The following is a 57,671-nucleotide window of genomic DNA, read 5'->3' as shown; positions in this document are numbered from 1 at the left end:
ATTTCGTGCCCCTCGATCCCCGGGGCGCGGCCTCGATCACCGACGGGCAGCCCGTGGACATCGCGGGCTTCGGTGTGGTGGCCGAGAATCGGCGGAACTCGGCGCGGATCCTGCGGCTCGCCCACCTCGTGTCGATCGGCTCGCTCCAGGTCGCCAACCGGGTGACCGTCGTGACCGATCGGCGGCGCATGGCGGAGACCTCGGGCGCCGGCGCCTGCCTGGGCGATTCCGGCGGCCCGATCCTGACCGGCGGCCCCGGCGGCTACCGGATCGTCGGCGTGGTGAGCTGGTCGAGCGGCGCCCTGCAGCAGGGCGCGCGCCGGACCGCCTGCGGGGGCTTCACCGCCGTGACGCCGGTCGCCGAGCATGCCGGCTGGATCGCCGCGCGCTCGGCGGAGCTGTCGCGCATCCAGGTCGGCGAGACCGCGCCCCGCGGCAACCGGTCCGACTGGATGGCCCGCCCGGGCCGCCGGCGCTAGAACGGCCCGGCCCCGCCGCGGCAAAGCCGCCGCCCTCCCGCGGATCCTTCGCGCCTGCGGGAACCTGGGGGCCGATCGGCACTTTTCGCATCCGAACCTTACCGGCTCACGGAGCGAGAGCATGGCCGACACCGGCACCAGCAACACCCCGCGGACGCACAAGACCCGCAACAACACCGACTCGAACGCCAAGAAGGTCTCGATCGAGGCGCTCAACGCGCGGCTCGCGGACGGCATCGATCTGGCCCTGGCGATCAAGCAGGCCCACTGGAACCTCAAGGGCCCCCAATTCATCGGCGTCCACGAGATGCTCGACGGGTTCCGCACCCAGCTCGACGAGCTGAACGACAGCGTCGCGGAGCGCGCGGTCCAGCTCGGCGCCACGGCCTTCGGCTCGACCCAGGCGGTCGCCGAGCGCACCAAGCTGCCGGCCTACCCGACCGGCATCTACGCCATCGCCGACCACATCGCCGCGCTGATCGACAGCTACGCCGCCTACGCCAACGCGGTGCGGCAGAACATCGACGAGACCGACGAGGCCGGCGATCCCGACACCGCCGACCTGTTCACCGAGATCTCGCGGGCGGTCGACAAGCACCTCTGGTTCCTCGAGGCGCACGTGCAGGAGCCGACCGGCACCCTGCGCGACGGCAACGCGGGCCGCTGACCGCCGACGCGGGCCGCGGCCACGCCGCGGCCCGCCTTGCCGTGGGCGCTCAGGAGAACTTCAGGAGCTTGAGCGCGTCGAAGTCCTGCACCCCGCCGCCGACGCGCCTGGTGGTGTAGAACAGCACGTAGGGCTTGGCCGAGTACGGGTCGCGCAGCACCCGCATCCCGGTCCGGTCGACCACGAGGTAGCCCCGGCGGAAATCGCCGAAGGCCACCGACAGGCTGTCCTTGGCGAGATCCGGCATCGCCTCGGCCTCGGTGACCGGGAAGCCGACCAGCGTCGCGGCCCGGCCGGCGGCGAGCGGCGGCTGCCAGAGATAGTTGCCCTCCGAGTCCTTGAACTTGCGGATCGCGCTCTGGGTGCGCCGGTTCATGACGAAGCCGGCATTCTGCCGGTAGGCCGCGCGCAGCCCGTAGATCAGGTCGAACAGCACGTCCCCCGGGCTGGCCGACGGGAACGCCCCGGCCGCCCCGGTGGCGACCGTGCCGATCTTGCCCGGCACCCAGGCGGCGTTGGCGACCGTGTCGTAGCTCAGGAAGCCCCGCGGGCGGCTCGCGCCGTTGCCGGACACGAAGGCGACGCCCTCCTGCTCGGCGAAGGCGGTCTCCACCTCGGCCGAGAGCCACGCGTCGAGATCCACCACGGCATCGTCGAGGAGCGTCTGGGTGGCGGCCGGCATCGCGTAGAGCTCCATGGCGGGGAACGCGATCTCCGACAGGGCCGGCGCGGCGGTCTCGGGCCGCGGCGCGGTCTCGGCGGCCCAGCCGGTGACCGGCGCGCCGACCGAGACGGCGCGCTTGTACTGGGCGCCCGAGATCGCCTGAACGCTGGCGATCGACCGGATCGGCGAGACCTGGCCGAGGCGCGTCAGCACGGTCCGCTCGATCGTGTCGGGGACGAGGTAGCCGCCGTCCGGCCCGGAGCCGGCCGACAGCGCCTTGGCCTCGAGGCGCTTGAGCCCGGCGCTCTCGCCCGCCCGGACGTAGAGGTCGAAGGCGGCCTTGTGCTCGTGCGCGGTCCCCGGCCCCCGCGCATCCGGCTGCTCGAGGGGCGGCCGGGCCCGCTCCAGGGCGATGCGGTCGAGGCGGGTGCGGGCGGCGTCGAGGGCCGCGTCGATCCGGGCGAGCTTCTCCTCGGTGAGCACGTCGACGCCGAGGCGGCCCTCGATCCGGTCGATCCGCGCGTCGTTCGTCTCCTTGAAGGCCGCGAAGGCGGCGGCGAGCTCGTCGAGGGCGGAGCGGACCGGGCCGCCCTCGGGGTGGGCGGCCTTGTTCTCCAGCGGCGGCAGGCCGCGCGGCGGCGCGAGGGCGGGTTCGGCGATCGGGGTCTGGGCGTCCATGGCGGGCCTCGTCGGGGGTGGAAGTCAGGATCGCGCGGCCGGCAGCGGCCGAGTGGCAGGTCTCGCGGCAGGTCTCGCGGCGGGTCTCGCGGCGGGTCTCGCGGCGCGCGGCGGCGCGATCAGGCCGGCGAGGTCGCGGATCGCGTCGGCCTCCGGGCCCGGGCCCGGAACCGGGGTTGGGCGCGCCCTGGCCCCCGGCTGCAGCGGGAAGGTCACGAGCGAGATCTCCCAGAGGTCGACCTGCTGGAGCCGGCGCTCGCCGCCGGCGCCCTTCCGGGCGCGCAGCGTGCGGAAACCGATCGAGAGCCCGTCGAGGCCGCCGGCGCGCATCAGGGCGTCGACCTCCCGGGCGCGCCGCACGGCGAGGTTGAGCTGGCCCTCCGCGAACAGGCCGCGGCCGTCCTCGCGCAGGGCGAGCCAGCGGCCGATCGGCTCGGCCGGGTCGTGCTGGAACAGGAGCCGCACATCCGCGGCCCCGCGGCGGGCGAGGCTCGCCGCGAAGGCGCCCGGCACCAGCACGTCGCGGCCGAGATCGGGCACGCCGAACAGGCTGGCATAGCCGGAGAAGTGGCCGTCCATAGGGGATCCTCGGGTGGGCCGGTGAGGGGACGTCCGCAGCCGACGCGGAGACCCGCGCCTCAGGGAGTGCCCGGCGCCGGCGGCATCGCGGGCGGGTAGCCGACGGCCTCCCGCTTCTCCGCCACCGACAGGAAGTCCGCGGCCTGGACCCGGCGCCACAGGGATTCCCGCTCGCCGGCGAGCGCCTCGATCCGGTCGAGGTCCGGCTCCAGGTCGATCGCGCCGAAGGCGGGCTCCAGCCAGCCGGCCAGCGCCTGGGCGGTGCGGGCCGCGAGGGGGACCAGGGTCTGGCGGTAGAGGGCGCGGTTGGCCTCAGCGTAGTTGGCGTGGGTGTTGTCGCCGGGGAGGCCGAGCAGCAGCGGCGGCACGCCGAAGGCCAGGGCGATCTCCCGGGCGGCCGCGTCCTTGGCCGCCACGAAGTCCATGTCCCGCGGCGAGAGCGCGAGCGGCTTCCAGTCGAGGCCGCCCTCCAGCAGGAGCGGCCGGCCGGCATTGGCGGCGCCCTGGTAGTTCGCCTCCAGCTCCGCCTTCAGCCGGTCGAATTGCGGCTCGGACAGCGTCGCCCCGGCGAAGACGAGGGCGCCGGACGGACGGGCGGCGTTGTCGAGCAGCGCCTTGTTCCAGGCGCTCGCGGCGTTGTGGATGTCGAGGGCCGCGGCCGCCGCCGCGATCGGGGCGAGGCCGCCGGTCTCGTCCTCCGGGTGGAACAGCGCCAGCGCCAGGATCGGCGCCACGGCGGTGCCCGGCTCGGGGAGGTCGAACCGGCGGCTGCGCCCGCCCGCCGTGTACAGGTAGGCCGCCGGCCAGCCGTCCGGGCCCGGCAGCGCCCGCATCCGCCCGGGCCGCAGGGCCTGGAGCGCGGCGACCCGCCCGTCGAGGCTCACCGCCTCCAGATAGGCCGTGCCGGTGAGCAGGAGGTCGGCGTAGAGCGTCTCCAGGAGGTGCGGGCCGCTCTCCCGGGGGTTCGGCCGCGCCAGCAGGGCCAGCAGGTCGCCCGCGCGCGCGGCGCCGGGGCCGGTGGCGATCAGCGGCAGGCTCGCGGCGCTCTCGGCGACGAGCCGCACCGCCCGGTGGACCACCGGGTTGGCCTGGTAGCCGGCCCGGGCGAGCGCCGCCGGATCACGGGGCGTCCAGCTGGCCCGGCCCTCGGCGTAGAGGGCGAAGGCCGGGGCCGCGGCGGCCTTGGTGGCGAGGGCCGGGCCGCCGACGGCGCGGCGCGCCACCCGCGCCAGGCGTTCGAGGAGGGTCGACATGCCGGTCCGTTCCTGAGCTATGGTCACGCGATGCAGCCCCGGATCCCCACACGGCCCCAGGCGCGGTTCCGGGCGCGCGCCCGCGCCGCCCGTCTCGGCGGCCTCGTCGCGGCGCTCCTCGCCGCGCCGGCCCGGGCGGCGGATGCGCCCGCCCCCGTGCCCCTGTGGCCGGAGCCCGACGGGACGCTGATCCTGGCGCACCCCTTCGGCCGGTCCGAGATCAGCCTGCGCCTGTCCCGGCGGGTCGCCGGGGCGGTGGACACGCTGACCTGGGACGGCGTCACCTTCCTCGCCGACACCGAGCCCGGCGACGCCCTGCAGGCGCGGGCGGAGGTCGGGTCAGGCGCGGGCTGCCGCCGTGCGAGCGAGGCCGGCACCCCGCAGGACGGGACCGGCGCGCCGGCGGCCCGCCGGCTCCGCGCCCTGCGCACCGGCCGGAGCTGGGCCGAGACCGAGACCCGCATGGCCTGGGACGGCGCCGCCGACCCGGCCGACGAGCTCCCCTCGGACTGCCCGACCGCGCCCGCGAGCCCCGCGATCCCGGCCCCGATCCTGCGCAAGCGGGTCGCCCTCGGCCTGCCGGGCCTCGGCAACGCCGTGGAGGTGCAGACGAGCTTCGTGCTGGCCGAGCCCGCGGCGGCGCTCCGCCTCGAACCCCTCGCCGCCGCCGTGCCGGCGGACTTCTCCGCGGCCTGGCGCTTCGACCCGGCCACCGGCGGGATCGCGCCCCTCGACCCCGGAGCGGGGGAGCGGCCGGACCCCGTGATCCTGGCGACGCCGGAGGGCTCGCACGCCCTCGCGGTCTGGGCGCCGGGCCCGCCGGAGCAGGAGCCCGACGCGCCGCGGCCCGCATTCGCGATCGCCCCCGAGGCCGGGGCGAACCGCCTCAGCTGCCGCTTCCGGCTGGCGAAGGCCGCCGCCGGCGCGCACGACTTCGCCTGCTACGCCCTGGTCGGCGCCCTCGCCGACGTCCGGGCGGCCCTGCGGAGCCTGACGGCGCCCCCGTGACGGCCCCGGCACCCGCCCGTGCTGGAACGTCCGGACCGACGAACCGACGGCGGCTCCGATGGACGGGAGGCAGGCCCTCGAACTCGCGGTCTTCGTCGTCGCGCCCGTCCCCTTCCCCCGCTGCGGGATGCGAGCCGCGCGGCGCTCGCGGCGCGCCCAGGGCTCCCGCCCCTCCGGAGCCGGCAGCTTTGCTTCGGGCGCCGGCGGCGCCTGCGGCGGTGGCGGCGGCGATGGCGGCGGCGGGGGCGACCGGGCGCTCGATCGGGCTCCCGGCGGCCAGGCACGCCGATGTGCCGGCGTCGGGCACCGATGACCGGTCAGGATTGAGGGTCCGCCCGCGGCGCCCCGGAAGGACGGCGCGGATCATCCCGACAAATCCGCCGCTCAATCTGCCCGTCGCCGCCGCGCAATAAGGAGAATTACGGTGGGGATTCCCAGCACAGGACCGCGTGCCGTGGCCTGATCGCTACAGATTTGGCGCACGACATTGTGTATACAGCATGCAGTTCGTTCCAGAGACCACGAACCGACTCCGGCGCGCTTCTCCCGAAGCGCGCCGAATTGTTTCGGGCCCTCCCCGTCAGAGCCGCCGGATCCGCGGCGCGGCCCGGGGCTCCAGCATCAGGTGCGTGAGCGCCCAGACCAGGGCGTCGAGGCGGTCGGGCGACGCCCCGCCGGACAGCCCGTCCGGCCCGAAATCGCACAGCTCGTCCTCCAGCGCCGGGAAGGCGCCGACATGGTGGACCAGCCCGCGGGCGTAGAGCAGCGAGACCGGCTCGGCGCGCAGGTACTTGCCCCGCGTGGCGTGGACGCGGGTGACCGGCACGGCCGGGTCGCACTGGCCCAGCACGGCGGCGGCCATCTCGCCGCCCTGGTTGACCTCGACCACGAGGGCGTCCGCCCGGAGCCGGTGGTAGAGCGCCAGCGCCGCGGCCGCCCAGGCCTGCGGGGTGGCGCGGGCGAGGCTCGCGTCGGCCAGCACGTAGGCGTGCCCGCCGGCGCGCCCGGCCGCCACGATCCCGCAGGCATCCGAGCGCGCGCCCGAGGCGGCGGGCGGGTCCACCGCCACGACGATCCGGCCGAGATCGGGGGCGGCGGCGATCCGGTCCGCCTCCAGGGCGGCGCGCGTCCACAGGGCGTCGTCCCGGTCGGCGATGAGTTCGCCGTCGAGTTCCTGCCGGCCGAGCCGCGTGCCGGCGTAGCGCCCGACCACCTGCTGGAGGAAATCGGGCGCGAGATGCGCGGCGTTGTCGTGGGTCCGGGCGCGGCTCACCACCGTGCGCGGGTCGGCGAGGAGGCGGCGGTGTAGGGAGTTGGAAAAAACTGCCCCCGGCGGCTGACAAATTCCCAATGCCAAAAAGGGGTTAGGCAAAACCCTGTTTAAATTACACACCCCCGTCCCGCGGAAAAAGCTACCCATCCCACGAATATGATCAGAATAAATTGCCCCGGCGCGTCAGACCCCGCGGCAAGGCGCACGAAGTTGTACCGCGGCGGCCATCCGGCTCCTTAGAGTCCGTCCGAGAAGTCAGGCTGATCGGGCGAGGCGCCTGACGAGGATCATGACGGCTGCGGCGTAGAGGAAGGCTCGTGCGGAGGCGAGTGTCGCTTCCGGATCCTTCCAGAGGCGTCGATTGCGGCTGATCCAGGCGAAGAACCTCTCAACGGTCCGCTGTACAACGTTGCCCTCTGCGAGCGTCGGCCTGATCCGGCCCGCTCGGGGGTGGTGGCACGCGGAAGACGATCTCGATGTGGCCATCATCGATCTCGATGCGCCGAACCATGAGACGAAGAACATCGCGCTTGGCCGTCCAGTCCAGAACGTTGAGGCTCTCGCGCACGCGAGCGGAGAAGAGCTCCAACTGGCCAACAATCAAGGTCAGTTCGCGCTCGGCTTCGCTCGCAGCCCGGATCTCCTCGCGCTGCTCCTCCAGTTGCGCCACCCGACCCCCTCAGATCGGCGATGCGCGGCTCGAACTCGCTCCGTTCGATCACGCCCTCAGCATAACCGTCGATGAGCCGACCGATCCCGCGCCGGAGTGTGGCGATCCGGCGCTCCGCCTCGCCCAAGTCCGCGGCACTGCCCACCCTGGCGCTCACCGCAGCTAAGCGTTGCTGGTATTCGTGGGCCACCCGCGCGGGATCGTTCAAGATGGCCTCGACCTCGGTCCAGACAGCGCGCTTAAGGCGATCGCTGCGGACGGGCCGGTTGGTGCAGACCGGCTTCCCATCGAACCGATGGCCGTCGCTGCCGATGCAGCGATAGGCACCGTAGCCGAACGTGGTCGAGCGCGGCGGCAGATCCTTGGGGATCATCCGCCAAGAGATCCCACCTCTCAGAACGTAGAAGATGGCGTTCAGGACCTCCCGTGTCGTCCAGAGCGGAGGCCGACCACAGGGCGCCGGCCTCGGCATCAGTGGCGCGATCACCGCCCACTCGGCGTCGGTCAGTTCGGTTTCATAGCGAAGGCCCACGCGGCTATGCTGCCGCCGGGTGGTCGGGGTCCACATGGCGCTTCCAAGTCAGGCTTCAGCACCCCCCTGGAAGCATCGCCATCCCGGCCACTCAACCCCGCTTCAGACCCTTACCGGACGGGCTCTTAGGGGCGCGGTGCTATGATCGTGTCCAGCGCATGCCCGGCCAGCGATTGATCTCACGTTCCTTCAAGGCAAGGTAGACCGGATGCATGATCCAAGATAGCCATAAGTGCTCCGTTCCGACAGCTTCAATCACTCTTCAAATCCAGACAGCGACGGAAGCGGCTGGCGCGCATGCGATCCCATGCATCTAACACCGGATCGAGAGGTTTCATGGCCGGGGACGATCAAGTTAAACCGGCTGATGCACAACTCAAGGTCAATATGGCGTCGGGATCGTGGTCGTTCCTCAAAGCGCAGGCTGGCCGGTCCGTTGGCTACATAAGCCAAGCATGGGAATCGGCGGTGCTCCCATCCGAACTTCCGTCGTGTCACGGGTGGTCGTGTAGCTCGCGGGGGTGGGGGGCATCGGCGAATGCCGGGTAAGGTTCGGCTGCGAGCACCTGCCTCAAACCTAGAGCCCCCGATGATTGACGAGATGATGAGCGTTCGCGGCGTGTTGGTGAAGTGCGCCGACGCCGAACTACTGTGCCGGGGCGCAGCCTGCTGACTGTGTTGGACGGTCACGATCGATTCGGAGCCATTCCGTCCTATACCGCGGCAGCGCGCTGGGCAGCTCGGCCTGCAGGAAGCCGACCATCTTCTCCCGGACTTCACATCGCAGATCCCAGGCCTGCGAAGCATTGCGAGCGCTCATCAGCATTCGAATTTCAATCACGTTCTCTCGCACGTCTGAGACCTGGAGATTCACGACCTTTCCGTCCCAGAGATTTGATTGCGCGGCGATCTCTGCAAGCTTTTTCCGCATGGCTGGGATTGGCGCGGTGTGGTCGACGTAGAGGAAAGCGCTTCCGATGAGCGACGAACCCTCGCGCGTCCAGTTCTGGAATGGCTTTTGAATAAAATATGTCAGTGGCACGACAAGCCGACGCCAATCCCAAAGCCTAACAACCACGTACGTCGAGTTGATTTCCTCGACCCAACCCCATTCGTTCTCAACGATGACCGCATCTTCGATCTTGATAGGCTGCGTTATCGCGATTTGGATTCCGGCAACGAGGTTCGAGAGTACCGGCTGCATCGCTAGACCGAGGATCAGGCCCGCGGCTCCCGCCGAGGCCAGAAGGCTTACGCCGTATTGCCGCACGGGCTCGAACGTCATCAGGCACACGGCGACCGTAATCAACGCCACGAGCGTCACGGCCGCGCGTTCGAGGAGGCGCACCTGGGTGAAGTGCTTGCGCGCGAGAAGGTTGTCTTCAGCGTCGAGTTTGAATCGCCGCAGGTAAATGACGGTAGCGATGTGGATCGCGATGCAGCAGCACCAACCGGCGAGCGCAACGAAACCAACGAGCAGAAGATGGTTCACCAAGACCCGGACCTCCCGGGACACCGGTGCGACGGCGGAAGCGGCACCAACAGCGACGATGATGAGGCAGAGACGGGTGGGACCTTGCGTCCGTCGAACGAGTGAGCGCCAGAACAGGCCTCGGTCTTGAGACGCTCGTGTCAGGAAGCGATACGCGAACTGATGAAGTGGCAGCACAACAACAAAACATCCGAGAACAAGAGCGACACTCTGCGCCCAGCCCGGCAACCAACGCAGCCATCGCATAGCGTCAGTAAGCACAATATCCGCATGCTGCATCGACTCTCCACATCTTGTAAAATGAAGCGTGACGCGCGAGCGACGGGGAAGACGCTTCCGCTCGAACTGTCACCCTCGTTGCCTACCGACCGCGAGTGCCGTCGGTGTCGTCGGCCCCAGGACGCTCGACACCAATACGATCAACCGGTGAATACACGTCTCGGCAAACAGGCGTGACATATTGGACCGCCTTATCGGAAGATATAATCCGGCAAGTGATCGTAGTCATCGCGGCGACGGAACATAATGCTGCAGGACGGCGCGGACTGGCCGATCCCACCTCGCCCACGAACTGGACCTGCCGCGAACGCCAGGTTCCGGAGGCGAGACAGACGGCGGTCGCCTCGAATGTAGCCGACCGTCTGTTCGTCCTAGTGAGGGCGCGGCCGGTGTTGCCGCCCTCCTGCGAACGGGACGGCCGGCAGGAACGTGTTGGAGCGAGGACCGCGATGGAGGCCAAATCTCGCAGACCCGTGACTACCCCCTCGGAATGCGCGATCGCCGCCGGGAGGCGAACCATGGTCGCCTGCCCGACCCCAGTCCGGACCACCGCCATGGCCGCCACGCTCGAATGCGAGGGCGGCGGTCGCACTCGATACTGTCGCGACGAACATGAATGCGGCCGTCAAGTACTCGACAGTTTGTTTCATCATCTAAAACTCCGTGTCGGCTGCGGATTGTCTGGAGACGTTCGAAAGTTCGGATAAACGGACGCGGTCTGGCTCTCGAAGACTACGATAGCTGGGTGGCCGAGCACGGCAGGGCTCGGTATTTCTGAGCCGTTTTGCCGAGGCGTCGATCCTCCTCGGCCGTCTCCAGGGGGTAATCCTTGGCATATTCGGCGTCGGTCGAAAGCGCGACGATCAAGATAGATCGCGGGTTTGTCTCCAGATCCTCGCGATCGTGACAAAGTGTGTCTGACCGAACAATTCCGCCGTTGGCCCGAATCTATCAGTTACCCTTAGGTTGTCGCATCCATCTACACTCACGCAATATGCCCCACGATGCTCCGATCCCTTCGGAGCATTTGCATAATCGCCAAGAATGACCCGAAGCACTCTCAGTTTTGCCGAGGCGTGCGCGCAAGAGCGCGTCGAGGTGCTCACCTCGGTGCAGCGCCGGCCGCAGGACCACGCGAGAGAAGTTGCGCCTGGTCGAGCCGACGTATCTCCCCGGCCAATCCGTCTGGCTCGGTGATCGCGCCCGACAATGACGCATCAGGCGTCCGCGGCGTCAGCAGCTAAACTCTGAAGCTGCATGGCGCTTGCGCCGCCCTGACGTTTGTCCCTTGCATGATCAACCGCGAACCTCGCTGCGACACACAGGAGGTTCCCATGCCCATCGCCACAGAAACATGCGTCGCGAATGTCGAGATACACGAAACTCCTTTCGGGACGCGCCACGTCGCGGCCGCGTTCGGCGACGAGGTGTGGGTGAGCGTCGTCCCCTTGGATTCGCTGCCCTACACATTGACGGATAGGCCTTACCTGCGGCCGCACTCCCAAACGGTCATGTTCACCGTACTTCGGTCCGAGGACGGCAGCCGCGATGTGGTGCTGCGCCACAATCCCAGGAGGCGGCCGCCGGCGATCGACGCCGCGTTCAACCATGCGCGGGGGCTCGCGACCGCCTACGCAAACGATCATGCCGGCTACATGGACGAGCTGCGCGTGACCCAGCGAGACGAACGGCTCGCCGAGCTTGCGAGGCTCGTCGCCAATACACCGACGAGGAACGAGAAGTGGCTCACCGATGAGCTCAAGAGGAAAGCCGAGGGCAAACTAACGATGCTGCCCGAGGCGTGGCAGGAACTGATTCGCGGGACGGTGCCAACGCATCAGGGGCTGCTGGCCGCCCCTGAGCCGCTCGGTCCGCTGCTGCGCCGAAATTCGCCTGAAAACGAAATCGAAAAGCTGGTCTTCCAGGTTTGCGGGCACTTGGTCGGGATTCAGCGCATCGAACACCAGGAGGAGCAGATCAGGGCTAAGTACCTCGCCGAGGCCGAATCGTTGCGCGATGAAGCGGACCGAGAGGCGGTTCCGTCGGGTCCATCCCTTCCTTGATCTCGGCGGCTGCGGCGACCTGCTCCGCGACAGCACGCCCGAAAGCGTCCGAAACGCCGCGAGCGCCGCGCATCGCGACATTCGCGGGGTGGCTGACGGCCCCACGGCTACCCTGGACCGACGCGGGCTCGGAGGCCCGGTCGGCCCGACGATCGTGAGTCGCACTATCTGGGGGGGGCGTCGAGCCTATGCCAGGGGTTCGAGCGGCGTGACCGCACGGCCGGTTGCGTGGTGATCGGACAGCCGCGATTGAGCCCCGGTCTCCCCTCCCGCCGACGACCTTGGCGCCGGGAGGCTTCCGGCACGGCCGATCGCCAAGGAGTCGCTGATCTCGCCGTTGTGAGCGGCGACCATGACAGCCAGGGCGTGGGACAGTGCCGCCTGACTTGTATCGTCGGGGTTCCAGTCGTCGTGGAAGTACTGGCGTTCGAGCCAAGTGGCGAGATCGTCGGCGAGCGCGTCGACCGCCCTCGCGCCGCATGCGTGGCCATCCCCCACCCCCGGCACGCTGCGCGAGGCTGCCCCGCCACCCGCCCGAAGGGCTGTCTCCCGCCCCAGACGAACTGTGCCGCCCGCCCATCCGCTTCCGACGTCGAGATGCGCCTTCACCGTACGCAGTGCAAAAGCACTCGTCACGTGGAACGTCGCCCCGTCGGGGCGGAATGCCAATCCCGCCAGGGCACGGTCTATCGCGGATCTCGACGCCGAGCGCTGACGTTCGACCTCGCGTCTCAGGAAGGCGCGCCTATCTCCGGCATCGCCGGAGCCCGCGGTCGGCGCCGCCTGCCTGCCCCCGCCCAGGATCACACTGGAGGAGGCGATGCGTGCGCTCCCACGCTCCGTGATCACCGCGAGGGCGACGTGCCCCCTCCAATCGGGATCCGACCACCACGCCATCGTTTCCGGCGAGTCGATGTCACCGAGCGTTCGCGCGAACAGGTCGAAATGCGGCAGGGTCCCAGGCCTGGGATCCATGACAACCCCGCCCCCGACCGACTCCATCTGCATGTTCGCCTCCCGGACATCCTTCCTTCGGCACGATGCGGCGGCCCGGCTTAACGGACGCCTGAGCGGGGTCGGGTAGTCGATCCATTGGTTGACGAAACGTCGATGTCTGGCGTGGCTCGCGGCGTGGCATCCGTGGCCGACCGGCCGATCCGGCTTGGACCCACGACGACGCCTGGACGGCGACGGATACCCCGGTCTCGACGGCGACAGCGGCGTGGGGCCCACACGCAGCGGCAGCGTTTCGCCGCCCCTCGGTCGTGCCGTCCGCCATGGTCCCGAACGACGGCGGGCCCGCGATCTCGTTCGGCCGGGCGTTCGAAGGCCGTCCGCACTTTCCGCCACGGCGTCGAGAACGGGGGATCGATCGTGCGCGAGCGCGCGCGCCGCCGAGTCCGTTACTCGATCTCTGGCGGGCTCGGCGAGCCGGTGCCCCCCCGGGAAGTTCCACGGCGGCGTTCGCGCAACGCCACAGCGCCTCGTTCGCCGCGGGATCGCGCTCGATTCTCCCGAGATGGTCCACCGCGCAGTACATCGGCTCATCGTCAGCGTCGGGATGGCAGAAGGGCGGACCGACCTCCATGTCGCCATGCGTGCGGACCAGATAGGCGCTCGTGGATTTCTGTCGCAGAAGCGTCGCCAACTCTCCGGAAAGCGCCTCGACGATCTCGAATGCGCCCCAATCGTTGATCTCGACGAGGTCGCAATAGCACGACCCCTCGCCATCCTCGTGACGTCCATTCGGCGACGGGGTGGAGATACGTAACGGCAGCGTCACGGCATCGCTCCTCGTGGATCGTCGGGCTCGAATTGGCGGCGACTTCGCTCGGCTGGAGGAGGGAGATCCCGCGGCCCGGCGAGCGCGAAGCGTCATGCCGCCCGCACCGGTCGCGCACCCCAAGTTCGCCTAGGGCGAAGCCGCGACCGTAATGGGGATCAGGGACACGGACCCCGTCGCCGCGGGCGGTGTGGCAGGATCACAACCGTGACGGGGCCACAGACAGCATCGGCGCTCGCGGCGTCGCGCGAGGGCGTAGCGACGAGAGGTCGGCTTCACCCGTTGATAAGGCGCCACGATGTCAGGACGATCCTCGGCAGAGGACGATGCGATCCGGATCATCCAGGCGGCCGCACGCCGCGTGAACGGACGCGTCATCAAAGCGCGGCGCGGCCAGGCGAGAGCCCGCTTTGGCCATGACCACTCCGGGCCCCCGCTCCCGGCTCCGGGGACAAGGTGGGTTGGAGTCGGACTTGGACCCGCGACCGGAGCGTCGAGCGCGTCGGCTTCCGCGCCGGGGCCGACGACGTGGGCCGGGCTCGTGCTCGGGACTTCGGTCCGCCCGGACCGAGACGACGGAACTCGCCGACACGCCCGGGACCGCCGGATGGCGCCGCCTACCCGAAGACGAGGTGCTTCCGGTACCCGCGCCTGAGGAACAGGGGGAGCCAGGGTTGCCCGGCATAGGCGCCGGGACACCACAGCGCGGTGATCGCGTGCGAGGGGGCGCTGGTGGGCGTGACCATGACGCTGCCGATGCCGCCGTAGCCGACCGCGTCGGCCGCGAGCGCCGCGTCCGCCGCGGCGTCGACCGGAGCGTCGCCGTGCCTGATGGCCCGCAACAGGCCACGACCCACCTCGGCGAGGAATTCCCGCAACGGTCCCGACAGGATCGGGCTCGCCGGGATCAGTCGGTCGAAGACGACGTCGAGGTCGGCGAAGCCCGCGGACCGCGCGGTCTCGACGACGCGGGTACGCCCGGACTCGGTGCCGTGCACGAACATCAGCCTGACCCTGCCGGACCGCAGCAGCTCCAGCGTCCGGTCGCCGGGGGCGCTCATGTCGATGTTGCGCTCGCCCTGGATCGCGGCGGGCCATCGCTCGCGCGGGACGCCGGCCCAGTGCAGGATCTGGGCGCTGGCCTGGCCGCCGCTGGCGAACTGGTCGTCGACGAAGGCGACGCAGTCGGCCGGACCACCCGCCAGGCGGACCTCAAGCTCGGCCAGATTTCGGACAAAGCCGTGGCCGGCGCCGAGATAGGTGTCCCGGCGCTCCTGCTCCAGCGCGATGCCGGTCACGTTGCCGCTGTTCGGCGAGAAGCGGGCGAAGACGATTCCACCCTCACCCCGGGCCCGCGACGCGGCGGTCATCCGATCGAAGGCTTGCCCGACCGCGCCGCGGGTGATGATCGTCCCTTCCGCCAGCAGGGACAGCATCTCCGGACGCAGGCCGACCGGGAACTGGCGGACGAAGGCAGCCACCGATCCCGGGCTGACCTGCCAGCCCCCCTCCCCCCGGAACGTGGCGTAGCGCGCCGCGACGGTGCCGCACCGCGGCAGCAACCCCCCGTCGAGCGGCACGATCCGCTCGGCGGCCCCGAAATAGCCGGCGCGGGCGGCCGTCGCCATGTCGTCGAGCAGCCTGCCGTGGTCGACGCCCGTGCGCGAGCAGACCTCTTCCAGGCGCAGAAGCAGGCGCGGTCGGACGGGGAAGCCCTCCCGGGCGGAGCCGTCGCCCGTTGCCGCCCCGTCGGGGATCGACGACGCCATGGTCCCCGCGTGCAGGTCGTAGAGCACCTTCGTGCACGCGACCGCGACGTAGGGGAGCCATTCGCGGTCCGCGTGGACGTGGTCGACGCCGCGCCCGAGATTGTCCGCGTTGGACAGCTCCTCGGACTTCGTCCACTGGCCGCTGTGGCCGATCGAGTTCTTCTCGCGGACGAGCACCTCGTTGATCGGCTTGAGCTCGAAGCGCGGCGACAGGCCGACGTAGGGCTCGGCCGCGTTGGGCGCCGGGGGTACGAAGCCCGGGTCGACGCTGCGTCGGACCGCGATGGCCTCGCGGCGGATCAGGTCCCGCAGCTCCGCCAGCCGCCGCGGCCTCTCGACCGGGTCGACCGGCACGAGCTGGTCGAACAGGCGCCAGCACGTGGCGCGTCGGTAGACCAGTTCGAGGTCGGCCAGCGCGCCCCGGGCGTCGTGCACGTCCCACTCGCCCGCGTCGAACACGTCGCGCAGGCTCACGAACGGCTCGCAGGCGTCCCGGTAGATCACGAACGCCCGCTTCGGCAGATCCCGGGTGACCAGCCGGGCGGCGATCTGGCGCGAGCCCCGCTCGCGCGACAGGCGCGCCAGCAACTCGTCGTCGCCGTACCCGAACCACGTGAAGATGTCCCTGGGGTCCGGACCGGCGGTCGCGGGCGCATCGCGGATCGCCCCGTGGACGGCCTCGGACAGGACCTGCTCGGCGTTGCGCGTGAGCTGGTGCAGGTAGACGCGCTGGTAAAGGACCGCCTTGGCGTTGGCGAGCTCGTCGTAGGTGTCGATCCCCGACGAGTTGACGATGAAGTGCACGCCGGCGGAGAACCGGCCGCCTCCGGTCTGGCCGATGCGCGACCGGCTCAGGGCGAGTGCCTGGTCCTGCGAGATCCGGACCAAGGCCGAGTTCAGGAACACGCGTGACACGTCGACGCCCACCGGGATGCCGCATTGGCGGGCGTCGCGGTTCAGGTAGTCGATCTTGTCGGCGTCGACGGCGGCCCCGGAGATGAGGTTGGCCAGGCCGGGGTACCGGGGGTCGTGCGGCACGCCGCCGATGAAGCAGCAGATCTCGCGCAGCCGGCCATCGACGTCGTCGGCGCCGAGCACGCGCCCGTAGAACGCCCGGAAGCGGGGCGACAGGCAGACGGCGATCGACAGGCACTCGGAGAGGCCCGACTCGAACCCCTCCTCCCTGAAGCAAGCGATGAAGTCCTCCAGCTCCATCCCGCCGACCAGGAGGCCCGCCCCGGCGGAGAAGGCCGTCTCCCCCGCGTGCGAGAACGCGAGGTGACCGACGTCATGGAGCAGTGCGGCGTGGGCGAGGCTCCGTGCGACAGCACCGTCCGCCGACGGGTCATAGAGCTGGTACTCATCGTTGCCGGCCCGCAGGATCGGCTCCCTGCGCGCGGCGTCGCTGATGGATGCGACCAGCCGCTTCAGGACGTGCGTGACGCCCAGCGTGTGCGAGAACCGGCTGTGCTCGGCCGAGGGATAGGTCAGGAACGTCAGGCCGAGCTGGGATATCCGCCGCAGCCGCTGGAGCAGCGGGGAGTCGATGATGGCGAGCTCGTGCGGCTCGAAGTCCATCATGCCCCAGACCGAATCCTTGACGTACTTGCGACGGCCGCCGTGCGGCGGCGCGGTCAGCCGCTCCACGTAACCTCCGTCGAAGCCGAGGGCGTCGAGGGCGCCGTGCAGGGCCGGCCAGAAACCGGTCGCCGCGTCTAGCCTCTCCTTGATCCGCCTGACGCCCATGCCCGTCACGTCATCCGGCAGCCAGGTATCGGTCGACGCTGTCCCGGGCGAGATCAGACGTGGCGTCGTCAAGGCCGGCGACGATCCGGTCGGCCATCTCGGCCGGCAACTTGATCACGATGTCCTGATAGTACGGGTTGGGATGGTCCGTCAGGTACACCTGCTTGGCGCGCAGCAGCGTCTCGAAACGATCGAACGAGCCGATCGGACTGGGCCTGAAGACGTTCCTGATGTTCACGATCGAGCGCCTCAGATCCTTGTCCGCGGCCCCGTCCACGCCGGCGAACCCATCGAGGAACAGGTAGACGCGGTATAGGCCGTCCCGGACGTCGGGATCGTTCAACCTGACCATGTTGCGCCCACGCTTTATCAGGTAGGCGGCGAACGCCTCGATGAAGCCGTCGAGCGTTATGCGTGCCATCTCAGCCGACCCCGAATCGATCCCGACATGCGTGCCTGCCACGGAACATATCAAGAACTCCTTAACCAGCCATCGTGCACCGCGCCGCGGTCCGCGTCGGGCTTGGCAGGGCCAAGCCACCGAACCGACGGGCCTTGGCGCCCGAACGTCCGTTCTCGACCGCTGGGCTAGGACTCCGGCCCCGCGACATAACCGCAACTCGCGTGACCGGCCAGCGAGGCGGGCGGCGGATCATCGCGGCGGAGCTGACCGAGGCCGATTCCGTCCGCCCAAGCATCGGCCCTCGCTGCGTCCTTGTCACGAGCGCTGCCCGGGCCCGGAAAACCTGTCGGGTCTCCTCGGGTCACAGCCGGTCGCGCTCGTCGACGAACCCTACCCGCCTTCCCAAAGCGGCCCGCACATCCGTGAACGGTTCGTAGACCCGATGCCACGCCTCGGCGGGGGGCGGCAGCCGGTCGACGCAGGCCACGCAGGGGCGACCTTTCGCTGTTAGGCCCGCGCGTCCGGCCCCTGTCGCCGCACCTGCCGATTGGGAGCGTCGAGCTGCCGGTCGGCTTGGAAGCGGCTCCCAACCAGAACCGAGTTGGCCCGTTGGTTCCTCTGCCAAGATCGGGAAGGCCGCAGGGTCCTGACCGGCGCCGACCGGGGCCTCACTTCGAATCGAGATTCCTTCGGTCTTCGAGGATGTTGGCTCTCCCGAGGGAGGGCGCCCTTCGGCTCCGACTCACATCTATCTAAGCTTTCAGGACGTCGATCGTCGCTTGCTCGATCCGCTCGAAGGCGGAGACCACGTCCAGGTTCTTTTGGTAGGCGCCGATGGCGTTGCGGAGATCCATGGTTTCCGCAACGCTGTTCACATTGGGCAACTTCACCAAGCCCGCGGCGTCCGCGGCAGGGTGGTCGGCCATCCGCCTGAGCGGAAAGGCCGACGTGTTGGCGGCGACGCGCAGCCTTGGGGACGGATCCTCGCCGACGGGTTCGAACAGGACATGCCTGCGTCGATAGGGGTCGCCTCCCGGCGTGGCCGCCGTCGATTCTGCGTTAGCGAGATTCTCCATAATGACTCGCAAGCGCGCTGCCTGCACCCGCATGCCCCCGATCGCCAGATCGCGCCCCGTGACCTCACCCATCGATGCATCAAACCCGCTTGTGCACTGAGGCCCCTCGCGGACAATTGATCGTCGGCATGGTTAACGATTGGTGAAAGCCACCCCTCCTCGATCCGGTGCAAGCGCGAGAGATAACGTTCCGACGCTGGCCCCGTTGCTTGTGCAAGCATCCGGCGGACTGCGCGCGACCGCATTGCCGCCCACAACGCAGGCAAACCAGGACGTCCGCAGCTGAGCCGCCACCGACGGTTGGCAACGATCGTCGACCTACCCGTGCGACGTCGTCGGACCTGTCTTCGAACTCGAACCGACGACCCGACAGATCAATCGACGCCGGGTCGTCGCGATCATCTCATAGATCCCCGGCCCCGGTTGGGATGGGCAGTCGAGATCCGCGTTGACCACGATCTCGCCACCGCGGTCTCGCGCCTGCAGGACTCAATCGGCGGAAAGATCGCGATCAGTGCAGGCATCAGCCCATTCGGGCGAGCGGCCGAGGCTCACGATCTCGACAAGACGCCTGCGACGCATGTCGTACTGTCGTCGTCCGCCGCGGCGACGGGGTGCGCACGATCACGATGCTGTCTCGGACACCTCTCGGGCTGGCCAGTCCCCCGTTCCCGATCACTTGGCGGCGGCTTCGTGTCTTTCAGAACAACGCAAACACCCGCGCTCGCTTCGCCCCTGAGACGTCCGGAACCAAGGGCGATCCCGAGGCGTAGCGGCGCATGCGAGGAACCGGTTCGATGGACGGCGGAGTCGATGCAGCCGGGGCGGACGTGGGGCTCCTCCGGGGCCGGGCCAGTCCTACCTGCTCGGTATGATCCTTCCGTCAGCCCCGACCTTGACCTCGTGCCCCTCGCCGTTAGTCACCACCGTGATTTTGTATTGCACGCCGTCATCCTCGCGTTCGATTTGAGCTTCCGCGACCTTGTCGCCAGTTTTCGCAGCGATGACGGCCGCTTGCCTTAAGCTCAAATCGACATCTCGCAGGTTAGACGGTTTCAATGAAGTGAAATAGCTTTCGATCGGATGATCGTCGCTTTTGGTCACCTGACCGGAATTAGCGTCGACACGATGATGGGTGAGCTTGCCATCGTCGCTGAGCAGCTTGACCTCGTAGCAAGGCTTGCCAATCCCGCCCTCGAACTCGGCCATGATAGCGCGGCCAGGCCCCTCGCCCTCGGCAATCTCCAGGGCTTCGACCAGAGAGACCTTGGCGGCCGGCAGCCCTTCGTAATCGCGCTCTCTGTGGCCGGTCGTGCCGTGGGCCAATTGCACGCCGCTCGAAGGGATAGCCGCCGGCGCCGCAATTCGGGCGATCGCGCCCGTCTGAGCCGTGGCGAGGCCAACCATGATTGGCAGCGCGATGGAAAGGGCAATTCGGGACATGGCGTCTTCCGTCGGTTCTCGAACAGTTACGAAGCAGTGCGGTCGCGGCGCAAGTGCAACAGGGCGGCCAGAGGCAGCAGCTCCGGCCGTTAGAGATTTCACGATGCCTGGTTCAGGCTTGCACCCGAGCCGATGATCGTCTTCCTCGCATCGATGTTTCCGCCCGACGGATGCCGCAGCGGATGGGATTGCTGCGCTTTTTACACTGCGTATCGATGCCGCCCCATACCCTGCCGCGCAATATCAAGACTCGCATGAGAGAGCGCGTCGAGACCTACCACATGGCGTTTGGCACGACCGTCGCGGACATCCTTCGCAAGACCCAGCTGTCGCTCGGTATCCTCAAGCGCGTGATCGGTTTGGACGACAGCCTTAGCGTCGGCCCGATCGACACACCCGCCCCGGGTATCCGACCCGCCTGGGGCCGGTCCATCCTGGGAGCGAAGTCCTTTCACCCAGGCGAACTCGATGGCGAACCGGATAGGCTGCCGTCGGGCACAGGTACACGGCGGCCACGGTACGGCGCGCGCGAGATCGGCCGCGTCCGGCGGCTCGATCCGGACGCGGCGCTCCATGCGGCCACACCTGGGGATCGCCAGGCACGCGCCCGCCGCGACCGATTCGGTCGAAGGAACTCATTTCGCTGGAACTCGAAGTCGTCGATCCGTGGCGAGCGACCATCGGTTCCGTCGGCTGGATCAAAAGAGAGAGCGTGGTGTTGCAGTCGGCATGCCGCCGACTGCAGCATCTAACCAGGCTATCGGCGCCGCCGGCGACCATCACAGTCCGATGGTGACAGCTTAGATCGACCGCGGCTGTCAACCAAGAAGGGGCGCCGCCGACTACGAGCGTATTCATCGGTCACCCATCCCCTTCGCCCACGGCCTCCGCAACGTTTCATAGAACACTATCTGCGCCGCCCATGAATTGGTCCCCATCGATTTGAAGCCTACGTGATCGAGGCTTCAGTTTGTATTCGCGCAGCTCGTGCATGATGGAAAGGTGAACGTGACTTCGTTCATGGGTCGTCAGCCGTATCCGCCGCGCTTGCCGCTCCGTTATTGGGACCGAGCCGCATGCCCCTCACGTTCTCGCCGCCATACGGCTTCCGGACCGTTTCGAGGTTAGAGGCTGCGTCGGCCTCTCCGATCCCTGAACCAGGCGCGCAAAGAACAAAATACCAGGCTCTCATATCAGGCCTTCGCGAGAAGCGGCACATAGGATATTGAATCTCAACAACTAATATATCTATCCTTTGATGGCGAATTTTTGTTTGCTATAGGCCTTCAGATTTTTTCATATCGTCACCGAAATTAGAAAAAATATACATTTTGGCGTGGTCTACCATGGAAAAGCATCGGACCAAATCTATCAGACTGCACAAGAAAGTGATAATTCAAAGTTTGGTTCATCAATCAACAAATCTTGTCTGAAGAATCAGCAGAGAAATAACATTTATAGGAGAGAATATGGCCTATTACTCCGATATGTTTGGAAATCATGACCGCACCCCCGTCACCATTCAAGGAATGCTGCGGGATCGGCTACACGGTGGCGCTTGGCGGCCAAGGCGTGCATCGCAGCCCGCCAGACCGGCTCGGGCCGCTCGGGGTCAAGAAGCTCACCGTCGCTCAACGGCTTCACGACCTCAACAGCTGATGCGTCGAGCGGGACCAGGGTACGCCCCGCCTCCCGGCGCAGGGCCTCGATCGTGGTGATGAGCGAGCCCGTGCGGGAATGCGATCTTGCGACCTCATCCGGCGGAACGCCGAGATGCTCGCCTAGAAGAGCGTTCCGCAAGCCGCGGATTCCCGCCGCGACCGCTCGATCGGTTCCTTGATCGGACGCGGCTTCGACGGCCAAATCACATTCCGTATCCAGACCCATCGAGCGGTTGTTCAGGTTGGATGAGCCGATCTTCAGCACCCGGTCGTCGACGATCATCACCTTTGCATGCACGTAGATCGGCTGCCCGTTCGCCGTCACGGGACGGTAGATGCGGAAGCGCCCATAGCGATCCGCGGAGCGGATGTGTGCCAGGACGCGGCTTCGGCCCCGCCCCATCGCCTTTTCCTCAAGCCAACCGACGGCGCGAGCTGGGTTGATGACAACGATCTCGGCTCCATCCGGCTCCTGTAGGCGGGCAGCAACGGCCTCGGCGACGCAGCGTGCGGCGAAGTATTGGCTCTCTATGTAGATCGTGTGCCGAGCGGCTGTGATGGCGGCGAGGTAGAGTTGCTCGATCTCATGCACGCCAGGGCGGCTATGATAGGCAGGCGCGGTCCGAGCGATTCCGACCGCCACGTCGCGCAGAAGCGGCGTCAACCCATCAGGCCAAGGATCTTGCACGGGCGGACCGGGCGGCGCGATCCGCTCGCCGGTGGCATGCCGCCAGCGCTCGCGAGCGAGGGTACCCAGGGCCGCGGCAGCCGCGCCGTCTACCGCGACCGTGGCATCGTGGAACGGCGCGTAGGGTCGCCCTGACGGGCGCACCCTCCGTCCATCATGATCATCGTGGGCGCGGGTATCCCAGCGGTCGTCTGTCATGTCGATGCCGCCGCAGAAGGCGAGCGCATCGTCGATCACCACGATCTTTTGGTGATGCGAGGCCCCCGGCGGGTGGGCGCTGTCGAGTCGGAACTGGAAGCCGCGAGCGCGCATCCAATTCAGGAGGTAGAGTGGCGTAGTTCCGCGCGCCAGGGTGCCAAGGAGCCCCAAATTCCACTGCAGCACCCGAATGCTGAGCTCTGGCCTGCGCCGACCGAGTTCCGCCAGGAACGGCCCAAGCTCCTCCGGCAAGCCCGGCAGCGGGTGATCGGGATCGAGCTTGATGCGAGTATCGAACTCCCAGCCGATGAACAGGATCGCATGGCGGGCGCCCAAGAGAGCGCTGCGCAGATGAGCGAAGTATGCGGCAGCATCGATGATCGGGGCAAAACGCGCTGTCCGCTCGATACGCCAGCAGGTCAAGCTTGGCTGCAGCAACTCTGTGCCGCCTGTGAGCGCGACCGGTGCCGTGTGGGGTGGATGATGCATCAGCGCGTCTCGTTCTCCCGATACCTGCTCGCTGCATCGTCGCGCTGGCACGATGCGGGCTTCGCTTTGGCGCCCCGGTATGAACCCGCGCCTACTCGGCGCGTTCCCGACGTGAACCGCGGCGGTGAAGGCCGCGGCTCGGTGCCGCTTGAGGGGAGATTGCGCTGGTCGACTGGATTGTGATTGCGATCGAGCAGACCGGCTCCTTCGGCGTCTTCCTGCTGATGCTGGTCGACAACATCTTCCCGCCGATCCCCTCCGAGCTTATCATGCCGTTGGCAGGCTTTGCCGCGGCACGCGGCGAACTCAGCCTCGTCGGCGTGTTCCTCGCCGGCTCGGCCGGATCGCTCTCCGGAGCGCTGATCTGGTACGGCGTGGGGCGCTGGCTGGGGCGCGAGCGCCTGAGACGCTTCGCCGCCCGGCATGGTCGTTGGCTGACCCTGAGCCCGGCGGAGGTCGACCGGGTCGGCGCCTGGTTCGCCCGACGCGGTGGCGTGACCGTTCTGATCGGTCGCGTCGTCCCGGGCGTGCGCAGCCTCATCTCGGTGCCGGCCGGGGTTGCCGCAATGCCGCTCACGCCCTTTCTGGTCTGCTCGACCCTGGGCACGATCGTCTGGACCGGGCTGCTGACGGCGGCCGGATACTGGCTTGGCGAGAACTACCTCCTGGTGGGCCGTTTCGTCGAGCCGATCGGCAATGGCGTGTTGATCCTGGCGCTCGTGCTCTATCTCTACCGTGTTGCCACCTTCGAGCCCGGGACGGGCGCTCGGGGCTGAGGCATGGACAGGCGGGCAGGCCGAAGCATGATGCGAAGGATCCCGCGTGAAGCGCTTTCTGATGCTGGTTGCCGTCGCTGTCGCGGCAACCCTTCCGGCCGTCATCCTCCGCTTCGGGGGCTGGCGGTTGAGCCCCTTTGTCGATGTCGCCGCATTCGGCATCGCCATCCTGGCCGCTGGCTTTTTGCTGTCCTGGGGCGCTGAGACGGCCGAGCAGTACGTCTCCCAAGGCCTCATCCTTGCAGCAGTGGCGCTGGTGACCGTGCTGCCGGAATACGCCGTCGACATCTACTATGCCTACATGGCTGGCGCTTCCGGCCCGGACTCGCGGTACGCGCAGTACGCGGCCGCCAACATGACGGGCGCGAATCGGTTGCTCGTCGGCCTGGCCTGGCCGCTGATGGTCGGGCTGCACTGGATGAAGGACCGCCACCGCTCGATCGGCCTCGCGCCCGGCAACGCCGTCGAGGTCGGGTTCCTATTGGTTGCCAGCCTCTACGCCTTCGTGATCGTCCTCAAGCGCGCCATCTCGCTCGTCGACTTCGTCGTGCTTCTCGCGATTTTCGGAACCTATGTCTGGCGCGTGCGCAGCATGCAGAAGAGCGACAATCCGGAGGAAGCCGAGGAGCCGGGACCAGCCGCGGCGCTCGACACACTGTCTCCGGGCCTGCAATGGGCGGCAATGGCCGGACTTGTGGCGACGGCGAGTGGCGTGATCCTGGTTTCAGCCGAGCCCTTCGCCGAGGCCATGGTCAACACGGGCCGGGCGATTGGGCTCAACGAGTTCCTGCTGATCCAGTGGCTGGCCCCCCTGGCCAGCGAGGCCCCGGCGATAACGGTGGCGGTTTTGTTCGTGCGTGCCAACCGTGCCGGTGACGGGCTGATCGCGATGATCAGCGACAAGATCAACCAGTGGACCCTGCTCGTCGGCATGCTGCCGCTCGCCCTGAGCATTGGTGCGGGCGCGACGAGCCCCCTGCCACTCGATACGCGCCAGAACGAGGAGTTCTTCCTGACGGCGGCCCAGTCGCTGCTCGGCATCGCGCTCCTGCTGCGCCTGCGCTTCGGGTTGGTGTCCGCGCTAACGTTGGCTGGTCTGTTCGCCGTTCAGGTCGGGCTGGCCTTCGTCTACCGCAACGACGAGGCGCGCACGATCACGACGCTGACTTGGCTGGCTTGGACTTACCTTGGGCTGGCCGGCCTCCTGTTCCTGATCAATCGGCGGCGGCTCGTTGCTCTGCTGCGCAGCGCAATCACGGGCGATGTCTCCGACGTCGAGCCGTCCGAAGACAGGGACGATCCGGCCCCGCGGCGGGGCGGGCGAGAAGCCAGTTCGCTCGTCGGCTGAGACGATCTAGCCCAGGCGGCGGAGGGGATTCCGCCTGGGCTAGATGTTTGGTCGCGGAGCTTGGTGGTGCGGGTTCTGGATAAGTAGGGGGGCGCGCCCTTCCAGGCTTTGCAGATCGCTCCGTAGGGCGTGAGGCCGCATGGCCCCGTTCGCGTTCGGGGCAGCTTATTCGCGGCCGTCGATGACTGGCGCGGTCGCTCTCGAAGAGCGCACAGGGCTCAAGGGTCGTTTATTCCGATCTCAAGGGGCGCTTATTTCGCGCCACGCTATGCATACCGGCGAGCCGAAACGCGTCGCCGGCAATCCGCAAGGTTGAGACCCCGCGCAGCCAACCCCGTCCGGCAGGAAAGGCGAGGGCAAATGAGGCCTGGCGAAGGGGCATGCGCCACACGGATCCCGCGCTGTCGACGCGGCCAGATCCGGGCATGCGCAGGTGCGATGCCGCCTCTCCGCTCCAAGAAATCGCTGCGTCGCCCAACTCGGTTGTCAGTAGTTGACGCTGATCTGCCAAACGGCGCCCGGGAGCGTGTCCTCGGCGCGATGCCCGCCGCTAGCGTCGATGCCCTCGTATCCGTTCGACGTCTCAAAAAGCAAACCGTGGGAACGGCCTTCGATCGAGAAGACTTCCCAGGCCGATCGAACGGTCGCCACTTTACGCCCGTACGAGAGTTGGGCCGGGTGAGACTGCCAGGTCTCGATCGGGTCGATGAGAACGACCGTCTCGGATCCCTCGACGTCCGCTAGCCGATAGTGCGACGGCGCGGTCGCCACCACCCTCGCCGGGCCGTCTCGCGGTGGCCCGAAATCATTGGATCGCTCGCGGACGGTGCGGAGCCGACACCGGTTCCAGGGCCTCACCGCCTTCACCCTGCCCATCGCGGGGAACAGCGCCATGTCGCCCCGGCTCAACCTCGCGGCGAGATCGAAGCCATGTTCCGTCAGGTTGGCCCCGGTCGGCGTACCATCGGCCGCGCGGCACACCACCGCCAGGTCATCGGTCTCGAAGGCCCGGAGAACGTACTCAAGGCGGCGCTGCAACGTCGGCATGTCACGCGGCGCGACGCGCAAGCGTTCATCCGCCTCAGCCATCCGCCGCGCCAGGTCGACCGCGCATGTTCGGTCCTCGAACTCAGGCCAGCGGTTGTCATTCGCGCTCATGTTCGGCCTTCGCGGCGATGTCATCACGCCTCGTCGGTCCGCACCAGGCCGAGGAGCGCGGCCTCGTCATCCGACGCGATCGCCGCGGCGCCCGCCGTCAGGAGCCTCGGCCTGGGGGCTTGCCGGACCCGACCGGTCAGGGTCGCCTGCCACCGCGCGAGCCGGGCCCGGTCGAAACCGGCCACGTGATGGTACTCGACGATGAAGGCGGCCGCCTCGGCGATGCGCCGCCCGACGAGTTCGCGTGGCAGGTACCCGTCGTCGTGCCAGGCCGGCGGCACGACGTGGTCGCGATCATGCCGGACCAGCGCGTCGACGAGCCGTCCGATGACCGGCGTGGCGACCTCCCGCGCCTTCCGGTCGAGCGTCTCCGCCCGTCGGGCCTGGGCTCGCTCGCCGCGAATCTTGCGGGCCTGCTCCTGTTGCGTCAGACCGCGGATCCGGACCGCGCGGCGGCCCTGGAGCGCGAACGACATCTCCCGGTCGATCAGCCGGTGGCGCGGCTCCCCGCCTGGGCCGGCCTCGACCGAGAGGAGCCGCAGGCGGTGGCACCGGCCGGCGAAGGCACCCGCCGCCTCGTATGCACGCGGATCGGGATCCGGCCGGGGGAACCGTTCGATGCGGCGCGACCGGCTCGCCATGAGCCGTGCGTGGCGGTCGACGAATTCGCGGATGCCGAGCACCCCGTCGGGGCCGAACGTCTCTAGCAGTGACGCGTTCAGGTCGACGGGATGGACCGCGGCGGGATCCGCGTCTTCACGACTGAACGCCAGATCGAACGCCTGCCGGCACTGCTCCGGATCGCCTTGCGGTCGCGCGCGGTCATCGCCAGTGTGCGGGAACGCTCCCTGTCGGTCGAGGGCGAACATCCTCGACAGGTCGCTTCCCGTGCCGGGCATGTGACCATCGCATTCTTCACTTCGGTCGGGCATCGCGATCGTCTCCGGGCCGGCGACAGGTCCAGGCGGCTCCGACGCCATGCTCACTGCCGTTCGCTCGCGAGAAAAGCCCGAGGCGGTAGCAACTTCACCGAGCGCATGGCCCATGCTGCCCGAGGCGGCCGAGGCACAGTCGAAGGGCCTTGCGAGGCTTCTTGAGGGCCGCCCGAACGCAACTCCGGGGCGGGAGATGAATCCCGGGTCGCCGAACACAAACCGATGAGCGGGCGGCTGAGGGGCCTTCCCGGCTGCGCTCAAACCTGTGGACAAACCCCGCGACCGGCCGCGGCGCCGCCCACGATGCGCCCGCCGATGAGCCGCGAGCGCTTCGCATGGCCCTCGGGCAGGCCTTCTTCACCGCGATCATGCGGCTTCCTCCCCCGCATGACGCCCGCACCCACGTCCAGCCTGTGGCGGCTGACCACGAGGCCGCCCAGGGAGGTCGGGACCCGACGGACCGACCGCCCGCGCCGGGATCGCCGAAAGTCCAGGGGCCCGGGGACGCGCTCGACCGTCCTCACAGGTCCTCGGTGTTGCGGCACGCGTCCGGGTACCCGGAACAACCCCAGAACTTGACCCCGACGCCGCTGATCCTGACGCGCATCGTACGGCCGCATGCCGGGCAGACCTTCCTCGCGAACGTGCGCTGGTCCTTGGCCAGGGCCATGATGCGGACCTCCGAGGCGCCGTCGCCGAGCAACGCCTCCGCGCACGCGGCGGTCGTGCCGCCCGTCGTATAGACGTCGTCGACGAGCAGGATCTTGGCTCGCCCCCAGGTGAACTCGGACTCGAATGCGCCCTTGACCGCCTCGCGCCGTTCGAGGGGACCGAGCGCCTTGTAACCCTCCACCTCCCGCGTGCAGCGCAGCCCGTCGCGCTCGACCTCCACCTCGTCCGGCATGTGCTGCGCGGCGACGCCGAGCAGCGCGGCGAACCTGTTGCGCGCCTGGGAGGGCTTGGGGGGAACTGGAACGACGATGTCGGGGGTCCAGTCCAGGCGGTCGACCGCCTTGCCGAGGGCGCGGCCGAGCGCCTCGGCGGGCCCATCGTCCTCCTTCAGCCTCAGCACGGCCTCGGACAGCCGGCTCCCGGCGTGCCTCGGGTCGGAAGTCGTGAAGTACCGACCCAGCGCATAGACCCCCGGGCCGTCGTCGCATCGTAGGATGGACCCCCAATGGCCGTAGTACGGCCGGCCCGCCGCGAGGCTCTCGCCGACGTAGGGCAGGCTCCCGAGCCGGTCGGTCCTCAGGAGGGTCGACGGCCTGCCGACGAAGATGTCGGGGGCGGCCGACGAGAACTCGAAGGGCGACGTCGGGCTCCACCCCACCCCGACGGACACGATCCCCGCATGGTACGATGCCTCCACATCGCCCACGTCGTCGCCGACGTAGTGGACGTCCGCCCCCGCCGCGACCCCGAGCCGACTGAGCGCCTCCAGGAGGGGGGCGGGGTCGGGCTTATGGTCCGCGGTGTCCTCGTAGCAGACCAGCACGTCGTAGGGGATGCGGAACAGCCTCGTGATCTCCTCGGCGTAGGGGCGCGGGGAGGACGTGACGATCCCGACGCGGTGCCCCGCCATCGACAGGGCCGCGGGCATCTCGTGGGGCGCGACGCCCCCGGGAAGCGCGCGGAACGCCCTGACCAGGTGCATGTTGGCGGCCACGAGGTGCCACTGCTGGGTCTTGCGCAGCGTCGCGAGGGCGGACGTGTCGACGAGGGTCATGTCGAGGTCGAACAGGAAGGTCTTGGTCATGGCGTCCGCCGGCCCCCCCGCCATCCGCGCCAGGGACACGCCCCGGGGCGGCGGCCACGCGTCGCGTGCCGTCGGGCAGCCTGGCGCCACCCGCAAGACACGCGCCGGACGACGTTTGGCCCGACTCGGCGTGCAAGCGCCCGCCAGGCTATCGGCGTACCGTGACGTCGGCAACGTCGGCGGTCCGGCCTCGACCCTCGGCCGCCGGCCCGGGTTCCCGCCGGGACGCCGCTCAGATCATCGATATCTGAGCCGTCGCCCTCCCCTCCCCTCCGGGGCGCGCCGGGGACAGCCGCCCCTCGATGGCGTCGAGCATCGCCGGGTAGTCGTCGCCGCTCTCCAGCGGGATGGCGACGGCATTCTCGCCGAACCTCCGGAGGAGCAGTTCCGCATACTCGCCCGTGGCCCCGACCATGGCCGACAGCCTGCGCCCGGGCACTTGCGTCAGCGCGAGGATGCCCCGGCTCTTGGGTTCCTCGGCGTGCCGGGCCCGCGGCACCGGCGCGAACAGGAGGCGCCCCTGCATGAGGGTGAAGCGCACGGTGTGCATCGACCCGCCCTTGACGTCGGTCTGCATGACGAACGTCGCCACGGACAGGCCGCTTTGCAGCCGATCCCTCTGCACGAGGTTGCGGGGGGCCGGCGGGATCCCGAACGCCTGCTCGCTCAGCAGCGCGCCGCCCCCGTCCACGATCTCGTCGGCGAGCCTCGCGTTCTGCCGGGGATACACGCCGTCCAGGCCGCCGCCCATCACGGCTACGGTCCGCCCCCCCGACCGAAGCGCGGTCGCGTGGGAGAGCTCGTCGACGCCGATCGCGAGGCCGCTTACGATCGTCCAGCCGGCCTCCACGAGCCGCCGCACGATGGCGGCCGTGACCTTCCGGCCGAATTCGCTCGGTTCCCTGGTGCCGATGCAGGCGACGCTCCGCTCGATCGCCCGGAGGTCACCCTTCGCGTAGAGGATCGGCGGTCGGTCCTGCAGGTCCCGGAGCGCCGCGGGATAATCCCCGTCGTGGACCGAGAGCACGCGTACCCCGAGCCGGTCGGCCTGATCCAGGGTCCGGGCCGCCCTGGCGAGCGCATCCGCGACGGCGTCCGCGTCCCGGAGCGACGCCGCCGCCGCCGCCGTGACGATGCCACGCAGTCCCCGCGGCTCGGCGTCGAAGACCTCGCCCAACGTGCCGAAGCGCTCGGCGAGCCGCTCCGCGCCCGTCGGTCCCAGGCCGCGCAGGGACATCAGCGCGACGATGCCGGCGGGGCTCTTCGTGTCGATGTCCCTCATGAGCGGCACTTACCCCTGTCCGTCGCCGACGCGCGGGCGTCGGCGCCCGCCGAATCCGGCGCGCATCGTACCACGGCGTCGTGAACGACTCCTCCGCCGCGGCTCGGCGTCGCGCTCGTCCGTCGCGTCCGTCGCTCAGGCCGAACCCGGCGCGCGCCGCGAGCGGTGTCCGGGCGGGTCTCGACCCTTTCGCCCGGACCGCCGGGATTGAGGTCACGGGCCGGTGGCATCGACCTGGATGGCCGCCAGGGCCGCCAAGCCCCTCGCGTCGGCGGCCAGCGCGTCCCAGTCCTTCGAAAGGCGAGCCATCCTCGATCGTGAACTGCAAGGCCCCGTCGATGACATGGCCCCGGCGGATCGCCGCGACGCAAGGCGCGGGGCCAGCCCACGAAACGATCGGGCGATCAGAGCGATCTCGGATACATCGCAGGCTGCCTAGCCCGGCTCGATTCGGCTTCGCGCATGTGGGGACGCGATCCGCCGACGCCCGCCCGACTTCGAACCGGGCAGACTTCGAGCCTGGCAAAGCGGACTGCACACCGTCCACCTCGATAAGGGAATGGATCGACCGGTCAAACCGGGCCGGTCAAGGCAGGCGCGGATGGTCCGGCCCCATGACCCCGTCGCGTATATCGAGGCGCCAAACCCAGATGGGCCGGCCCGCGACGATCTAGCCGACCCAAGCATGATCGCGACGCGGCTTGCAATCGCAAGTGGAGCTGGGTATGCTGATGCAGCTCTCTGGTTCGGCGGGATAGGCGGAGCTAGACGATGCCGGAAAAGCGCGAGACGATCCACTCCCGCCTGCAAATGATCGCCAGCCTGCTGGGCGTCCCCGTACAGGATTTGATTTCCGGGACGGTGCCCCGGCGGTTGTGGGCCGACAACGAGTGCATGCGCCTATGGCGCGGCCTCAGGACCGAGGCTGGCCGCGATGCGGCCCTCGATGCCCTACGCAGCATCTTGGAAGCGGAACGGCGTTGAGTGGTGTGCGGCTCCCTTGCCGGCGCGATCCACTTCGTTCCGGCTAAACGGGTGGCTGCTTCCTTCAGCGTGCCGGCTTAGCTTGCGGCCACGTCAGGGGCGCGCGTTTGTTTCTCCGGGTGAAGGCATCCGTACCGGGCTTACCGGGCGAGACAGGATCGTCAGCCTTGGCGACGACCAGTTAACTCACGCCGCAGCGTCGCCCGCGAAGCCCGAGCCGGCGGCCGGTCAGGATGCCCTGTCGGCGCCGTCGAGGGAACCACCGCCGATCCGGACCAGTCCCAGCAAGACACCCACCGCCCGCGTCTCAAGCGATGGTCTCCGAGCCGGCCTGGGCCGGGACGACCATCGCACGACCAGCGGAACAGAGCCGCCAAGCGTCCACGAACCGCCCCAGGTGGGGGCTCGCCGCCCGCGCGCGGTCGAGGTGGTCCATGAGGTCGAGGACCGATCGATCGTGCCCGGCCGCGTCCGTCCGTCCGGACAGGTGAGCCCAGCGCAGGTAGAGCGCGTAGAGGTTCAGGCAGTCCGTCTCGCAATACGCCCTGACCCTCTCGGTCTCGCCCGCGGCGACCATCGCCGACACGCGGGACCCGTGCTCGCCCATCTTGCCCGGCAGGCCGATCGAGGCCGCGGCCTCGTCGAGGGTCAGCCGCTGCGCCGCTCCGTGCTCGGACGTCGCGTCCATCAGGTCGTTGTGCCAGTCCAGGGCGAACCGATGCCGGTAACCCTCCCACCGCGTCCCGCGGCGGAACCAGGCGGGCGCCTCGACGCCGTGCATCATCGACCGCGCCAGGATCGTCGGCATGTCGAACGCCCGGCCGTTCCATGTCACCACGCGGTAGCGGCGCGCCTCGAAGAACCTCCAGAACGCCCGGAGCAGGCGCGCCTCGTCCCAATCCCCCTCCCCGCCGCTGCGGCACGCCGTCACCGCGTACGATTCCCGCCCGCCGGGCTCGCGCAGGATGTCCGCGGTGACGAACGAGATCGCCACGATCCGGTGCCAAGCGTTCTTCGGGAAACGGTCGGGAGGCCAGTCCGGGGGCACCAAGGCGGCGTCGGGGACGGTCTCGATGTCGAGGGCCAGCAGGGCGTCGTGTGGAGCGGCCCCATCGACCGGTCGGGGCCGGACCGGGCGGGCGGCGTCGGCGACGCGCGTGGACGCGGGACGCGGGGTCGGCGCGGGTTCGGGATCGGGCGCGGACGCCGGGCAGGTCTGCATGTCGTCTCCCTCGTCGTTACGGGCCGGCCCACCGCGGCGCCTCAGTCGGCGTTCGGGTCAAGGTCGTCCCAGCCTCGCCTCGAAGAACCGCGCCCGCCGGGCGACGGCAAGCCGTCGAGGCCGTGTGCGAGGTCGTCGCGCGCGTCGAAGCCGGGATCCAGCTCGATCTCGTAGGGCACGCGGAAAAGATCGTCCGGCCGGCGGCCAGACGCCGCCCGCCGAGGCACAGCGAGGAACCCGCGGCCGCGCACGGGGACCGCACGCCTGGCGCTCGTCCCGCTCGGTCCCCGCGCACGGCGGCAGCCCGCTCCCTCCCCGGCGCCGGTCTCGGGCCGGGACGGCTTTCGCGGGGGGCATGACAAGGATGTCCGTGCGCTCATTCTACGCTCCTCGGTGCAAGGGCCGGCCCGCGCCCAGCGGCATGCCGCAGCGGGGTCCGGAACGGCGACCGTCCCCGCATCGGGAACGGCCGGGGGCTTGATGGGACGGGCGCCCGGGCTGGCGCCGACGCACCCGGGCGAACTCGGCGACAGGCGTCGGACCACGTCAGGCCCGGCGCGGCATGATGCCGGCCGGCTCGCCGTCCGAGCTCCGACGGGCATGCGTCGCGCCGACCCGCGCGGGCAGCGCACGCCGGCCGGGCGCGCACGCGGCATGGCGCGGCCAACCCATCGCCTCGACGGCGGCGTCGAGCTCCTCATAGGCGTTGGCCAGTCCGACGAGCCGGTCGGACAACGCCAGCTCGGCGGGCAGCGTCCGCGCGGCCATCAGCGTCGCGAGGTCGGCGGCCTCCAGCCGCCTCGCCCCGGGATCGGCCGCGACGCAGAGCGCCAAGGCGGCGAGGAGCATGCCCATGCGGATGACAGTCGCGTCCGCCTCCCAGGCGGCGAGGCGACGACGCTCGGCCGGCGACAGCCAGGGCAGCGCCATCGGCAGCGCCCGGGTCGCGAACGGCAGGCGCGGCCCCACGGCCGAGGCCAGCTGCGCCCGGGTCCGGAGTTCCGACTGCCCCGGCCCCGCCAGGAACCAGGCCGGGGGCGCCGCGGCGAAGGCCCCGGCGTCCTCCGCGGCGAGATACCGCGCCGCCCTCAGCGCCCGGGAGGCGGAGGCCTCCTGGAAGCCGACCGTGACCACGGCATCGAACTGATTCCGCAAGGCGCGGTCGCGCACGCTGGTCAGGGGCAGCGCGGCGACGAAGTCGCCGCCAAGCGTGGTCGCCGCGCGCGCCGCCCGCTCGACCTCGAACGCATTCGCGTTCGGGGCGAGGGCGACGACCGACGTCCCCCCGGGCGCCCCGGCGCCCCCGGCCGCGGGGGCCGCCCCGGCGAGGGCGAGGGTGGTGTCGCCGTGCAAGGCGGACAACCCGAGGCAGAGCATGCGGCCGCACAGCGCGCCCGCGTCGTCGTCGGAGAAGAAAGCGATCTTGGTCACAAGCATGCCCTCCTTAAACGCGTCCCCGGAACGGGACGATGCCAATATACCCATGGGGGGTATTGTTGTCCGCCTGTCGCGGCCGCCTTCAGTCGAAGATGAGTCACGAGTCCGTAGCGCGAAGGCAGTCATTCTCCCTTCGCGCTTAGCGCCGTGTTCACCAATCGCGCCCTCCGATCAGTCGATGCGCCAGGTAACTCAGTGAGGCGATCGGCGCACCGCCGCCGATGCCTCGTCATGTTGACTCGTTTTGAGAACCCTCCCGCATCGATCGCCGCTCTACTGCACGCGACACTTGGATCAACTTGGGATCAAGATCGACTATCGCCGCAGTCGATTTCGCTGTTTGCTCGCAGATCGAAGACGAGACTATTTCAGTCCAGCGCACTCGATCGCGGAAACGCCGTGTATTCGACCGCGGCCGGGGGCGCCGCGATCGTGGATCGACGACATTGTCCACAGGCGCCACGGCTCACCTGTCGGCGTCCGGCTCGCCCCGGCGGCGCGAGCCCCGGATTATCTTTCTGATCGCCGCGTCGCCGATGTCGCCCTGGCGATCCAGGGCATCGGCCAGCCGACCCAAGGCCGCCCGCCGGGCCCGAACGGCCCCGGAGGCACGCCCGTACGCCGCCGTCAGGCGAAGGTGCACGGCGGCCGCCACGCCGGGGACGCGCAGCAGGTCGGCCGTGGCCGCCTTCGGGAGCGCCACCAGGGGCGTGCGCGGCGAGAAGCCGAGGTGGGTCTCCATCGCGACGGCGAGGCGCGTCGCCGCCGCGAGGTCCTCCGCGGCCCCGGCCGTCACGTCGCCGAACACGGCCTCCTCCGCGGCCCTGCCCGCCAGCATGATGGCGAGGCGCTCGTCGAGCTGCGCCTCGGTGACGGGACCCGCCCCTTCCCCGGCCCCGATCCACGCCGCGCCGCCTTCGGCGCCGATCGCGGCCGACAGCGACGCCGCCCCCGCCCCGATCGTCGCGGCGGCGAGCACGTGCCCCGCCTCGTGGACCGCGACCCTGCGGCGTACGCTCGCGGGCAACGGCGGCCACGCCTCAGCCGCCGCCGCGGCAAGATCCGCCGCGTCGAGGTCGCGCCCCGCCCGGCGCGCAAGCCCGCGGGCCCGGCGGACCACCGCCTCGGCGTCGGCGCCGGTGGCGCCGAGCAGCTGGCCCGCGAGGGGCCGCAGGTCGAGGCCCGGCAGGGCGCCGGCGAGGTATCCGCGCAGGATGAGGGCCAGGTCGACGGCGTCCGGCGGCTGGATCCGGACGTGGCGCTCAAGCCGGCCCGACCTCAGGATCGCGGGGTCGATCCGGCCGGGGTGGTTGGTCGTCCCGACCACCACGACCCCCTCGCGGGAGGCGGCCCCGGCCAGGTGTTCGAGCAGGGCGTTGACGACCTGCGTGGCGTAATCCCGGCTATGCTCGGGAAAGCTCGCGCGGTCGCCGAAGGAGTCGATCTCGTCGACGAGGGCCACGCAGGGGGAGCGGCGGGCGCGGTCGAAGAACGCGCGCATCGCGCCCAGGGTGTGGCCGAGGTGGCCGTCGCGGGCCGCCTGCCATTGCGCGAGCGAGCCCGCGATCAGGGGGAGTCCGGCGCTGCGGGCCAGCGCCGCCGCGAAGGCCGTCTTGCCCACGCCCGGGGGACCGGACAGCAGGGCCGCGGATTCGAGGTCGGCCCACCGCGGCGCAGCCGGCCCGCCGGCGAGCCACGCCCTCAGGTCGAGGACGAGGGAAAGGCCCCAGTCGCGGGCGGCGCCGTAGCCGTGCAGCTCCTCCAGCCCCGGTCCGCCCCGGTCGGTCCCGGCCTTGGCGGACACGATCGCGGCGAGCCTGCTCGCGGAGCCTTCGCCGCCGCGCGCGGCGTGCACGGCCAGGCTCAGGTCCCCGGGATCGCAGAGCGCGGCCCCGGCGGCGGACAGGCGCGACCGCGGCGCCGCGCCCGTCACCGCCTCGACGACGAGGGCGACCTCGGTCGGGTCGAGGGCCTCCACCTCGATCCGGAGCTCGGCGCCGCGCACCAGGTCGCGCGGCAGCAGCCGCGCAGGATCCTGCGAGACCCCGATCACGACGGCGCCGTCCTGGAGCGCCTGCCGGACCTCGCCGTTTCGCCTGTCCGGCTGGTGCCCCGACGACGAGCCGTCGGCCTGCACGACCAGGGCGGTTCCCGCACGGCCGTCGCCGCGCGGGAACCGCCGCCCCGGGTCGACGAGGCACAGCGCGGACGCGGAGGCGACCGGCTCGACCCATTCCATGGCCGGCACGGTCACCAGCAGGATCGCGGGGCCGAGCCGGGGAAGCGCGCCGACCCCGCCGACGGCGTCCACCGCGCGGCCGAGGGCGACGGCCGCGCCGGCGAGGTCGGCGCTCGGGCGCCGGGGGCCGTCGAGGAGTGCGTCGACCGCCTCGTCGAAGCTCGCCGCCGGACGGCCGTCCTCGACCAGGAGGGCGAGGAACGCGCGCGCCGTCGCCTCGCGGCGCGGGATCGCGGACGCGGCGCGGGTCGGACCCACCCCGGCCGTCACGCGCGCCTCCCGCGGCGGGGCCGCGCCGCGCGTCCAGACCGCGCGGTCCACGCCCGCGCGATCCGGGCCAACTCGCCGTGGCCGGGGCGCGACCGCGACAGGGCGCGCAGCGCGTGGGACAGCACGACGCCCGCGGTCGGGTCGCCGTCCCGGTGCGCCAGGACGAGAAGGTTCCCCATCACCAGGTCGGCGAGCGGGCCCTCGGGACCGTGGTGGCGGATCCGGTCGATGGCGACGGCCGCGGCCGCGGCGGGATCGCCGGCCCGGGCCGCGGGCCAGCGGCGCTCGTGCAGGATCGCGGTCGCGGCGACAGCGCCCGCCAGGGCCGTCACGTCGGACTTGGCGATCTCGGACGGCGCCCGGGTCCGCCACAGGGTCAGCGGGCAGCAGCGCGGCGGCATCGTCCCGCCCCGACGCGCCAAGCGCGGGCCGCGTGCTCTCGACATGTCCATGTGCGCTCCCATTCCCAGCTCCGGTGTTCGGGATCGTGGCGGCGCCTCAGGCCGTCACGACGAGGGTCGGGTCGAAGGCGTGCGCCGCCATCGCGTGGTCGCGGCCGCCGGTCCGCGGGTTGGCCACCACGCGCGTCTTGGCGACCCGGTGGTCGGCGGCCGCCGGCACGTTGCCGTGTACCCACAGCGACGGGGCCCCCCAGGCCGCCATGGCGGCGGCGGCCTCCGACGCCAGGGACGCCGGCAGCCAGGGGTCGGCGTGCCATCCCTCCCAGTCGACGGGGAGCGAGCGCGGGGTCGGCGCGTGGCACGTCACGACGACGGCCGCGTCGCCCGGCAGCGCGGTGTCGACGCACGCGTTCGGGCCGGGCGGGAGGCCCAGGGAGCCGATCGCCGCGCTCGTCAGCGCGTCCTCGATGAAGGCACGGCTGCGCGCATGCATCGCGAGGGTGTCCAGGGGCGTCAGGGGGCGTCCGCGGCGGAGCTCGATGCGCCCGGCCTCCTCCCAGGCCGTGCGGGCCGCGACGCGCGCCGGGGGCCGGCCCGACGACGCGCCCAGCTGCCAGTCCGTCCACAGGGTGGCACCGACCACGACGGTCCCGTCGCCGTGGGCGGGCCCGAACCGGAACGCGTCGTCGGAGAGCAGGACGAGGCCGAGATCGGCGGCGAGCTCGCGACCCCGGGCGAGCGCCTCGGCCATCGGCGTGCCGGATCGGTATTCGACGTTGCCGGGCACGACGCAGACCGGCCGACGGCCTTGCCGGCCGTCGAGCGCCCGGGCGAGCCAGGTCAGGGACGCGGAGAGGCCCGGGCCGACGTTGCCGGCGACCAGCATCGCGTCGAAGGCGGGCAGCGGCTCCGGGAGCGCGAGGTCCGGGCGGAGGTCGACGCGCAGGTCCGACAGCACCCAGAAGGCGGGGCGCGGCGAGACCCGCTCCGCGGCCCGCGCGTGCGCCAGGATCCCGGCCATCGCGGCCGGGGCGAGCCAGCACACGCCCGGCTCCGCCCGGACGGGCGTCCCCGTCCCGTCGGCGCTCGGGCGGATGTTCATTGCGGGCTCCGGGTCAGCGCGCGATCCCGCACGCGCAGGATCGCCTCGACCGCCCGGCGCAAGCGCCGCAACGAGCCGCCGCGCCAGCGCGCCCGCAACGCGGCGCGCTCGACCGCGTCGAGGGGCAAGTGGAATCGCGGGTCGAACCCCGCCTCCATGGCGACCCCGGCGAGGATGCCCGGGAGCAGGGCGTCGAGGTGGTCGGCGCGTGCCTCCGGGAACCGGACGACCCGCATCCGGTCCAGCAGGGGCGCCGGCAGGACGGCAGGCGCGTTGGCGGTGCAGATGACGGTGACCCACGAGAGGTCGAGCTCGACCTGCAGGCAGGGGTCCGGGAAGCGGGCGGCGTTCTCCGGGTCGAGAGCCTGGAGCATCGAATCCCAGAGACGCCCATGATCGGTCCGCGTCGCCGCCTTGTCGACCTCGTCGACCATCACGATGGGGTTGGCCTGGGCATGCCGTGCGACGGCCATGAACGGCCGGCAGGGCTCGGACGAGTACCAGCGCCGCTCGGTGCCGCCGAAGGAGCCTCCGGCGTCGTTCGCGCCGTCCACGCGGTAGACCCCGACGCCGAGCGACTCGCCCAGCCGCCGGACGAACCGCGACTTGCCGGACCCGGGCGGCCCCGCGATGACCATCGGCGGGGCGTGGACGTGCGGACGCGCCGCGAACGCGCCGAGCGTGGCGTCCACCGCCGCGACGGCGTGCGGGAACTCCTCCAGGAGGGCACGGCGCACGCCGGCGAGGTCAGGGGTCGGGACCAGCGGCAGCGCCGTGCCGATCGCGTTCTCGTAGCCGCGCGCCACCTCCTTGGCCTTGCTGTGGCCCGTCCGATTCAGGTGGGGGCAGACCAGGACGTGGCCTGCGGGGACGTCGGCGACCGCGGCGGCCCCGCCGTCCTGCCGGCGGTCCGCCTCGTCCCGGTAGGCGCGCACCATGTCCCGCAGGTCGGCGATCTCGGATTGGGCGCGCGCTTCGCCGGCCCGGCGTCCGTCCCGCTCGGCGGCGACCGTCAGGGGCTGCGCGACGGCCTGCCCGACGACCGCCGCGACCTGCGCGAGCGTGCCCGTGGTCCAGAGGCCGCGGGACCGGCCCGTCGCGACGGCCGAGAGGCCGACGGCGAGAAGGCGCGCCTCCTGGCAGATGTCCGCGAACGCCGATTCGAGTTCCGCGCGCCAGGACGCCCCGGCCTCGTCGGTCGCCTGGGTCGCGCCGTCGGGAGCCGCCGCCGGCCTCCCGAGCGGGTCGAGGTGCGCCCACGGCGCGCGCGCGGCGTCCCCGCCGGCCTGAGCGCCTGCGGGGACGGGCGCAAGCCGGTGGAGCTGCGCCCCGACCTCCGGGAGCCGATCGAGGTACGACCAGGCCGCGGCCGCGGCGCGCCCGGCGTGCTCCGCGACGCGCTCGAAGGCGCCGAGCAGGACGAGGGCGTCGGCGATCTCCCGGAGGGTGGGGTCGTCCCCGAGCGCGGCCGCCCGGTCGAGGGCGCCGAGGCCGCAACCGTCGGCCTCCCCCGGCCCCGCGGCACCGTCCTGCGGCGGCACGTCCAGCCCGGGACACGGCCCGACGTTCTCGCGAAGCCACGCCGTCACGCCGGCGCCCAGCCCGGGCGTGGCCGCCTCGGCGTCCGCGGCGAGCTGCGCCGGGAGCGGACCGTCCGTGGCGTCCGCGTCGAGGCCGGCGCGCAGGGCCCGCGGCAGGTGCCGCAGGACGATGCCGCGCGCGATGTCCGGGGTCACGTCCTTCATGGCATTCTCCAGGCGGTTGCGGCGGGACGGGCGGCGGACGCTCAGGTCGTGGCGTCGAGGACCAGCGCGGGGTCGAAGGCCCGGTTCTCGCGCCCATACCCCTTGGGGTTGCAGACAACCCGGGTCCGACCGACCACGTGGTCGCGGCTGGCGTGGACGTGCCCGTGGACCCAGACGGCAGCCCCCAGGCGACCGATCGTCCCCTCCAGGCGCGAGGCGAAGGCCGGGTTCAGCGGCCGGCCCGCGAAGGCCGGGTCGAGGGACGCCGCGGCCGGGGCGTGGTGGGTGACGACGACCCGGGCCCGGGCCAGGGTCCACGCCCGGTCGAGGGCGAGCGACTCCAGCCGGGCGCGGCTGGCGCGGTGGACCGCGGCGGCGTCCTCGGGCCGGAACGGCATGGCCGCCGGGCGGCGCGCCCGGTCGATCCGGCGGTGATCGGCGAGCATCCGCCGGGCGTCGTCCATCGAGGACGCCACCCGCCCGTCCCCGTCCAGCCGGTAATCGGTCCAGAGCGTGCACCCGGCGAACGCGACGTCGCCGATCCAGGTGGCCTCGTCCTCCAGGAAGTCGACGCCGGACCGCGCCGCCGCGATCCGCCCGGCCGCCAGGGCGTCGGGACGGCACGACCGGTAGTATTCGTGGTTTCCCGCCACGAAGACCACGCGCATGTGCGGGCGTATCGTGCGCGCGAGCCAATCGAGCGAGGTCTCGATCCCCTCGCCGACGTCGCCCGCGACGACGGCGACATCGGCCTCAGGAATGGCCTCAGGCGTCCACGGGACGCCCATGTCGCGGTGCAGGTCGGACAGGATCCAGAGGCGCATGCGCAAGACTCCGTCAACCGACGCCGCGTGCGGCTCGGCTCGGCTGGACTGGGCTTGGAACTGGGACTTGGACCGGGGGCCCGGGGAGGCCGCGCCGACCTAGTGCACGGCGCCCGCGGAATCGCCGGCCGGCGTGCGCAGGACGTACCAGCGCGACAGCGTCCGGGCGAACGTCGCGCGATCCGTGAGGTAGACCTCGCTGGTCCGCACCCGGTGCCCCTCGGCGATGCCGGGGTGGCCGGTGACCCGTCCCTTGAGCACCGGGGCGAAGACGGCGTCGCACGACCAGCCGTCGAGCACGGGCGCGCCGGCCAGGTCGTCGGCGGTCGGCTTGAGCCCGGCCTCCGCCGCCTCGACGTCGTCGGCGAGGTCGCGCAGCCTCTCGGGCAGCGACCGGACGTCTGCGGCCTCGCCGATGCGCCTCGCCTCGTCCTCGCGGGCTTCGGGCGGCAGGTTCCGCCCGGGAGCCCCCGTGGCCCGCCGAACGGCGCCCAGCAGCGTCAGCGCGACCCGCAGGGCATGCCCTCCGGGGGTCCCGTCGGCCAGGCCGGAGGCCTCGCCCCGACCTAGCGGCGGCACCGCGCAGGGAAGCGTCGGTCCGTCGGGATCGAGGAGCGCCATCGCGGCCGCGAACCGCGCCGCCGCCGGCGCGCCGCCGGCGCGTCGGCAGCCGAGATACCACGTCGGTACCGGGGTCGTGTGTGCGGCGCGCCATGCGGCGGCCTCGCGCTCGTCCGCGGCGTGCGGGCCGACCACGAGGACGGATGCGTCCAGCAACGCGCGGACCGCTCCCGCGCGCAGGTGCCTCGACGGCAGGTCGACGAAGACGGGTCCGCCGCCCCGCAAACACGCTTCCGCCGCCCGGGCGACCTCGCCCGCGGACGCCGTCTCCCGGAAGCGGACGTGGCGCAGGCCGGTGCGCGATCCCGGCACGGCGACGCGCTCGGACGCCAGCAGGGTCGCCGCGCCGTCCGCGACGGTGGCCGCGTGCGCGGCGAGGAGGGACGCGTGTGACGCGTCCGTGCGCCCCGAGGCGCCGGAGAAGGCGATCAGCATGGTGGAACTCCAAGCACGCCGGGACGACGTCCGGGATGGACGCCATCGGCGGCACATCGCTGGCCGGGCCGCGCCGAGGCGCGGCTGGTTCAGGGAACGACGACGCGCCGCCGCGGACAAGGCGATGGTCGAGGTCAGGGGATTATGGAGGGCCCGGGCGCGCACCTGCACGTCTCACCGGGAGAAGCGTCCACTACAGCAGAAGCGCTTCGATGTCTAGACTTTACCGGGCAAAACATCTGTTGATTGCGGGGATATCGACAAATATTTTCCCGTCGGAACAGTCGATCCTGATCGTGGGTCCGGTCCGCCTTCACGCCGCATTGGCTTCGTCGCCCGCGCGGCGATGGCGGGAGGGCGAGCCGCGACGCCCGCGCACCGAGCCATTCGATGAATGGCCGTGACGCCCCGCGAAACGGCGCCCCGGCTCCCGCGTCCGGGGGGCCGGGTCACGCAGCGCGTGGCTTGCGCCGGAGGCGGCGGAGTGCGTCGGTCGTGCCATTGCCGTGACCCGACCGGTGACGCGGCCGTCCCGAAGCCGGCCTCGGGACGGCCGCCTCGTGGACACTTGGCCCTTCCGGGCAGGCCCGGGCAACCGCACCGAGGCGCATGCCCCGATGACGGCATCGGCCGGGGGCGAACGCCCGCGCGGCGCGCGGGACGTTTCGGGGCGCGGCGGGCGGCTCCACGCTCACGTAACGCCCGGCCGGCGCCTGAACGCGAACGGCTCGATCTCGTGGATGAGTTTGTCCCCGTGCCAGAGCTGCGCCCTGCCCGTTCCGCTGAGCGCGTGTGCCAACTCCACAGCCTCGTCGCCATCCATGGCAACGATGTCGTGGGTCTGGATCGTCCTACCCCGCGCGTCGAGGCGCCTGACGCAGTACCGCCCTTCTGGGGAAGCTTGCTCCTGACCGCCGGCCCGGGAGGCCGGGGACGGATCGACATCATCCACCACAGCAAACCTTCGGAGTTTCAGCGCGGCGTCGGCCGGATGCCCCTCAAGAGGCCTCACCGCGACATTGCATCGCCACACGGCACGCCGACGCATGACTTGTCGCCGGACGGCCAGCACACCTCGTATGTAGTCTCGGATCCTGTGCGCCCGTACATGGGCGCATATCAGGCGAACTCTATACTTTGGTTCACCCCGGATGGCCAGCATGCGGGCGCCCCCGCAGGGTTGGAAGCAAGCCGTCGTACCCGGCAGACGCCCCATGCCCGGCCGATCCCGACTGATCAGCATCGGGCCCGGGCGACGGAGCCGGGGCGCGAACCGGTGCCCCGGCGGAACGGTGACGTGAATCGGCCGGCATCGAGCTTCAGGCCGGGACGCTAATCCTCGCCACCAGAGAATCGTCCTTCGATGTGCGTCGCCGCGTCTGCGTATAGCTCGCAACGTCGGAGCAGGACGGCGCGCCTCTCCGGCTTGCGCGTCCCATCCGCCTTCGCTTTCGCCTTGTCGGCACGCTCGCGCATCTTCTTGGCGAGCTTGCGGAAGGCCTTGTCGATCTTCGAGCTGACCTGCTCGACCTCCGCCTTCACCGCATCCTCATGGTCTGGCATCGGCCCGGGAAGCGTGCTCCTTTCGTCCTTGGCCAAAGGCATCTCCATCGACCTGCCCGCACCCCTTACCCGATCCACTGCGACAATGCGATCACGGTCGCGATGCATGCCGACCGGCGGGCGCGCCGACCGCCCAGCCCGCGGGCATCATGCGTGAGGTCCGGATCGTCAGGTCGGCCGCGAGGATCGCCGGCGGCATCGAGCCGTTCCCGCGAGTGGCGGCGGGCCCTGCCGCGCCGGCTCGCACGTCAGGCAACCATCGGGATCGCGGCGGCATCCGGTTCGGGGGAGGCCCGCACCGTCGGCGGCAAGCTGCCGAGGCGCAGGCCCCCCTTGCCCCCGGCCTTGGCGGCGTACATCAGCGCGTCGGACGCACGTAGCGCCGCGGCGAGGCTCTCGCCCGAGCCGGCCGCCAGGACGATCGCCCCCATGCTCGCGCCGACGCCGCGGCCGGCGAGCGCATGCACGAGGCTTTGGTGCAACGCCTCCGCCCGGACTGCCGCCAAGGCGTCCGTCTCGGCCTGCAGCAGGAAAGCGAACTCGTCCCCTCCAAGCCGAGCGATCCGCTCCCCGTGGGAGAGGGTTGCCCCTGCCGCGGCAACGACCCGGCGCAGAACCTCGTCCCCGGCGGCATGGCCTTCCCGGTCGTTCAGCGCCTTGAAGCCGTCCAGGTCGGCCATCACCACGACGTGGCGCCCGCCGCGCCGCGTCGACAGGACGGCCTGCGCGTGATCCTCGAACGCGATCCGGTTCAGGGCGCCTGTCAACGCGTCCTGGCGGGCGGCCTCCCGCTCGCGGTCGTAGGCGCGCCGCAAGGTGCAGGTGGCGAAAACCACGAAGGCATAGGTGCCGAGGCGGAGGAAGGCCCGGGCGACCGCGACCGCCGGAGGCAGTGCCGCTTCCTCGGGCAAGGCGGGCAACACGTTCAGCAAAGCGGCGGCCAAGGCGACGCCACAGGCGACCGCAGGTCCGAGCCGCCAGCCCGCCAGGACGATCAGCGGGATGTAGGCGGGCCCCATGCCGATCCCAGGAACCATGCGGTCGATGGTGGCGAGCGCGAGGCCGGCCGCGGTCAGCACCGCCCACGACGCCGCCAGCGGGTATTCCCTCGGTGGGATGATCGGACGCCGGTCCGGCAACCTGCCCCGCGACAGCATCGCCTTCCCTCCCATCGGTCGCGGAGCCAAGCGCCGCGCCACGAGATTGCCATGCGATTCCTTAAGGTTGTCCTGGGCGGCTGGCGCCGGCGACAGTCCGCGGTCCCGTTCGCCGGAACGACGGACGCCGCCTGGATTCGGCATCCCTTCGGTCCCGTCGGGTTCGGGTCCCGACCAATGGCCCTTGGCCGTCGTCCCGCGGACGCCGCCGGATCAATGACGCCACTCGCGGGCTTCACCCGACCGAGGCCTATCAGGTTCGATGACGCTGCTTTCGCAGCGTCTCGGCGGATGTATTCCGCAGGCCGGAGGCGATGATGGCGATGGCGAATCCCGGCGCGCCGATCGCGGCGCTGCGGGGGGGCGACCCCGAGGATGGATCCGGCCTTGCGCGAAGCCCGCACCCGCTACGATCACCCCACCGGATGGCTCGGCGTCGACATCGCCGACGCCCTGGTCGCGCGGTGGCTGATCACGCCGGGCGATGAGGCCGGCACGGTGGCCACGCCCCACGGCGGGCGACTGGGTTCGTCATCGAGGCCGAGCCGGCCGGACGGAGCCACCTGCCCCGCCGCCCGTTCCGGCACTGGAGCGAACGACGGCCGCATCTCGTCAGCCGGCCCGGCGGCGCCCAGTGTCGCCGCCGCGGGGGGACTTGTATCGAGCGAGCGTCGACGGGGCGGGCGCGCCGTCCGGGTGACCGAAGCGGGCCCAACGGCCAACGGACCTTTCGACGGCGGCCGCCCCTCCCGATCCCCGACGACGGGCGGACAGGCGTGACCCGCCCCCGCCACTCTTGCGGGGCGCTCCTCCCCGGGCATACGGGCCGCGGCTTGGATCACACCGGGGACGGACCGCCCGCTACTCGGCAGGTTGCTCCATATCCGCGAGCGCCTCGATCACCCGGCAGTCGCCGACCCGCCCTCGGCCACAGGTGTCCAGGGCGCGCCGCAGCTCGCGTCGGAGGGCCACGAGCCGGGCGATGCGCCGGTCGATGTCCTCGACGTGACGGCGGGCGATGCCGTCGACCTCCGCGCACGGGCGGTCCGGCTGCTCACTCAACGCCAGCAGTTCGCGCACCGCGGCCACCTCGAACCCAAGCTCGCGCGCGTGCCGGATGAAGTGGAGCCGCGCCACTGCGGCGGCGTCGTAGCGGCGCTGCAGTCCACCCGTGCGCGCCGGGACGCGCAGCAAGCCAACGCCTTCGTAATAGCGGATCGTCGGCACCTTTACCCCTGAGCGCCGCGCCAGCTCGCCGATCGATATCTCTGCCATGGCCCTTGAACCTTTGGTGGCTATAAGAAGTAGGTGAGGGCCGAAGGCGAGTCACCCCATAGCCGACGGCTGCTGCGAAAGACGCGTTGCCCGCTGCCAACCACCCGCGCCCGCACCGGCGGGACATCCCTCCCCCGCCATCGCCCACGGCGCGGCGGCCGCTGCGTGCTGCACCGGCGGCGTCCCGGTCTTCGATGGCGGGAACCCACGCCACAAGCGCATCCTCTGGACGGTGATCGGCCCGGAACGGGGCGTTGTTCCTCGGAGAGATGGCGGCGGGCCGGCTCGCTGGGTCTCAGGCGCTCAGGCCGACGCAATGGCCTTGCTCGCCGACACGGTGACCTACGGCCTCTGGCTGGCGGTGATCGGAGCGAGCCTGCGCACCCGTGCGTCGGCCGCGCTCACCACGGGCGTGCCGCCGTCGCTGATGGCGTTCGGCTCGACGGTCTGCCAGACGCTGGCCCTCGGCCTGCCGAAGGCGGAGGTCATGGGTCTGGCCGGCGAGCTGGCGCTGGCGGTCAACGCTGCCTCGGTGCTGCTCCCGAGCCCGTACAAGGACGGCGGTGCGAACATGCGCTCGCTTTTGGTCGTGCTCGCGCAACGACGCGATCGGCAATGTCATCGCCATGGGCGCGGTGCTGGCGGTGCGGGGCACCTCGACCGCGTGGCCCGACCTTCCGGCCGCCGCCCTCATGCCCGGCATGTTCCTCACCTCCTCCGCGCAGTTGCCAAGGCGGGCATGGTCGGAGTACCGCGAGGGCGAGCGGGTGCGCCCGGCGCCGGTGGAGTAGCCGATACGGACCGGTGCCAAGCGCGGACTGACTGGGCTCCGTCGGCCGGAGCGTTGCGACGTGGCATGGGCCGGCGACCGCCGGGACGTGGGCCTCGGTGCGGCCGCCGAACCGGCCGAACCGGCGCGTCTCACCGGCCGTCCGTCGGATCGGTTCGGTCGACGTCGCTGAAGATCGACCTCCGAGGCCGCTCCCGCGGCGGCGGCGGGGCGGCGGCGATCTCGGGGATCGTGGTCGCGGAGGCGAAGGCCCATTCCTCCTCCTCGTCGCCGGGCTCGGTCAGGGCGTGCCGCTCCCGCCGTCGCTGCACTAGATCGTGGACGGCTTCCGCCATGAGGTCGCGCGCCTCCTCGATGAGTTCCTCGGCCCCGTCGTCGAGCACGCCGATGTCGGCGAGCGCGCCGAACCCCTCCTCGAAGCGCTCGAAGTTCCTGTCAGGGTCCTCCTCGGGATCGGCCGTGGCCGCCGCCTGCCGGATCAGGCCGGCGACCGCCGGCAGGGCGCGCGTCCTGAGTTCCAGCCCGAGCGCGACGAGGCCGCCGGGCGGCAACAGCGCCAGGAAACCGGGATCCGGCAGGAACGAGAGCTCGAAGCCGTCGACGGCCGCGGCTGCGAGCTCGGCCGCCGCCCGGGCCCGGACCGTCTCCGGGAGGAGACGAAGCCGGTGCGCCCGCGCGACGAGATTGAGCCACGGGTCGTCGGCGGCGCGCTCGGTCCGCCAGGTCGCCCTGTCCAGGAGTCCCGGGTCCGCCGCGACCACGCGGGCGAGCAGGTCATCGCTGGCCCGGCGCGCCAGAAAGAGGAACAGCGAGCGGTTGGTGTCCTGCCTGTCCTCCACTCCGGCGATCCTGGCGGCGACGACGTCGTTCATCGACGCCGGGATGATGCCGGCGTCCCTGGCGGCCGGCATCCCCTCCGAGACGAAACCGGACAGGATGTTCTCGGGGGCGATGCCGCGCAGCAGCGCCGCGACCATGTGGGCCTGCCCGCGCAGGATCTCGGTCAGGGCGTCGCCGATGGTCGGATGGGAGAACGTCCAGGTTCCGCCGCCGGCCGACCGCTCGACGACGAACGAGCCCGCCAGCTCGGCGATGCGGTTGCGCACGTCGGCCAGGCGGACGCCGAGCAGGTCCGCCACGGCCCGGCTCGTGTCGTCGTCCCAGCCGTCGGCCGACAGTCGCCCCTGATGGACGTAGACGAGCATCAGGGCGGCGCGCAGCGTGTCGCCCAGGGAGCCGATGGTCTCGACGAGGTGCTCGCGCGGCTCGCGCATGAACCGGAGGAGACCCTCCACGGTCGGCCGCAGGCCCCGCGTGAACGCCGGGTCGCCGAGACGCTCGGCGACCCCGGGCAGGAAGCCGTCGACCTCGGCCACGGCGTCGAGGCAGGGCTTGACCGACGCCTTCCATGCCGGCGCCTGGCCGCCGAACGCGACGTGGTTGTACAGGATCTGCGCCCTCTCGGCACCCGTGAGCGCACCGACGTCGACGACCGCCCGCCCGTCGACGAAGGCGGCGAGGTTGCGCTGCCCAAGGAGCGGCTTGGCGCGCTGGTAGATGTGGCGGCGCGAGGTGAGCAGGAAGCGGTTGCCGTGCGACAGGGCCGCCTCGATCTTCCGGAAGGCGGAACTCCAGTCCTGGACGTACTCGTCCCGCATGACGTTCGGGCCGAAAGCGTCGTCGATCCAGAAGAAGCGCTTCCGATCATTCGGATTCCAGCCGTCACCGAGCTCCCGCGGCCCGGTCAGGTGCAGCACCGTGCAGCCCGCCTCCTCGCTCGCCATCGCCGAGAGGATGGCGCCGATGGTCGACTTGCCCGCCGAGGGGTTGCCAAGGAGCAGGACGGCTCCGTGCTCGTTCAGGGCGTGGACGGCACGGCGGTGCGCCTCGGTCGGCACGTACGAACGCAGCTTCGGCAGCCACTGCTCCAGCAGCGCGCGCGACTGCGCCGCCATGCGCTCGTCCAGGATCGCCCCGAGGTCGCCGAGGCCGTAGACCTGCGGGACGAGGGCGCGCAGGCGGGCGCGCGCACGTATCGACCGGATCAGCCATTCCCGGCCGAGGACGTGCGGCCTCGCGACGCCCCGCGCACGAAGCCGCGCGCGTATCGCGCAAGCCACCGGGGCGTCCACGCCCATGCTGGTCATCAGGATGTAGGTCTTCGCCTGCCCCAGGGCGACGAGCCGGTCGACGCTGGCGAGCTCCGCGGCGATGTCCCCCACCCTCAGGCGCCTCCGTCCGTCCGCGGAGTGCTTGCACTGGATCGTCGCGTCGTGGCCGCCGCCCGGCCCCGACAGGAACACCGCGTCCTGCCCGCCGTCCTGCGCCTCCCGATAGACCTGGACCGGGCGCCGCAGCACCTCCTCGCAGACCTGCGCGCATAGATCCTGGAAGGCCTTCCACCCGATCGTATGCAGGGCGAGGTCGCTCCAGGGCCCCTCGGCCCGCACCCGCATCGTACCGGCCATGCCGTCCCTCCGACCCAGGGCAGCAATCGTTCGCCCAGGCCCAAAGGATAGGCCGGCATCGCCTACCCATTCGATAGCGCATTCGGCCGCCGCACTGGAAAGCCCGGCGCGACGGGGCCGCGGACGATGCCCCCCGATGCTCGGCTAGGTCGGGAGTCCCCTTCGGCCCGCGGGGACGATGACCGGGCATGCCCCTTCGCGGAGCGGCGTCGCCTCCCCGCTCGCCCGCGGCGCGTCCGGTCCGCCACGGGCCCACGGATGCCGGGCGCCGGCCCTCCCGGTCTCCCGCATCGGCGCCTCCCGCCGCCCTGTCGCCCCAGGGTCGACGGCCCCGTCCGGCTCAGCCTATGGTGCGGCGGGAGGACCGTGACGTGGGGGATACGGACGCAGGCAAGGCGAAGCTCGTCGCGCGCATCCGCCGGGTCATGGGACAGGCTGGGGCCGTGGAGCGGTCGATCGTCGACGAGGGCGACACCCTGGAGCTGCTCATGCTCCTGTCGGCGTTGAGCGGGGCGATCGACGGCCTGACGGCCGAGGTGATGGAACGGCACGTCCGCCGGACCCTGGCGGACCCGGCGACCGACCCGGATCCGGGCCGAGCCGACGGGGCGAGCGTCCTGATCAAGGCGATCCGGACGTACATGAAGTGACCGGGCGCCGAATCCGGATCTCGCCAGCAGCGGCTGCCCGGGGACGTGTGCGTGGCCCGGCCATCGTCCGACCGAGGCGTTCATCGACGGCAGGACGCGAGGTTTCGGCGGACGCGCGCCCCGGCGCCGCGGCCGGGTCCCCCGGATCGAGTTCCCGTCCGTCGGCAAGGTGCGCCGATGCGAACCACGGCGGACGCAGCGGTGCCGGCTCACGCCCTCGCCAGGGGCGCCGCCCAGCGGCAGAAAAGGGTCACGGGCGCCCGACGGGCCCACGGCGCCGGCCCGTCCGTCGCCGATCGCGGCGCCCCGTCAGCCACCGCCGATCCCTGCAGGACCCACAAGCGACTGGAACCTTCGCTCGCACCTCTTGCTCATGCCGAGCGAGGACAGGATCCTGGATGCACCCAACGAGTCGACATTCCTGACCCTGTACCGATCCGAGAGTATGTAATTTATCGTCGCCGGCATGCTTCTCCTGATCTCGGGATCGTTCGCCGACGGAATGGAAAGCAAGCGTTTTGCCGCGGCGTAAACGACGCCCTCGACCCCCAATATGGTCAAGGCCTTCTCGTTGACGTCCATGGCTATCAGCCTCAGGATCGAAGAGTTCGAGAGGGCCTGCCTGTGGGTGAAGAGGATCTCCGCACCTTCCTTGAGCGGCAGTATCTCCGGCACGCGCATATCGTCGGTGTGATCCGGCCACGCCTCCAGCGCATCTCGGATCCCGTCCCCTCGCGAGAGGTCTTCCGCCGCGCCGCTCGCGATCGCGTCGCGGTGCGCGATGCAGTTGCGAGCGACGCGAAAGTATACGTACAGGGGCAGCAGGAACTTGACGCCGTCGAGGTCGGCGCCGATCCGCTCATAGTATCTGGTCAGCCCAGCCTCGGCCGCGGCCGCTCCGTCGTCGGTGCCGTCGCCACCCTGCCTGGCAGGGAGACGCCCCTTGGGCTTCGGCTTGGCCCCGCGGAAGCGGCCGTAGCTCTCCAGCTCGGCGCTCAGGTTGTCCAGGAACAGGTCGAACGCCGAGAAGCCGCGAACGACGCCCGCTCGCCCGATATCCAGCCTCCCCTCGTCGATCAGCTCTTGCGGGCGGCCCCAGTCCGGCATCCCGCCCCAGAGGTCGTTCTGGGCGTACAGGATCTCCTTGATGCCGTCGCGGGTCTCGCCCTTGTCGATCGCGTCCTTAAGCATCCCCAGCCCGATGACCTGCGTCTTGAGGGAACGGTTGAGCCTCTCGTGAAAGCGATGAAACCGCAACGACGCCTCGGTGTTGGCCCCCGCGAGACCGTGCTGCGTCTGCATCCTGTCCTTCCGTTCCGTCATCGGCGGGGGGATCGCCCGCCCCTGGGCGCGGCGCGTCTATAGAGGCCTGTCACCGAAGCGTCGATTCCGGGGGAGCGCGCGCCGGCGACTGGCGGCGGCGGAGATCCGACGCGAGGAACCGTGCCCGGCCGCCGCGACGGCACGTATCGGGTGGCCTCGGCATGGAGCCGCGGTTCGAGGGTCGATGACCTTCATCGCCGCAGCGCCGCCGATGCGGGCGTCGCCCCGGCCGGGTCGGCCAGGGATCGGGTCAGGACGAGAAGCGACGCAACCGTGCGGTCCCGGCCCCGTCGGCCGGCCCGCTCGCGGACGTCGCTCGCCAGCCGTGGACGGGGCGCGACGCCGCCGGCCGGCCCTTCTTCCCGGTGCCCGATCTTGCCTCGGCGCGCGGATGGGTGGAGCTGCCCCTAGCCGGGCCGCGCGGCTGAAGGCTTGACGCCGAAGGGGGAACCACCCTTGGGATCGGGCGTCAGGCCGGTTTCGTCAGCACGCCATCACCATGCCACATGCGATCCGCGTTCCGCCGCGGCCGGGGGAGCCCGCGTACGAGGCGTTCGAGCGGCTGGCCGCCCGTTTGGGCGATGCCGACGGCGACCGGCTGGCCCGCTCGCTGGGAATCGATCGCAAGGCCTTGCGGCACGGCGTAGGCGTGGACCGGGTCGGCGAGTTGCTCGGCCTGGAAGCCCGGTCGTTGACCGACGCGACGTTCGTGCGGGAGGCCCGCGGCATGCGGCTCGGCGGCTTCGTCGTGCCGTTCCGGGGCTGGGCGCCTTCGAAGCGCGTCTGCATCCCGTGCCTGGTACAGGATTCAAACGGCGATGATGACGCAGCAACGCTCTGGAAGTACCGTCGGACGTGGTGGGACCTTCGGGCCGTCGACCGCTGCGAACGCCATGGCTGCGCCTTGCTCGACGCCTGCCCGGGATGCGGATCGCCCCTCGCATGGCGCGATCGCCCCCCGCGCCTGTGCTCGTCCTGCGGTCACGACCTTCTCGCCGCGTCGGGGGCCTCGGCCCCCGACGCGGGCTGGGAAGCCTACCTGGTCGGTCGGCTGGGCTTCGGTCCGGCGCGTCCCGCCGCGATCCTCGACGCCATGCCGCTCACCGACGCGCTCTCATGCGTCCTGGCGGTCGGCGAGACGCTGAGCCCTCGTTCGGCGTCCAGGAGCAGCCCGCAGGTCGACCGCGCGCGCGCGACCCTCGGCTTCGGCCTTGTCGGGGACGGGGGCCGCGCGCTGCGGGCCGGCCTCCTCGGGCTGGAGCCACCGTCTCCCCACCTCGACGGCCGGCGCCTGCGCCGGTTGCTCGACCCGCTGCTGGGCTGGCTCGAAGCGCATCCCGGCGATGCGACCGGTCCGATCAGGGACGCGCTCCTGTCCCACGTCCGATCCGCCTGGGTCGTGTCGCGCGAGCTCCCCCTGCTCGGGGAGACCCTCGCGCCGGTGGTCCAGGAGCACCGCCTCGCCCTGGGGCGCCGGCTCGGCCTCGACCCGACGATCCTGGATCGTCTCTTGCGGCACGCCGGCCTCGCCGCCGCGGGCGAGCGAGAATGCAGCGCGGAGGAGTTCGCCAGGCTCAGGGACGCGGTCGAAGCCTCCGTGTCGGTCCCCGAGGCGAGGCGCATCCTCGACCTCGACACGCGGACGCTGTCGGCGCTTGCGGGTATGGACATCCTCCCGCGGGTCCCTTGGGCCGAAGGCGAGGCGACCCGCGGTCGCTTCGTCCGGAGCGCCCTCGAACGCCTGGCGGCGTCGTTGCGGTACGATGTCCCGACGGTGGGTCGCCGGACCGCGGACCATATGACCTTCGACGACGCGTCGCGGGCCCTGCGCCGCGGGTCCCGCCACCACGATCGCGCGCGGGCCATCCGGCACCTGCTGAGCGACAGGATCCGGCCGTGCGCACGGCTCGACCGCGGGCAGGGGCCGACGACGCTTCTGTTCGACCGGCGGACGATCGAGGTTCTCCAGGACGCGGACATGCAGCCCCCAGATCTCTGAGCGTTCGGGCGCCGCTTCAAGCCTCCGCGCTCAGTGGGCGAAGACGCTGCGGGAAGTAGCATCCTGCGTCGTCGATGCCACGAGCGCCACCTGCCTCTAAATAGTGGCTTCCCCGATGACGGCCGCCGCCGCGGAAGGCGGGGCATGACCGGCCCGGGGAACAGGTCCAGCGCGGGCGCGGCGACCGGGGTGCCGCCCCCGGTCCCGAACCGCCCTCGTCCGTACGGCCGATCACCCGGCGGGCCGGCCCTGCTCGATCTCCTGCACATGCGCGGCATGAAGCGCCTCCCCTTGCCGCAGGAGCCAACGCATCGCGGCCGGGATGGCCTCGACGTCGAGCCCTTCCGACCGGGCCCGGCCCGTCAGGGCGGCGGCGATGTCGGGGTGCCTGCCGAACTTCAGCCGCAGGACCCAGAGATCGATGGCCAGCGACCGATGGCGGACGAACTCGGCCTCGGCCACGGCCAAGGCCAGATTGGCCCGGTCGCACGCCTCCGCCTTCGCGACATCGATCTCGGGCTTCTCGTTGTCGCGCACCTCGCCGAGGCATTCGCGCATGTCCTCCAGCGTCAGCGTAGGTCTCCGATCCACGACGGGGCGGGCGGACTGCAGCCTGGAGGAGACGTCGCCGCAGTCCGAGCAGACGTATACCTGCCGGCGCAACGCCACGACGAGCCCGGCGCCGCCGTGGCCGTAGAGCGCATGCCTGAACTCCCGGCTCTGCGGGTCGGTCTCCAGCTCAAGATGCGAATGGGTGCGCAGCTCCGCGAACCATTTGCCGCCGCCGGAGATACGCAGGATCGCGGGCTTGCCACGGCCGCAGCACGGGCAGGCCCAATCGGGCGGCGTCCGCTGCCAGCCCTTCCCGGCCTGTCTCTCGAACGCGGCGATGTCGGCGGCGGTGGGACGCCGCCCGGCGACCGGCTTGCGCGCCCGTCCCGAGTTGCCGACAGCGTCGCGGCGCACGGACCTGGCGCGCAACCGCGCCTCGATCCCCAATTGCCAGGTCCGCATCGCATGCAGGTCCGGGTCGTCGCGGACCCAACGGTCGATCATTCGTTCGTCCGCCGGCCTGGCGAACGCCATGACCGCGTCCGGCCCGCGCTCCTGAGCGAAACTCCCCGAGGCCAGCCGCTCGACCAGGAGCGCGGCGAACGCCAGCCGGTCCTCGAAACCATGCCTGACCTCGCTCCAGGTGCGGCAGGCCGCCTCCACGTCGACCTCGTGGAGCGCATTGGACCGCGGCCGGATGAACCGGCCGATCTCAGCCGGGGAGAAGGAGAAGGCGGGGTGGATCTCCGATCCCAGCAGCCGCTTCGCGGTGCCGTCCGCCGCGTTGCACGCGTCGCAAACGAGCGTGTCGCGGAAGCGCACCACCAGCGCACGCATGTGCTCGCCGGCATGGGCCGACCCGGCGCCGGCGCCCTCCACCCGGGAGACGCCCACCCATGCGCCGACCAGGCTCTGCAGGTGATCCCGGAGGTGGTCGTGATGCAGGTCGAGATGCGCGAGCAGGACCCCGTTCCGTGCCTTGCGCACGATCATCGGCTTGGGCCTGCGACAGCATGTGCAGTGCCAGTCGGCCGGCACGCCGGCCCAATTCGCGTTCAGGTCCAGTCCGGTGGCGCCATGCGCCCGCAGCAACGTCTTGGTCTGCTCCGTCCATTGCCCGTCGAAGCCCGGGAACCAATGCGCGAGCCCGGCATCATCGAGGCCCGGGACGTCGGGCAAGCGCAGGTCGGCCCTGATCATGCCGGCCTCTGACGTAGCCATCTCCAACCCGCTCCAATTTCATGCCGGTCGACGGATCTCGCGCCGCCCCCCCCGCACCCGCCATGGACGTGGCAGGATAGCCGGGCGTCAAGCGCGCCCGGCGCCATCACGCGCGCGCGACGGCGCCGGAGGACGCATTGGGCGCCATCGCGGCCGGTGCCGGTCTCCGAACCGAAGGTCGCGCGGGTCGCGGGGAGCGCTTCGAGCACCACCGTAACGCATGGTTCATCGTATTCGAGGCTCGGCCAGGGGAAGTCGATCGACCGGTAAGATTCTCAACGCACCCGGCCCCAGAAGGCAGCCGGGACGTGCGAAGACATAAGGGGAGCCTGTTGCCGGTGCCGGGACCTCGGTCGATGCTCGCCTCCGCGCTTCGCCCCGGCGCGGCTCTCGCCGCCGCGCTGGCCGCATTGGCCCTGGCGATCGCGTCGGCCGCGGCGCTGCTCGTGGTCGACATGAACCGGCAGGCCGTTCAGGACGTCGAGCGCGGCCTGGTCGGGCTTTCGGCCGTCCTCGCCGACCAGGCCGACCGCTCCCTGCAGGCGATGGAGATGGTGCAGGATGCCGTCATCGACGGCTTGCGCGAGGCGGGCGTCGCCACGTCCGAGGAGTACGCGGCGGCGGCGGGCCGGCAGGACCTCCACCTGGCCCTCAGGGCCCGCATCGCCGCGCTCCCGCAGGTCAACGCGATCACGATCGTCGACCACGCCGGCAAACTGCTGAACTTCAGCCGCTACTGGCCGATCCCCGACGTCAACATCGCGGACCGAGACTACTTCAAGGCGCTCGCCGCGGACCCGGGGCGCGGACGTTTCGTCGGCCGACCGGTTCGGAATCGCGGCGACGGCGCATGGACGATCTACGTCGCCCGCAAGGTCTCAGCCTCCGACGGGACGTTCCTCGGCCTCGTGCTCGGCGCGGTAGAACTCGGCTACTTCGAGGGCCTCTACCGGCAGATCTCGCCGACCGACGACGCCGTCGTCTCGGTCTTCCGCGACGACGGCATGCTGCTCGTGCGCCACCCGCACCGGGCGGCCACGATCGGCAAGGTCCTGCCCACCGCGGCGGCTGCGCTGATCGCCGCGCGGGACCGGGCGGGCGGCGTCCTGCGCAACGTCAGCCCGATCGACGGCCACGAGCGCCTCGTCGCGACGAAGGCCCTCGCCCGCTACCCGCTCATCCTCAGCGTCAGCCGGACGGTGGAGGCGAGCCTCGCCCCCGTCCGGCGCCAGGCTTTCGTCGTCGGCGCGTCGGCGGCGCTCCTGGTGTCATGCATCGCCGCCCTGTCCGCCCTCTTCCTCCGTCAGGCCCGCGCCTTGCGGCGCGCCGCCGCCGCCGAGGAGCGCGCCCGCGGCGAACGCGACCTGCGTGAGCATTGCGAGCGCTTCGGCTTCGCGCTCGACAACATGATCCAGGGCCTCTGCCTCTTCGACGCCGACAGGCGGCTGGTCGTCATGAACCAGCGCTTCGCCGAACTGTACGCGGTCCCGCGCCATCTTCGCGAGCCAGGCGCGAAGGCGGAAGACCTCCGCCGGGTCGTCCTGTCGCTGCGGGGGGAAGCGGGAGGCGACTGGGACATGGTCGTCACCCCGCCGGGTTCGGACGCCCCTTCGTTGACGGCCTCCGTCGTCCGCCTGTCCGACGACCGGGACGTCAGCGTCATGCGCGTGCCCGTTCCCGGCGGGGGGTGGATCTGCACGCACGAGGACGTCACGGAGCGCCGCAGGAGCGAGGAGCGCCTCGGCTTCCTCGCGCGGCACGACGCCCTGACCGAGCTGCCGAATCGCGTGCAGTTCGCGGACGTGGTAGCCCGCGAGCTGGCGATCTGCGCCGGGACGGGGCAGGAGGCCGCGCTCCTCTGCCTCGACCTCGACGGGTTCAAGCAGGTGAACGACCTGTTCGGCCATCCCGCCGGGGACCGCCTGCTCGTCGAGGTCGCCAAACGACTGCGGGGGCTGCTGGGCGAACGCTGCGTCGCCGCGCGCCTGGGAGGCGACGAGTTCGCCGTGCTCGCGACCGGCCTCGATGGCCGCAGGACGCCCGCCACGACCGCACGGGCCGTCATCGACGCGCTGGGCGCGCCCTTCGCGGACGGCGAGCGGCGGATCGACGTCGGCTGCAGCGTCGGAATCGCTTCGTTCCCGCGCGACGGCGACACCTGCGAACGCCTTCTCTCCGCGTCCGACATGGCGTTGGTGCGCGCCAAGCGTGACGGCAAGGGGGGCTACCGTTTCTTCAAGCCGGAGATGGACGCCGCGGCGCGCGAACGGCATCAGCTGGCGCTCGACCTACGCGCGGCCATCGGCACCCCGCAGTTCGCGCTGCATTACCAACCGCAGTTCGAGGTCGCCACGGGCCGCGCCTGCGGCTTCGAGGCCCTCCTGCGCTGGACGCACCCGATCCGGGGAGCGATCCCGCCGACACTGTTCGTGCCGCTCGCCGAGGAGACAGGCGCGATCCTGCCGCTCGGCGAATGGGTGCTGCGGGAGGCCTGCCGCGAGGCTGCAACCTGGGGGCTGCCCCTCGGCATCGCCGTCAACCTCTCGATTGCGCAGTTCCGGCAGGCCGACCTGTGCGACGTGGTCAGGCAAGCGCTCGCGGAGACGGGACTGCGGCCCGATCGCCTGGAACTGGAGGTGACCGAGAGCCTGTTCCTCAATAGCGCGGCGCGCTCGCAGGAGGTGCTGGGCGACCTCAAGGCGCTCGGGGTGCGCATCTCCATGGACGATTTCGGGACCGGCTACTCGTCGCTGGCCACGCTGCAGTCATTCCCCTTCGACAAGATCAAGATCGATCGCTCGTTCGTGGGCCAAGTCGGCGTCACGAGCAAGGGTGGCGCGATCGTGCGCGCGATCATCAGCCTCGGCGAGAGCCTCGGCGTCCCGGTTATCGCCGAAGGGATCGAGACGGAGGAGCAGCTCGCATTCCTGCGGCGGCACCGCTGCGCGGAGATGCAGGGCTATCTGCGCGGCATGCCACGGCCGATAGCGGAGTATCTCCCGCTGCTCGCTGCGGAGGTGGACCTTCGCGTCGCGTAGGCGCGCAGCCGGTGCACCGAACGCTCGGCGGAAGGCGGCGCCGGCACCCGCGACGCGAGCGCTGACCTGGGCGAGACCTGTCAGCAGGCACATGCCGTTCAGGGGTGCCATCGATCTTTTCCCGATGCCGCCGAAGTCTTCATCCGGGGGGCGGTTCTGACGCTCGGCATCCACTGCTGGCGCGATCGAGCGAAGCGCTCGTCCTTC

The 57,671-nt window shown here is 71.0% G+C and carries 41 protein-coding genes and 4 pseudogenes (1 of these 45 cut by a window edge); 12 read left to right on the top strand and 33 right to left on the bottom strand.

The window, feature by feature from the left end; genetic code table 11:
- Both J3A75_RS32150 and dps read left to right on the top strand, forming a co-directional pair.
- On the top strand, window positions 1-479 hold the 3' portion of the coding sequence (locus J3A75_RS32150; RefSeq protein WP_012321877.1) for a S1 family peptidase. The gene continues 433 nt to the left of window position 1, outside the view; only the last 479 of its 912 coding nucleotides appear in the window; its start codon lies off the left edge, out of view; it ends in the stop codon at window positions 477-479.
- Between the two features lie 121 nt (window positions 480-600).
- Entirely contained in the window at window positions 601-1,146 is a 546-nt protein-coding gene (gene dps, locus J3A75_RS32145; RefSeq protein ID WP_012321876.1) for a DNA starvation/stationary phase protection protein Dps, read from the top strand.
- A 49-nt stretch (window positions 1,147-1,195) separates the two neighbouring features.
- On the opposite strand, the gene J3A75_RS32140 is transcribed toward dps, so the two are convergent.
- The 3 genes from J3A75_RS32140 to J3A75_RS32130 are packed head-to-tail and all read right to left on the bottom strand — an operon-like array spanning window position 1,196 to window position 4,320.
- Window positions 1,196-2,488 carry a phage major capsid protein gene (locus tag J3A75_RS32140; protein ID WP_012321875.1) on the bottom strand — a complete coding sequence of 431 codons (1,293 nt, stop codon included), beginning with the start codon at window positions 2,486-2,488 and terminating at the stop codon, window positions 1,196-1,198.
- 24 nt (window positions 2,489-2,512) lie between these two features.
- Window positions 2,513-3,067, bottom strand: coding sequence for an HK97 family phage prohead protease (locus J3A75_RS32135; protein WP_209650905.1), 555 nt, complete (start codon window positions 3,065-3,067; stop codon window positions 2,513-2,515).
- 59 nt (window positions 3,068-3,126) lie between these two features.
- Window positions 3,127-4,320 (bottom strand): phage portal protein, encoded by a 1,194-nt coding sequence (locus J3A75_RS32130; protein WP_012321873.1) that lies wholly within the window; start codon window positions 4,318-4,320, stop codon window positions 3,127-3,129.
- Window positions 4,321-4,350: 30 nt separating this feature from the next.
- Between J3A75_RS32130 and J3A75_RS32125 the strand changes: the two genes are divergently transcribed.
- Window positions 4,351-5,328 carry a hypothetical protein gene (locus tag J3A75_RS32125; RefSeq protein ID WP_071000300.1) on the top strand — a complete coding sequence of 326 codons (978 nt, stop codon included), beginning with the start codon at window positions 4,351-4,353 and terminating at the stop codon, window positions 5,326-5,328.
- Between the two features lie 580 nt (window positions 5,329-5,908).
- On the opposite strand, the pseudogene J3A75_RS32120 reads toward J3A75_RS32125, so the two are convergent.
- The 5 genes and pseudogenes from J3A75_RS32120 to J3A75_RS32100 all read right to left on the bottom strand — a co-directional run.
- A pseudogene (locus J3A75_RS32120) lies at window positions 5,909-6,637 on the bottom strand (ATP-binding protein); the annotation flags it as partial.
- 219 nt (window positions 6,638-6,856) lie between these two features.
- Window positions 6,857-6,994: pseudogene (locus J3A75_RS32115) on the bottom strand (IS5/IS1182 family transposase); the annotation flags it as partial.
- On the bottom strand, window positions 6,990-7,271 hold the full coding sequence (locus J3A75_RS32110) for a hypothetical protein (RefSeq protein ID WP_043074888.1): 282 nt from the start codon (window positions 7,269-7,271) through the stop codon (window positions 6,990-6,992). The gene J3A75_RS32110 and the pseudogene J3A75_RS32115, both read right to left, overlap by 5 nt.
- 328 nt (window positions 7,272-7,599) lie before the next feature.
- Window positions 7,600-7,839 (bottom strand): annotated as a pseudogene (locus tag J3A75_RS32105) (transposase); the annotation flags it as partial.
- A 610-nt stretch (window positions 7,840-8,449) separates the two neighbouring features.
- Window positions 8,450-9,574: a mechanosensitive ion channel family protein gene (locus J3A75_RS32100; RefSeq protein ID WP_024828366.1), complete on the bottom strand. Its 1,125-nt coding sequence runs from the start codon at window positions 9,572-9,574 to the stop codon at window positions 8,450-8,452.
- 1,334 nt (window positions 9,575-10,908) lie between these two features.
- On the opposite strand from J3A75_RS32100, the gene J3A75_RS32095 reads away from it, so the two are divergent.
- Window positions 10,909-11,637 carry a hypothetical protein gene (locus J3A75_RS32095; RefSeq protein ID WP_043074887.1) on the top strand — a complete coding sequence of 243 codons (729 nt, stop codon included), beginning with the start codon at window positions 10,909-10,911 and terminating at the stop codon, window positions 11,635-11,637.
- Window positions 11,638-11,823: 186 nt separating this feature from the next.
- On the opposite strand, the gene J3A75_RS32090 is transcribed toward J3A75_RS32095, so the two are convergent.
- The 5 genes from J3A75_RS32090 to J3A75_RS32070 form a co-directional block, all read right to left on the bottom strand.
- Window positions 11,824-12,645: a hypothetical protein gene (locus J3A75_RS32090; protein WP_071000299.1), complete on the bottom strand. Its 822-nt coding sequence runs from the start codon at window positions 12,643-12,645 to the stop codon at window positions 11,824-11,826.
- A gap of 1,392 nt (window positions 12,646-14,037) precedes the next feature.
- Window positions 14,038-17,007, bottom strand: coding sequence for a hypothetical protein (locus J3A75_RS32085; RefSeq protein WP_133250924.1), 2,970 nt, complete (start codon window positions 17,005-17,007; stop codon window positions 14,038-14,040).
- Window positions 16,946-17,398: a hypothetical protein gene (locus tag J3A75_RS32080; RefSeq protein ID WP_127992109.1), complete on the bottom strand. Its 453-nt coding sequence runs from the start codon at window positions 17,396-17,398 to the stop codon at window positions 16,946-16,948. Before J3A75_RS32080 ends, J3A75_RS32085 begins: the two co-directional genes overlap by 62 nt.
- A 692-nt stretch (window positions 17,399-18,090) precedes the next feature.
- Window positions 18,091-18,486, bottom strand: a complete 396-nt coding sequence (locus J3A75_RS32075) for a hypothetical protein (protein WP_024828371.1) — start codon at window positions 18,484-18,486, stop codon at window positions 18,091-18,093.
- A gap of 786 nt (window positions 18,487-19,272) precedes the next feature.
- On the bottom strand, window positions 19,273-19,857 hold the full coding sequence (locus J3A75_RS32070) for a PepSY domain-containing protein (RefSeq protein WP_052517014.1): 585 nt from the start codon (window positions 19,855-19,857) through the stop codon (window positions 19,273-19,275).
- A gap of 182 nt (window positions 19,858-20,039) precedes the next feature.
- On the opposite strand from J3A75_RS32070, the gene J3A75_RS32065 reads away from it, so the two are divergent.
- Complete coding sequence (locus tag J3A75_RS32065) at window positions 20,040-20,609, top strand: hypothetical protein (RefSeq protein WP_124262942.1); 570 nt, start codon at window positions 20,040-20,042, stop codon at window positions 20,607-20,609.
- Window positions 20,610-21,372: 763 nt separating this feature from the next.
- Here J3A75_RS32065 and J3A75_RS32060 read toward each other — a convergent pair.
- Window positions 21,373-22,893 carry a phospholipase D-like domain-containing protein gene (locus J3A75_RS32060; RefSeq protein WP_043075248.1) on the bottom strand — a complete coding sequence of 507 codons (1,521 nt, stop codon included), beginning with the start codon at window positions 22,891-22,893 and terminating at the stop codon, window positions 21,373-21,375.
- A 179-nt stretch (window positions 22,894-23,072) separates the two neighbouring features.
- Between J3A75_RS32060 and J3A75_RS32055 the strand changes: the two genes are divergently transcribed.
- Together J3A75_RS32055 and J3A75_RS32050 are read left to right on the top strand one after the other, a co-directional pair.
- A complete protein-coding gene (locus J3A75_RS32055; protein ID WP_245295840.1) occupies window positions 23,073-23,669 on the top strand; it encodes a DedA family protein in 597 nt (198 codons plus the stop codon).
- 46 nt (window positions 23,670-23,715) lie between these two features.
- Window positions 23,716-25,017, top strand: a complete 1,302-nt coding sequence (locus J3A75_RS32050) for a sodium:proton exchanger (RefSeq protein ID WP_083374428.1) — start codon at window positions 23,716-23,718, stop codon at window positions 25,015-25,017.
- A gap of 486 nt (window positions 25,018-25,503) precedes the next feature.
- Here J3A75_RS32050 and J3A75_RS32045 read toward each other — a convergent pair whose 3' ends face one another.
- The 4 genes from J3A75_RS32045 to J3A75_RS32030 form a co-directional block, all read right to left on the bottom strand.
- Window positions 25,504-26,175 (bottom strand): hypothetical protein, encoded by a 672-nt coding sequence (locus J3A75_RS32045; RefSeq protein ID WP_043075246.1) that lies wholly within the window; start codon window positions 26,173-26,175, stop codon window positions 25,504-25,506.
- Window positions 26,176-26,198: 23 nt separating this feature from the next.
- The gene (locus tag J3A75_RS32040) at window positions 26,199-27,326 is read right to left on the bottom strand and encodes a hypothetical protein (protein WP_124262943.1); all 1,128 of its coding nucleotides are present in this window, start codon (window positions 27,324-27,326) and stop codon (window positions 26,199-26,201) included.
- Between the two features lie 304 nt (window positions 27,327-27,630).
- Window positions 27,631-28,866 (bottom strand): HAD-IA family hydrolase, encoded by a 1,236-nt coding sequence (locus J3A75_RS32035; RefSeq protein ID WP_159392783.1) that lies wholly within the window; start codon window positions 28,864-28,866, stop codon window positions 27,631-27,633.
- Between the two features lie 232 nt (window positions 28,867-29,098).
- Window positions 29,099-30,148, bottom strand: coding sequence for a DNA-processing protein DprA (locus tag J3A75_RS32030; protein WP_024828379.1), 1,050 nt, complete (start codon window positions 30,146-30,148; stop codon window positions 29,099-29,101).
- Between the two features lie 771 nt (window positions 30,149-30,919).
- On the opposite strand from J3A75_RS32030, the gene J3A75_RS32025 reads away from it, so the two are divergent.
- Complete coding sequence (locus J3A75_RS32025; RefSeq protein ID WP_043075244.1) at window positions 30,920-31,132, top strand: hypothetical protein; 213 nt, start codon at window positions 30,920-30,922, stop codon at window positions 31,130-31,132.
- Window positions 31,133-31,439: 307 nt separating this feature from the next.
- On the opposite strand, the gene J3A75_RS32020 is transcribed toward J3A75_RS32025, so the two are convergent.
- The 12 genes from J3A75_RS32020 to J3A75_RS31965 form a co-directional block, all read right to left on the bottom strand.
- Entirely contained in the window at window positions 31,440-32,354 is a 915-nt protein-coding gene (locus J3A75_RS32020) for a 3'-5' exonuclease (protein WP_071000297.1), read from the bottom strand.
- A gap of 41 nt (window positions 32,355-32,395) precedes the next feature.
- Entirely contained in the window at window positions 32,396-32,533 is a 138-nt protein-coding gene (locus J3A75_RS32015; protein ID WP_159392782.1) for a hypothetical protein, read from the bottom strand.
- 367 nt (window positions 32,534-32,900) lie between these two features.
- Window positions 32,901-33,785, bottom strand: coding sequence for a hypothetical protein (locus tag J3A75_RS32010; RefSeq protein ID WP_124262945.1), 885 nt, complete (start codon window positions 33,783-33,785; stop codon window positions 32,901-32,903).
- 472 nt (window positions 33,786-34,257) lie between these two features.
- Window positions 34,258-36,300, bottom strand: a complete 2,043-nt coding sequence (locus tag J3A75_RS32005; RefSeq protein WP_124262946.1) for an AAA family ATPase — start codon at window positions 36,298-36,300, stop codon at window positions 34,258-34,260.
- On the bottom strand, window positions 36,297-36,746 hold the full coding sequence (locus tag J3A75_RS32000) for a hypothetical protein (RefSeq protein ID WP_124262947.1): 450 nt from the start codon (window positions 36,744-36,746) through the stop codon (window positions 36,297-36,299). Before J3A75_RS32000 ends, J3A75_RS32005 begins: the two co-directional genes overlap by 4 nt.
- Window positions 36,747-36,798: 52 nt before the next feature.
- Window positions 36,799-37,803 carry a metallophosphoesterase gene (locus J3A75_RS31995; protein ID WP_107645320.1) on the bottom strand — a complete coding sequence of 335 codons (1,005 nt, stop codon included), beginning with the start codon at window positions 37,801-37,803 and terminating at the stop codon, window positions 36,799-36,801.
- Window positions 37,800-39,548, bottom strand: coding sequence for an AAA family ATPase (locus tag J3A75_RS36765; protein ID WP_236961830.1), 1,749 nt, complete (start codon window positions 39,546-39,548; stop codon window positions 37,800-37,802). Before J3A75_RS36765 ends, J3A75_RS31995 begins: the two co-directional genes overlap by 4 nt.
- A 41-nt stretch (window positions 39,549-39,589) precedes the next feature.
- On the bottom strand, window positions 39,590-40,372 hold the full coding sequence (locus tag J3A75_RS31985) for a metallophosphoesterase (RefSeq protein WP_043075229.1): 783 nt from the start codon (window positions 40,370-40,372) through the stop codon (window positions 39,590-39,592).
- Window positions 40,373-40,471: 99 nt separating this feature from the next.
- A complete protein-coding gene (locus tag J3A75_RS31980; protein ID WP_052517004.1) occupies window positions 40,472-41,428 on the bottom strand; it encodes a hypothetical protein in 957 nt (318 codons plus the stop codon).
- 1,332 nt (window positions 41,429-42,760) lie between these two features.
- A complete protein-coding gene (locus J3A75_RS31975; protein ID WP_024828390.1) occupies window positions 42,761-43,027 on the bottom strand; it encodes a hypothetical protein in 267 nt (88 codons plus the stop codon).
- 212 nt (window positions 43,028-43,239) lie between these two features.
- Window positions 43,240-44,148 (bottom strand): GGDEF domain-containing protein, encoded by a 909-nt coding sequence (locus J3A75_RS31970; protein ID WP_071000294.1) that lies wholly within the window; start codon window positions 44,146-44,148, stop codon window positions 43,240-43,242.
- 861 nt (window positions 44,149-45,009) lie between these two features.
- On the bottom strand, window positions 45,010-45,423 hold the full coding sequence (locus J3A75_RS31965; protein WP_043075225.1) for a MerR family transcriptional regulator: 414 nt from the start codon (window positions 45,421-45,423) through the stop codon (window positions 45,010-45,012).
- 58 nt (window positions 45,424-45,481) lie between these two features.
- Here J3A75_RS31965 and J3A75_RS31960 point away from each other — a divergent pair.
- Window positions 45,482-46,214 (top strand): annotated as a pseudogene (locus tag J3A75_RS31960) (cation transporter).
- 130 nt (window positions 46,215-46,344) lie between these two features.
- Here J3A75_RS31960 and J3A75_RS31955 read toward each other — a convergent pair.
- The gene (locus J3A75_RS31955; protein WP_043075224.1) at window positions 46,345-48,681 is read right to left on the bottom strand and encodes a restriction endonuclease; all 2,337 of its coding nucleotides are present in this window, start codon (window positions 48,679-48,681) and stop codon (window positions 46,345-46,347) included.
- A gap of 371 nt (window positions 48,682-49,052) precedes the next feature.
- Here J3A75_RS31955 and J3A75_RS31950 point away from each other — a divergent pair, with 371 nt between their 5' ends.
- Window positions 49,053-49,331 (top strand): metal-sensing transcriptional repressor, encoded by a 279-nt coding sequence (locus J3A75_RS31950; RefSeq protein WP_043343706.1) that lies wholly within the window; start codon window positions 49,053-49,055, stop codon window positions 49,329-49,331.
- Between the two features lie 309 nt (window positions 49,332-49,640).
- Here the strand turns inward: J3A75_RS31950 and J3A75_RS31945 are convergent, their stop codons facing one another.
- On the bottom strand, window positions 49,641-50,633 hold the full coding sequence (locus J3A75_RS31945; RefSeq protein ID WP_127992111.1) for a hypothetical protein: 993 nt from the start codon (window positions 50,631-50,633) through the stop codon (window positions 49,641-49,643).
- Window positions 50,634-51,153: 520 nt separating this feature from the next.
- On the opposite strand from J3A75_RS31945, the gene J3A75_RS31940 reads away from it, so the two are divergent.
- Window positions 51,154-52,653, top strand: a complete 1,500-nt coding sequence (locus tag J3A75_RS31940) for a TniQ family protein (protein ID WP_071000293.1) — start codon at window positions 51,154-51,156, stop codon at window positions 52,651-52,653.
- 231 nt (window positions 52,654-52,884) lie between these two features.
- Here J3A75_RS31940 and J3A75_RS31935 read toward each other — a convergent pair whose 3' ends face one another.
- Window positions 52,885-54,405, bottom strand: coding sequence for a hypothetical protein (locus J3A75_RS31935; RefSeq protein ID WP_052517002.1), 1,521 nt, complete (start codon window positions 54,403-54,405; stop codon window positions 52,885-52,887).
- 158 nt (window positions 54,406-54,563) lie between these two features.
- Here J3A75_RS31935 and J3A75_RS37135 point away from each other — a divergent pair, with 158 nt between their 5' ends.
- Window positions 54,564-57,464 carry an EAL domain-containing protein gene (locus J3A75_RS37135; protein WP_269467569.1) on the top strand — a complete coding sequence of 967 codons (2,901 nt, stop codon included), beginning with the start codon at window positions 54,564-54,566 and terminating at the stop codon, window positions 57,462-57,464.
- Window positions 57,465-57,671: the final 207 nt, after the last annotated feature.

The sequence above is a fragment of the Methylobacterium sp. PvP105 genome (assembly GCF_017876975.1).
Lineage (GTDB): Bacteria > Pseudomonadota > Alphaproteobacteria > Rhizobiales > Beijerinckiaceae > Methylobacterium > Methylobacterium radiotolerans.
Note: the sequence above shows the minus strand (reverse complement) of the source record. Positions and strands in the feature narration are given on the sequence as shown.

Coding starts and splice junctions, on each gene's coding strand:
- J3A75_RS31945 (WP_127992111.1), bottom strand. CDS start 50,633: ATGCAGACGCAGCACGGTCTCGCGGGGGCCAACACCGAGGCGTCGTTG.
- J3A75_RS32090 (WP_071000299.1), bottom strand. CDS start 12,645: ATGCAGATGGAGTCGGTCGGGGGCGGGGTTGTCATGGATCCCAGGCCT.
- J3A75_RS31970 (WP_071000294.1), bottom strand. CDS start 44,148: ATGCTGTCGCGGGGCAGGTTGCCGGACCGGCGTCCGATCATCCCACCG.
- J3A75_RS31935 (WP_052517002.1), bottom strand. CDS start 54,405: ATGATCAGGGCCGACCTGCGCTTGCCCGACGTCCCGGGCCTCGATGAT.
- J3A75_RS32070 (WP_052517014.1), bottom strand. CDS start 19,857: ATGTCCCGAATTGCCCTTTCCATCGCGCTGCCAATCATGGTTGGCCTC.
- J3A75_RS32130 (WP_012321873.1), bottom strand. CDS start 4,320: ATGTCGACCCTCCTCGAACGCCTGGCGCGGGTGGCGCGCCGCGCCGTC.
- J3A75_RS32065 (WP_124262942.1), top strand. CDS start 20,040: ATGGGATTGCTGCGCTTTTTACACTGCGTATCGATGCCGCCCCATACC.
- J3A75_RS32030 (WP_024828379.1), bottom strand. CDS start 30,148: ATGAGGGACATCGACACGAAGAGCCCCGCCGGCATCGTCGCGCTGATG.
- J3A75_RS32035 (WP_159392783.1), bottom strand. CDS start 28,866: ATGACCAAGACCTTCCTGTTCGACCTCGACATGACCCTCGTCGACACG.
- J3A75_RS31955 (WP_043075224.1), bottom strand. CDS start 48,681: ATGGCCGGTACGATGCGGGTGCGGGCCGAGGGGCCCTGGAGCGACCTC.
- J3A75_RS32025 (WP_043075244.1), top strand. CDS start 30,920: ATGCCGGAAAAGCGCGAGACGATCCACTCCCGCCTGCAAATGATCGCC.
- J3A75_RS31940 (WP_071000293.1), top strand. CDS start 51,154: ATGCCACATGCGATCCGCGTTCCGCCGCGGCCGGGGGAGCCCGCGTAC.
- J3A75_RS32125 (WP_071000300.1), top strand. CDS start 4,351: ATGCAGCCCCGGATCCCCACACGGCCCCAGGCGCGGTTCCGGGCGCGC.
- J3A75_RS32045 (WP_043075246.1), bottom strand. CDS start 26,175: ATGAGCGCGAATGACAACCGCTGGCCTGAGTTCGAGGACCGAACATGC.
- J3A75_RS31965 (WP_043075225.1), bottom strand. CDS start 45,423: ATGGCAGAGATATCGATCGGCGAGCTGGCGCGGCGCTCAGGGGTAAAG.
- J3A75_RS32000 (WP_124262947.1), bottom strand. CDS start 36,746: ATGTCGAGAGCACGCGGCCCGCGCTTGGCGCGTCGGGGCGGGACGATG.
- J3A75_RS31995 (WP_107645320.1), bottom strand. CDS start 37,803: ATGAACATCCGCCCGAGCGCCGACGGGACGGGGACGCCCGTCCGGGCG.
- J3A75_RS32100 (WP_024828366.1), bottom strand. CDS start 9,574: ATGCAGCATGCGGATATTGTGCTTACTGACGCTATGCGATGGCTGCGT.
- J3A75_RS32095 (WP_043074887.1), top strand. CDS start 10,909: ATGCCCATCGCCACAGAAACATGCGTCGCGAATGTCGAGATACACGAA.
- J3A75_RS31980 (WP_052517004.1), bottom strand. CDS start 41,428: ATGCTGATCGCCTTCTCCGGCGCCTCGGGGCGCACGGACGCGTCACAC.
- J3A75_RS32020 (WP_071000297.1), bottom strand. CDS start 32,354: ATGCAGACCTGCCCGGCGTCCGCGCCCGATCCCGAACCCGCGCCGACC.
- J3A75_RS32140 (WP_012321875.1), bottom strand. CDS start 2,488: ATGGACGCCCAGACCCCGATCGCCGAACCCGCCCTCGCGCCGCCGCGC.
- J3A75_RS32135 (WP_209650905.1), bottom strand. CDS start 3,067: ATGGACGGCCACTTCTCCGGCTATGCCAGCCTGTTCGGCGTGCCCGAT.
- dps (WP_012321876.1), top strand. CDS start 601: ATGGCCGACACCGGCACCAGCAACACCCCGCGGACGCACAAGACCCGC.
- J3A75_RS31985 (WP_043075229.1), bottom strand. CDS start 40,372: ATGCGCCTCTGGATCCTGTCCGACCTGCACCGCGACATGGGCGTCCCG.
- J3A75_RS32075 (WP_024828371.1), bottom strand. CDS start 18,486: ATGGGTGAGGTCACGGGGCGCGATCTGGCGATCGGGGGCATGCGGGTG.
- J3A75_RS32060 (WP_043075248.1), bottom strand. CDS start 22,893: ATGCATCATCCACCCCACACGGCACCGGTCGCGCTCACAGGCGGCACA.
- J3A75_RS36765 (WP_236961830.1), bottom strand. CDS start 39,548: ATGAAGGACGTGACCCCGGACATCGCGCGCGGCATCGTCCTGCGGCAC.